The organism is Rheinheimera sp. KL1 (assembly GCF_001275035.1).
Taxonomy (GTDB): Bacteria; Pseudomonadota; Gammaproteobacteria; order Enterobacterales; family Alteromonadaceae; genus Pararheinheimera; species Pararheinheimera tangshanensis.
Genome location: NZ_LAMX01000025.1, coordinates 57,672 through 115,342, shown reverse-complemented (window position 1 = coordinate 115,342; position 57,671 = coordinate 57,672). Strand labels below are relative to the sequence as shown.

Below are 57,671 nucleotides of genomic sequence, written 5' to 3'. Positions count from 1 at the left end.
AATTGGACAACATGGTGGATTTCTACCTGAATACGGGAGGCTTTTATACTACGACTTTTACAATGAATTGTATCACTGCATGAGCAGATCTTTTTACCAAAGTACACCTGACCAGACTGTACCTTAGTGCTATAGCATCAGCGACGTAAAGTGATCAGAATAAGGCACTGGCTTTAGTTTTCTCAAGGACAATTCAGATGAAAATCTTTCCTTTAACCTTATTAGGTTGCCTCGCTTTTGCTTTAAGTAGCACTGCCTCAGCTGATGTGCCTTTACTAACACTGAATTTAAAACAAACCACAGTGTCGGGTTTATCCAGCGGTGGTTATATGGCAGCCCAATTTCAACTTGCTCATGCCGATTGGGTGAAAGGAGCCGCCATAGTAGCGGCCGGACCTGTGTATTGTGCGCAGAATAATTTACTGACAGCCTTGGATCATTGCATTAATAAAATCACCAGTCCCATCCCTTTGGCTGAGCTTACCAGACAGTTAAAAGATTGGTCGGCTCAAGGCTTGTTGGCGTCTGAGGCAGAGATCAAACAAAGCAAAATTTGGTTATTGCATGGCACTGCCGATCAAAAAATTACCAAACCAGTGGCTGATACACTCTATAAGCAGTACCAAGAGTGGTTACCTGCAACACAACTCAGTTATGTGCAGGATAAAAACTTCGCCCATCATATGCCTACGCTCAGCGAGGGTAGCGCGTGCGATAGCTCCGAAGCACCGTTTTTAGGCAACTGTAATTATGATGCAGCAGGTGAAGCGCTGAAGTTTATTCAAGCCGACTTAAAAGCGCCCGCTACTCAGAGCAGCGGCACTGTCTATCCCATTCAACAGCAAAAAATAGCTGGTCAGCTGGCCGCCACTATGGCGGAGCAAGGATATGTCTATGTACCAAAAAGTTGTGAGCAAGGACAGAGCTGTACTTTGCATATCAGCTTTCATGGCTGCAACCAGCATGCAGACGCAGTTGGGATGGCTTATGTCGAAAAAGCGGGCTTTAATCGTTACGCCGACAGCAACAATATAGTGGTGCTTTATCCACAAACCCGTGCTTCCAACCTGATGCCAATGAATCCACAAGCCTGTTGGGACTGGTGGGGATACACTGATGCTAATTATGCCAACCGTAAAGGTCAGCAAATTCAAGCTGTTGTTAAATTAGCTCAATCACTGAGTAGCAAATAACTCTGGACAGAGCCCAGCTACCGCTGGGCTTTTAACCATAAAGCCCTTCTCGCTAGTTGTGCCGTAGTCGCCTCTTTGTTTTCTGTTAAAACCCAGCTTGGATCCGCGCTAAAAGTTACTTGTGTCGTGTAAGTTTTACCGCGACTGCGGAAACTCAACTCTGCACTCTCCCCGACTTGATGACGAGCCAGCGCTTTGTCCCATTGAGCTTTAGAGCTTAATTTGTAACGCCCCAACGTTAAGAGCACATCACCTTTGTCCACCCCTGCCTGATACAAAGGTGTACCAATCAAGGTATTACTACCTACTTTGAGCGCTTTATCCTGCTCCACCAGCGTGGCTGCTGTTAAAAAAGCTTGAGTCGGTTTGGCTGCAGCTAACTCTAATCCCATAGTCGCAAATAAGGCTTCAAAATCAGGTAATTGCTGGCCGTTGACATAATGGTTAAAGAAGTTCTTTGCAAAATCCGGATTGGCCGTCAGCTCAGCCAACGCCTGCTGCAGATCCTGTTCAGTATAAGGACGGCCCACTTTGCCGTACTCCTGCCATAACTTTCGCATCAACAGATCCAGGCTTAAGCCTTCAAATTGGCTCCTTAAGGTTAAATCCAAAGCCAGCCCCAATACTTCGCCAAAGGTGTAGTAGGAGATATAACTGTTCGCATAATTAGTAGGGTCAACAGATACCGCAGCATCAACAAAAGGTGCCATCTCGCTCATGGCTGTAGCCGCAAAAAATTGTCTGCCCGGCGACTGCTGCACTTTATTTAGCGCTGTTACTGTTTTATCCAGATAAGTAGCCAAATCAAAATGCCCAGTGCGACTTAACACCAGTTTGCCGTAATAGTTGGTCACCCCCTCGGCGAACCATAAATTACGGCTCATATTGGCACGATGAAAATCAAAAGGTTCTAAATCGGCCGGGCGCAACCGCTCCACATTCCAGGCATGAAAAAATTCGTGCGATAAAGTTTCTATCTGAGCGTAATTTGCCTCTTTCAGCGAGCGCTCGTCGGTCAGAATGGTCGAGTTGCGATGCTCCATACCATCGCCATCCACATCAGGCAAATAGTCGGCAATAAACAGATACTGGTCATAATCAAATTGAGGGTATTCGCCAAATATCTTTTGCTGCTCAGCCACTACAGCTTTAGCTTTTTCGACAAAGGTATCGAAGTGCTGCTCTGTCCCCTGATGATGCAGAGCCAGATGAATAGTGGCTTGCGACTGCTGATCGGCGACTTTCCAGCTGCGCTGGCTATAGGCGCTTAGTTCAACCGGGCTATCCATCAGATACTGCAAGTCAGGCGCCATATAACTGCCATCAGCCTGCAACTGAAGCTGAGTGGCTACTTTCCAGTTGGGATCTGGTAAATCAAAACGCAGAGAGACGGGTCGCTGTGCATAATCCTCTGCAAACAGTAATGTAGCAGGCATATTTAGATGTGCGTGAGTGCGATCTATCTGGTTATAGGTACCATCGCCCCTATCACCGTAAAGACGATACCTCACTATCACAGTACCATCATGCTGCCCCACAGACCACTGACTAGGGCTGATACGCTGCAAAGGTAAAAGATTGCCTGCACTGTCCGTCGCATTCAAATCATAGATATTTTTCGCAAAAGCATGAGGCGCGTAACGACCCGGCGAGGCACTACTCATACTCAGCAATAAGTTAGCTGAGCTAACCCCTTGAAATCGTGCCTGAATAGCGGCCTCATGGTGTGCTCTGTTGCTAAACGACAACTGATAACTGACTGCAGGTTTCAACGGAGTTTCTGTGGCTATCAAGCTGAAACTCAATAAAGTGAGCGAAGACAAGGCAAAAAGCAGACGCACTGTGTAATCCTTTTTAGCTATCCAGAGAACTACGATAGAGCAAATAGCGACTAAGTCCAATCTGTCGCATACGACTTCGTCGCAAAAACACGGTCATGTACGGAATTTCAGGGATAAAGACCAATAAAGCTATGGTACGGAGCTGGTGGCTGTTGAATAATAAAGCCAGATACAGCACAGAAGGAGTAGTCAGGTGGTTCAGGCAGTTATTTTTGATATGGATGGGGTATTGATTGATTCTGAACCTTATTGGGCTGAAGCCGAGCAGCATGTGTTTCGCCAGTTAGGCGTGAAACTGGATCCGGCTATTAACTCACAAACCAGCGGTATGACCACAAGAGCAGTGACTGAACTCTGGTTTAAACATTCGCCATGGCAGGGGTTGAGCGTTGAACAGGCAGAACAAGCTGTGATTGACTATGTAGCTGAAGCAGTGCTGAAACGCGGTGTGGTGAAAAAGGGTGTACTGGAGCTGTTGCAACAATTGCAAAGCTGGCAAATTCCGGTCGCACTGGCCACTAACTCACCAGGATCACTGATGAATACCGTGCTGGATAAGCTGCAAATTCGCCCTTACTTTCAGGCTTTATGCTCCATTGAGCTGGTTACACAAGGCAAGCCCAAACCAGAGATTTACCATTTGGCCGCCAGCAAGTTAGGTGTAGCTTCAGAACATTGCCTGGTATTTGAAGACTCAGTCACGGGTTTAACCGCAGCCAAAGCGGCAGGCATGAAAGTAGTAGCGCTGCCCGCGCCACATCACTGGCACAGAGCTGAATATGAGCAAGCCGAAAGCCGTTTAGCATGTTTTAGTGACATTCAGCCAGAGCATTTTAAAGTATGGGGATTTGAGCAGATGTCATTGGATTCAGGTTGGAGTGCAGAACGAACTACAGAGATGTAGTTCTTCAGCAGGATAAAGCCTCTGAACGACAGAAAGCAAAAAGCCAGTCAAAGACTGGCTTCTCAACAACACATCCAAAAGATAGTGCCCAGAGGCGGACCAGGTTTGCCAGGAGCAAACCGGAACAGCTTCAGCTGGCCCGCAGGGCGAATTACATGGATGTAGTTCGTACTCGAAGATGGAGCCATTGGGCGTGAAATAAAAAAGCCAGTCTTGTGAGACTGGCTTTTTTATTTTTATGGTGCCCAGAGGCGGAATCGAACCACCGACACGCGGATTTTCAATCCGCTGCTCTACCGACTGAGCTATCTGGGCAACGGGGGGTATTAAACGGATTTCGGCTACCCAAGTCAACTTATTTTTTAGTTGCTTGAATCGTTAGCTTAATACTTGAACAAAGCGGACATTTTTTAAGAGTTTTGCCCGCCTTTTTCCATCAATTCGCCGATGTATCCAAAGGCGCAAAAGATTTGACCAACTGATCCAATTCTTTCATTTGTTGCAGATAAGGTTCCAGTTTTGCTAAGGGTAAAGCACAAGGACCATCGCATTTGGCTTCATTTGGATTCGGATGCGCCTCGATAAACAAACCAGCTAAACCCAAAGCCATACCAGAGCGGGCTAACTGAGCAGCCTGAGCGCGACGACCATCGGCCGAATCAGCACGGCCACCCGGACGTTGTAAAGCATGGGTTGCATCAAAAATCACCGGCGCATATTGCTTCATATCGTCCATGCCCAGCATGTCGACCACCAGGTTGTTATAACCAAAGCTGGAGCCGCGTTCGCAAAGGATAATTTTATCGTTACCCGCTTCCTGAAACTTGGTGATGATATGACGCATTTCGTGCGGTGCTAAAAACTGTGGTTTTTTCACGTTAATCACAGCACCGGTTTGCGCCATCGCTATGACTAAATCGGTTTGACGGGCTAAAAAAGCCGGCAACTGAATCACGTCTACCACTTCCGCCACAATAGCGGCCTGGTAAGGCTCGTGCACGTCGGTGATCAGAGGTACGTTAAAGGTTTTTTTAATTTCTTCAAAAATCTTTAAGCCTTCTTCCATGCCAGGACCACGGTAGGAATGTACTGAAGAGCGGTTGGCTTTGTCAAAAGAGGCTTTAAATACATAAGGAATGCCCAGCTTTTCTGTGACTTTGACGTAGTATTCCGCCACTTGCATGGCTAAATCACGCGACTCTAAAACATTCATGCCACCAAAAAGCACAAAAGGTTTGTTATTGGCGACTTCAATGGCGCCTACCTGAATGGTGTGTTGGTTTGTCACTTAAAATTCCTCAGAAGAAATACCGGATACTTCGGCAATAATACTCTCAATGCAGCCACTGTGGGTAGGACGACAGCTGACGGATTTGCTGTTTCATATGATCATTCGACGGGTCGTCAGGCTTTTGCTCGACAAAATACTGATAATCGCTGATCGCCAAGGACCAATGATCCAAGAGTTCAGACAATAAGCCCCGCTCGCGGTGTAAATAAGGATCTCCAGGCTTTTGCTCCAGCAAATGCTGCACCACAGCCATGGCTTGTTCCCGTTTGCCCAGCGCCAGCAACAGCTGCTTTTGTAGTTGCCAGAGACTGGCACAAAAGGCTGGGAAATCTACATCTTCTGTCGCCAGTTCCTGAGTAAGACTCAGCGCTAAACCATTTTCAGGGCTTAATAAACATTGCCAGGCGCCAGTGTATGGGTCGAACCATACTTTCTCCGCTTTAGATAAATGCACCTGCACTAAATATTCACCTTTGTAGCGCACTACATCGCTTTCAAACCCAGCTTGTTGCAACCAACATAACAGCAGTAATACCAACACCAGAGGGTCGGCTTCACGCTGATTAATAGCGTAACTCAATAAAGTTGGCTGATGCATCTCTTCAATCAGCAAGGGCTTGAGCGGGGGTGTAAAAAAGGCGTCACGGTAAAAATTGTCTACATGACGAGCCAGCATATTCATCGTCAGCGTTTTTTCAGCACAGGCAGGAGCCATAGCCAACCAGCTTTCTTTTGCCTGCTGAATTTGCGCGGCATCCGTCCACTGCTGCTCTATAGCTAACAATAACTCAAGCAGGGCTAAGCCCTGCTGTTTCAACTCAAATTTCATGTACTACCCAATACAACTCAAAAGGACATCACACAAAAAAGTGTCATCACCTGAAAACACAAAACCGATTTAACTCAAAAATAATGGAGTTTTAGTCACAGCTATTTTTGCAACTACAGCAAGCCAGCTTAATGCCCCGACAAAACCAACCCAGCGCATCAGCAAAGTACGACCTTTGAGCGCCATCACGGCCAAACCAATGTAAGCAAATAAACCAAACAGTTTTTCAGTCAGCCATGGGGTTTGAAATGGGTATTGCTGAATGGTCAGCATCAGACCAATAGCTGTCAGCAGCAAAAAGGTATCGACCACGTGAGGCGCAATTTTAAAGAACTTTTTTTGCAACAAAGCTGGCGCTCTTAAACTCAATAAAAACCGCACTGCCAGAAAAGATACACTGAGTGCAATAAACAGCATATGCGAGTGTTTTAATGCCATATACATAAAAAATAGTCCTTAGCTTGATTGAATGTCTGCAGAATAACAAAGCCACCCGCAGGTGGCTTGATTCACCGATGAGCCATACTCATTCTTCGTCTGGGTATTTTTGCAGTATTGCTTCGAGTTTGTCGACCCGGGTTTTAAAAATTTCGACCAGTTTAGGATCAAAATGTTTACCAGACTCGCTTTCAATCTTCTCCAGCACCTGCTCCAAAGTCCAGGCCGACTTATAACAGCGTCTGTGCCTTAATGCATCATAAACATCAGCCAAAGCGGCAATACGGCCATAAATGTGAATTTCTTCGCCTTTTTTACCGCTGGGGTAACCTGAACCGTCCCATTTTTCGTGATGGTCCTGGGCTATCACTGCGCCCGCCTGAATGATAGAACGTTTGGAATTCTTTAAAATTTCATAACCTATACTGGCATGGGTTTTCATCACTTCCCATTCCTGGCCATGTAATTTCATTGGCTTATTCAAAATGCCATCCGGTATGCCGACTTTGCCGACATCATGTAAAGGCGAAGCAAACATCAGCTTTTCAGCCTCTTCTTCAGGTAAACCGTAGGCTTTAGCCAGATCGTAACAAATAAAAGCCACACGCTTAACGTGATTACCGGTTTCGATAGACCTGTGCTCCACAGCTTCACTTAAGCGATAGACAATTTCACGTTGGGTATCTTCAATTTCACCTTGCAGCTGCACGTTTTCATAGGCTATCTGCACGTTTTGTGAAAACAGCTCTATTAAACGTTTCTGCGTGTCTGTCATTTGATTCGGTAAACCTGACACATATAACAAAGAACCGGAAGTGAATTTACTGGTGCAATAAGCCACTAAATAATTGTCGCGATAAACAATACTTCGGCTATGCAGAGCCTGATGGAAGGCATCAAGTAATGGCGCATCCAGCACTTCGCTGATCTGCTTGCCCTCTTGTTTTTCAAACTGGCCTAAACCAGCAAAAACCACTAAACGCTCAGGGTCTGCTTCTTCATTAATATTACCGGCCACCAGTGATGAGGTCACCAGCAGGGCATTGTCATTGCAACCTAAAATAGAGGTCAGTTGCTGTAAAACGCCATCAATAAATTGTTCCATCGAATGGGCTGAAAACAGGTCAGCTGAGGCGGTAATAATTTTCTCAAGGCCCTGACGGCTGTGATCAATAGCCAGAATATCTCGGTAAGAACGTAAGCTCGACATCACTACGGTAAAAAGCTTTTGTGCCGTCAACTCAGTTTTGGATTTGTAGTCGTTGATATCGTAATTGACGATCACCTGACGCTCAGGCGCCTGGCCTGGCTGGCCGGTACGCAAAATAATACGCACATAATGATTGTGCAACTCTTCGCGGATATAGCGGGCAACCAGCAAACCAGCATCGTCGGTTTCCATCACCACATCCAACAGTACTATGGCGGCATCTGTGTGTTTAGCCAGCATTTCTTTGGCTTCACGGCCTGAGTAGGCACTAATAAATTCGAGGTTTTTACCCTGAAAAGAAAAATCACTTAATGCCAGTTTAGTCACCGCATGAACTTCAGGCTCATCGTCCACTATCAGTACTTTCCAGCTGCCACGGGAAACAGACACTATTTCCTCAGGTTCCTCAGCAAATAAAAAATCATTTGCCATGCCACACTCCTTTAGCTTGCCGCGTTTTATCGCTTTGTGTTTATTTATATGCGCTAAACAAGGTTGGGTCAAAGCAAAGTCGTTGAAAATATAAATATTTTGGGGCGGAGCAGGAATAAGCTGTTAACGGACAGACTTTACGTTGCATGTCGGCTCCATCAAATGCACAGATCAGTTAGCCTGTAACTGGCCTCCACTGATACGCCACTGGTCGCCGTAGTCTTTCACTGATTGCACTTGTGTAAAGCCAGCTTCGGTTAAAATCTGCTGCACAGCGTCGGCTTGCTGGTAACCGTGTTCCAGCCATAACCAGCCGGATGGAGCCAGGAACTGTGGGGCTTGAGTGCAAATATGGCGGATATCAGCCAGGCCTTGCTCTGAAGCTACTAAAGCGGAGTCGGGTTCAAAACGTACATCGCCTAAGGCTAAATGCGGGTCTTCTGCGTCGATATAAGGCGGATTGCTGACGATTAAATTAAACTGCTCACCAGCCACAGCTTCAAACCAGCTGCTTTGTTTAATCTGGCAATTAGTTAGCGCCAACAACTGAACATTCTGCTTTGCCAGTTCTACAGCATCAGGTTGTAAATCAACCCCAGTGACAGTCCAGTTTGGCTTTTCTTTAGCTAAAGCTAAAGCTATAGCGCCGGTGCCAGTGCCTAAATCCAGTACTTTGGCTTTCACAGGCAAAGGCAAAGCCAGGGATTGTTCTACTAACAGTTCGGTGTCTGGTCTTGGTATTAAGGTGCAAGGGGCAACAGCGAGTTTAAAATCCCAGAAATACCAGTAGCCCAGAATATGCGCCAAAGGCTCACCGGTTAGCCGACGTGTCAGCACAGGTTCCAGCAGCTGCATCTGAGCTTCAGTCAGCTCACGCTCTGGGCACAACATCAAGGTAGTGGTGTTAATATCCAGCAGTTCCAGCAGAATACGCCTGGCTTCCTGTTTTGCATCTGCAGATACAGGTCCGGTTTCAAGCAAAGGAGTGAGTAACGCAGTAGCGTGTTGCAGCCACTGCGTCAACGTTGGCGCATTACCAATAGCAGTATTAGCGATTTTCATCAGCCAAAGCAGCTAACAAGTCGGCCTGGTGTTCATGGCTTAATGGGCCAATCACCAGGTCTAAATCCCCTTCCATCACATCTAATAAACGGTAGATGGTCAGGTTGATACGGTGATCCGTTAAGCGGCCTTGCGGAAAGTTATAAGTACGGATACGTTCAGAACGATCACCACTACCCACTAAAGAGCGGCGGGTCGATTCTTCCACTAAACGGCGTTTTTCGTCTTCCGCAGCCTGAATACGCGACTGCAACACGCTCATAGCGCGGGCACGGTTTTTATGCTGCGAACGTTCGTCCTGACATTCCACCACTATACCAGTCGGTAAGTGAGTGATACGAATGGCAGAGTCCGTTCTGTTGACGTGCTGACCGCCGGCACCAGAGGCGCGGTAGGTATCTACTTTTAAATCTGCAGGGTTAATTTCGATGGCTTCGCTTTCTGGTACTTCCGGCATAATGGCCACAGTACAAGCTGAGGTATGCACCCGGCCCTGAGATTCAGTGGCTGGTACACGTTGCACGCGGTGACCACCGGATTCAAATTTCAAAATACCGTAAGCGCCTTCGCCCTGAATGCTAGCGATCACTTCTTTGTAACCTCCGTGTTCGCCGTCGTTGCAGCTGACAATCTCAACTTTCCAGCGTTTGCGTTCACAAAAACGGCTGTACATACGGAATACGTCACCAGCAAAAATAGCAGCTTCATCACCACCGGCGCCGGCACGAATTTCCAGGAAGCAGCTGTTGCTGTCGTTTGGATCTTTAGGTAACAACAGAATTTGTAAGTCCTGATCCAGCTGTTCAATCCGCTCTTTGGCCGCTTTGTATTCGTCCTGCGCCATTTCACGCATTTCAGGATCTGAGTCTTTCATCATCTCTTCAGCGCTGGCTAAATCATCCTGCGCCTGACGATACAAACCAAAGGCATGGCTCAGTTCTTCCAGTTGGCTGTACTCTTTAGACAACTCGCGAAAACGACTTTGGTCAGAAATTACGCCAGCGTCACTTAATAACGCCTGAACTTCTTCATAACGTTCGACCAGAGCTTCGAGTTTGCGGTACACCGATTCTTTCATGTTGTTTCTATTTACCTGATTACAGATCTAACAAAGTGTTGATCAAAGATTGTTGTTGAGGTTGCTCGTCCTGCAGTAACTGCCTCAGCGCCTTGGTTGGTGCGTGCATCAACCTGTTGCTAAGTTTAGTCGCAAGTTCAGCTAATACTTTTTCCGGGTCCTGCCCTGCAGCAATTTGTTTGCCCGCTTTGGCCAGCAATTCATCCCGTATGGCTTCGCCTTTGTCACGATAGTCGCGCACTACGTCCAACTGGCCATGCAAACTTAACCACTGACTGAATTCAGTCACGCCCTGTAAAATCATTTGCTCGGCTTCAGCCGCCGCTTCCTGACGGTTTTGCAGGTTTTGCAGCACTATGGACTGCAAGTCATCCACTGTATACAAATAGGCATCTTCGAGCTCTGCCACTTGCTCTTCAATATCGCGTGGCACAGCTAAATCGACAAAAAACATAGGTTTATGGCGGCGTTTTTTCAGTGCCTGTTCTACCATACCTTTACCGACAATAGGCAAGGTACTGGCAGTCGAACTAATCACGACATCGGCATTGGCCAAGGCTTGTGGCACTTGCGCCAGGCTGACGGCTTCACCGTTAAACTGACTGGCGAGTGCCGCAGCTTTGTCATAAGAGCGGTTGGCAACGGTAATTTTTTCCGCCCCCTGCTCCAGTAAATGTTTGGCCACCAGCTCTATGGTCTCTCCGGCGCCAATCAACAGCACTTTGACTTTACCAAGCTGGCCGAAGATTTGCCGGGCTAAACTTACCGCCGCAAAAGCAACAGATACGGCACTGGCGCCAATATCTGTTTCAGTACGAACCTGCTTGGCGACTGAAAAAGTTTTTTGAAACAAACGTTCAAACGCAGGATTAATTGTACCGGCCTGACGGGAATGGCTATAGGCCTGCTTCACTTGCCCGAGAATTTGTGGCTCGCCCAGTACTAAAGAATCCAGGCCACAGGCCACCCGCATTAAATGACTGCTGGCCTGCTGATCCTGATGCAGGTATAAATGATGCTGCAGTTCGGCCAGGTCCAGCTGATGAAATTTGCTCAGCCAGTCAATTACTTGTTTCGATTGCTCGGCGCTGCCGCTAAAATACAGCTCAGTTCTGTTGCAGGTAGACAAAATCACTGCGTCGGACACCTGGGTCGTCGTCGTCAGATCCCGTAAGGCGTCCAAAATTTGTTCAGGCGCAAAAGCGACCTGCTCACGTAAGGAGACAGGTGCAGTTTTATGATTAATACCTAAAGCAAAAATGGTCATTCACCTGTTTGGCCCGTTTCGAAAAAACCGGCATTCGTCAAAAAGAGGGCGAATTGTACGAAAAAGCCCAAACTAAAAAAAGCATAGAGAAGGAATTAGTGTGTTTGCAGCGATAAAAACTGGTTGTTTTGTAGTTTTCAGTCTGATTTTGACAGGTTGTGCCAGCCAAAGCAGCCAGCTAAAACCAGTTATTCCCCTATCAGCCCAACAACGACAACTGCAATTAGAGCAATTGCAGGAGTTTACACTGACCGGAGCCTTAGGTGTAAAAGCCCCGCAAGAGAGCGTCAGCGGCAGTTTAAACTGGCAACAACAAGGGCCTTATTTTCAGGCCAATATGACCAACTTTGTGGGCATCAGTATTTTTGAACTGGAAACCGACGCTTTAGGCGCTACGGTTAAAGCAGATGGTGAAACTCATCAAGCACAATCAGCCAGTGCCCTGCTGGACTATTTATCAGGCTGGAGCTTACCTATTGAAGAAATGCCGCTTTGGCTCAAAGGTGTGGCAAGCCCGGAAAGCTTTAATCATGAATGGGATGCGCAAGGCCGTTTAACCAGTTTTACTCTAAAAGACAGCCAAGAGCGGGACTGGCAGGTCAGTTATGTGACGTTTTTCCCCGATGCCTTAGCCTTACCCAAAGAAATCAGACTAAAAGCCCAAGCCGATGGCAGCAGTATTAAACTGGTGGTGCGTAAATGGCAACTTTAACCTTATCAGCGCCGGCTAAACTGAATTTATTTTTACATATCACAGGCCGCAGGGCCGATGGTTACCACAATCTGCAAACCTTGTTTCAGATGCTCGATTGTGGCGACCAGTTAAGTTTCACACTCAGCAGGGATGCTGAAATCCGCTTTAGTTGTTCAGATAAAAGCATAGAAAACGACAATAATCTGGTGGTGCGCGCCGCGAAGTTACTGCAGCCTTTAGCCTCGGATAACGCCGGTGTAAAAATCCATCTGGATAAACAAGTGCCTATGGGGGGCGGTTTGGGTGGCGGCTCGTCGGATGCAGCCACTACCCTATTGGCACTGAATCAGTTATGGCAATTAAAGTTATCAAACGCACAGCTTTGTGAACTGGGCTTAAAGTTAGGTGCAGACGTTCCTGTCTTTGTATTCGGAAAAACAGCCTTTGCGGAGGGAGTTGGAGAAAAATTACAACCCGTTAGTTTGCCACAAAAATATTACCTGATTGTGACGCCAGAGGTGCATGTCAGCACGGCTGAAGTCTTCGGCAACCCTGATTTAATCCGCAATACACCCGTCATGTCCGTCAAAGATCTACTAGACTGTGACTGGAAAAATGACTGTGAAACTCTGGTAAAACGGCTCTACCCCGAGGTTGCAATGGTACTGAACTGGTTGATAGAATACGCGCCGTCCCGAATGACAGGTACCGGCGCCAGTGTGTTTGCCGAGTTCCAGGATGAATTAAGTGCCCGTCAAACCCTTGCGAAACTACCGCCACCATGGCGCGGTTTTGTTGCTAAAGGGGTCAATCAGTCTGCTGTTTTGACTGAATTGGAACAAGCCGTATGACGCACAGCAGGCGACACAAAAGGCCTGCTGCATTATTAACCGGACTCACAAACTGCCCTGAGGATCCTACCGTGCCCGACATGAAGATTTTCGCTGGTAACGCCATACCAGAACTCGCCAAGAAGATAGCCAGCCGTTTATATATCAAGCTGGGCGATGCCGAAGTCGGCCGTTTTAGTGACGGTGAAGTCTGTGTACAAATCAATGAAAACGTCAGGGGATCTGACGTTTTTATTATCCAGTCTACCTGTGCCCCTACCAATGACAACCTGATGGAACTCATTGTGATGGTAGACGCCTTACGCCGTGCCTCTGCCGGTCGTATTACTGCGGTTATCCCTTACTTTGGTTATGCCCGCCAGGACAGACGCGTGCGTTCTGCCCGTGTGCCTATCACAGCCAAAGTAGTAGCCGACTTTTTATCCAGCGTAGGTGTAGACCGAGTATTAACGGTGGACTTACACGCTGAGCAAATCCAGGGCTTCTTCGACGTTCCGGTGGACAACGTGTTTGGTAGCCCGGTATTACTGGAAGATATGCGCAAACGTGAATTCGTTGCACCAGTGGTTGTATCTCCGGATATCGGCGGTGTAGTACGTGCCCGCGCTATCGCCAAGCTGCTGAATGACGCTGACTTAGCCATTATCGATAAACGTCGTCCTAAGGCCAACGTGTCTCAGGTGATGCATATCATTGGTGATGTTAAAGATCGCGACTGTATTATTGTCGATGACATGATTGATACAGGCGGCACTTTATGTAAAGCCGCTGAAGCTTTAAAAGAACAAGGCGCTAAACGGGTATTTGCTTATGCCACTCACCCGATTTTCTCCGGTTCTGCCGCTGAGAACATCAGAAACTCAGTGATTGACGAGCTGATCATCACCGACACTATTCCGCTGACTGCAGAAATGCGCGCCGTCAGCAAAGTAAAACAGCTGACCTTAAGCGATATGCTGGCCGAATGTATCCGTCGTATCAGTAACGAAGAATCAATCTCTTCGATGTTTGATTAACAACGAGTGGAAAATGAAGGAAGGCACCTCTGCGGTGCCTTTTTTTATGTCCATGGAAGGACGGTATGTCGAAAATGCAGGAGCATATTTTCGACGATGTCCATGGAGGGACGGTACGTCGCAACTGTCGGGGTGATAGCGGTCTTTCGAAATGCCAACAGTTTGGCATTTCGCTGATATCACGCCTCCGCCTCTGGTGGAGGCCGGAAAATTGTTGCGACGCTTATAGCTTTCATTTGCAGCCTTAAGGCTGCAGTGATACCATAGCGCGCTTTTTTGCGTCGGCTGAATTCATTTCGCCCACCGAAAAAGCTTCTTCCTGGGGTCAGGTCGCGGAACTCAGGGTCTATTAATTTTTGGAGAATACCATGTCAAACGCCATTTACACGTTAAATGCAGAAGTCCGCTCTGATTTAGGGAAAGGTGCGAGCCGCCGCCTACGTCACGCAGACAAAGTACCAGCTATCATTTACGGTGGTCACAAAGAAGCTCTGTCTATCACTTTAGATCACTCTAAACTGTTACAAGCTCAGGCTAACGAAGGTTTCTACACTCACATCCTGACTATCGTTGTTGGCGGTGAAGAAGTAAAAGCAATCGTTAAAGCTATGCAACGTCACCCGTTCAAGCCAAAAGTTATGCACGTTGACTTCCAACGCGTAGAAGCTGGCCACGAGTTACACACTGTAGTTCCAGTACACTTCATCAACGAAGCTGCTGCTGTGAAAAAAGGTGGCGTAGTTGCTCACCACATCAACGAACTGGCTATCACTGTGTTACCACAGAACCTGCCAGAATTCATTGAAGTGGATTTAGCCAACGTTGAAGTAGGTGTAACACTGCACCTGTCAGACATTAAAGTTCCTGCTGGCGTAACTATCACTGAGTTAGCCAAAGGCGCTGGTCATGACCAAGCCGTTGTTACTGTGAACAAGCCTGCTGGCAAAGCAGACGAAGACACAGCTGAGTAATGACTGAAGCAATTCAGTTAATCGTGGGCCTGGGTAATCCAGGCCCAGAATACAGCCAGACCCGCCACAACGCAGGTCAATGGTTTGTAGAACAACTAGCCCGCCGCTATAACGTTTCTCTTCGTCCTGACAGCAAATTTTTTGGCCTGACTGGCAAATTTGTCACTCAAGGTCAGGAATATAAATTGCTGGTTCCCACTACGTACATGAATTTAAGTGGCAAAGCCGTTGCAGCTATGGCGCAGTTCTATAAACTTTTACCCGAAAACATTCTGGTGGCTCACGACGAAATGGCGATAGCGCCCGGCGTAGCTAAATTTAAACTGGGTGGCGGTCATGCCGGTCACAATGGTTTAAAAGACATCACCAGTAAACTCGGCAACAATGCCAATTTTTATCGCCTGCGACTGGGTATTGGCCATCCTGGCCACAAAGATTTAGTCACAGGTTATGTGCTGGGCAAAGCACCGCAGTCCGAACAGAAGCTGATCGATGAAGCTTTAGATGAATCGATGCGTTGTTTTGAGCTCTGGTTAAGCGATGGCTTAATTAAAGCGCAGCACAGGTTACATAGTTTTAGCGCGACTTAATCAAAGTTTAAGCGCGTCCGGTTCGCAAACGTACGGCTTTGCCGTCTACAGCACAAAGGAAACACCCATGGGTTTTAAATGTGGCATCGTTGGTTTACCAAACGTAGGTAAATCCACTCTGTTCAACGCACTGACCAAAGCTGGTATTGAAGCGGCTAACTTCCCGTTTTGTACTATCGAACCAAATACGGGTGTAGTACCAGTGCCGGACCCACGTCTGAATCAACTGGCAGCTATTGTAAACCCGCAGCGCATTCTGCCGACCACCATGGAATTCGTTGATATCGCAGGTTTGGTTAAAGGCGCATCCAAAGGTGAAGGTTTAGGTAATAAATTCCTGGCTAACATCCGTGAAACTGACGCCATAGGCCACGTGGTACGCTGCTTTGAAGACGATAACGTGATCCACGTTGCCAACAAAGTAGACCCGGCAGATGACATAGACACCATCAATATGGAACTAGTGTTATCTGATATGGACAGCGCTGAAAAAGCCATATTCCGCGTCAGCAAAAAAGCCAAAGCTGGTGATAAAGACGCTAAAGCTGAAATGGAAGTGCTGGAAAAAGTAAAAGCGCATTTAGAGCAAGGCTTAACCTTACGTCAGTTGGAATTATCACCAGAAGAAAAAGCGCTGGTGTCCTACATGAACTTCCTGACCATCAAACCTACTATGTACATTGCAAACGTGCTGGAAGATGGTTTTGAAAACAACCCACACTTAGACGTGGTTCGTGAAATTGCCGCCAAAGAAGGTGCCATCGTAGTTCCGGTCTGTGCTGCTATTGAATCTGAAATATCAGAGCTGGAAGACGACGAAAAAGCAGAGTTTTTAGAGTCTATGGGCTTAACTGAACCGGGCTTAAACCGCGTGATCCGTGGCGGTTACTCACTGCTGAACCTGCACACTTACTTCACTGCTGGTGTTAAAGAAGTGCGCGCCTGGACTATCCCGGTTGGCGCCACAGCACCACAAGCAGCAGGCGTTATTCACACCGACTTTGAAAAAGGTTTTATCCGCGCTCAAGTGGTGTCATTCGACGACTTTATCGCCTGTAACGGTGAAGCCGGCGCCAAAGAAGCAGGCAAACTGCGCGTGGAAGGTAAAACCTACGTCTGTAAAGACGGCGACGTGATGCATTTCTTGTTTAACGTATAACCTTTTGGTTTTTGCGTTACCTTTGAAAACCGGACTTTTTAGTCCGGTTTTTTGTTGGATATCAAGTTAATACTATTGTAGAAAATTATCGCAGTTTCTCTTCACTCAATGCAAAAGAGACGGGCTTAGTAGGTTTCTTTATGCAGCGATTTTTCAAATTTATCTAAATCGGAAAGGCGATCACAAATAAGCTGAATAATCTGTTGTTCAGTCATGTCTGTTGCTTGGATCTTATATCCACGATATTTTCTCATTCCGCCCTCTACCCAAGGTCGCTCAGTTTTTAAACCCTTAAGATCTATCATGGAGTCAGCGTAATTCTCATCAACGCCATTAGGGAGGTAAGCATAAACATTAACGAAGGGTGTCGCAGAATTAGATAATACTAGGGCAACGTCTGATTCAGTGTTTCGCCAACTAGACAAAGCAAATCGTAAGACTGGAGTTCCACCCCAAGATTCCGAACGAGTAGAAACGTCTTGCGCCAACATATTCTGTAACATGCTCTGCATACGACCAAGATACTCTTTAATGACTCGTTGTTTAAGTTGCTGAATTTCTTCTATCTTAGAAAAATTCTTTAAAACAAACTCGAGTGTTTCTTGGTTAACTGACGGTTGCGACATAAGATTCTCCAGATGCAAGACAAACTCTCTGAGTAGCAAAGACCATTTGTTGATAGGTTGGGAAATAAATTGCTCCGCCAACTGGGTTTTTAACGCAACAATAAGTGCTGAATAGCTGATACCATGCCATCCAATCTTTGGGCTATCTCCTTGAGGGGAGAGGACTACGAAAATAGCTATCTTGCTGCCATAACGAGCTTTTTGTTCAACGGAAATATAGCGTTCGTAGAAGTCGAATGGATTGTTTTGTTCGTGGTAAATCTTATTTTCTAAAACTAGAACCCAATCGCTGCCTTCTAAAAGCAAATCAATTCTCTTGCCAGACGCTGTTGTAACCTCTCGCTCAGGTGTCTGCACTAGCCAACAATCTAGGTCATGATATTTTTTGGGGAGGCAATGCAGGAGCGCCTTTAACGCCGTAGCGCCAAGTTTATGTTGTCCGTTGCTGTCACAGAAGAATGCCAATATGTCCGTAGTTGGGTTTTCGTAATAACCTTTACTACCAATGCTGAAAAAAGAGAGCTCTGCAGTATCTACAGGTTGAAGTTGACTGAATTCAGTCAGCAATTGCTCAAAGGTTGTTAGCTGTGTTTCCATACTGTCCCTTAAATACCGTTTTTATTTGATCATCCTAAGGCAGTTTTGATCTTTTAAACAGTAAAATGAGTAAGGTAGCGCGCTAAGGTCAGGTCTTGCAGCAGACGGGGTCAAGTCTTCCGTCTTGCCCCAAAGCCTTGCGTTGATACCACAATGATTCATCTACTATCTGGCAGCTTAAAAAGCGAGGATGGGTATAGTTCTAAGCAGACCGTGTTTCGCAGGGATAGCGAAACGCGAGCCCCCCATGGATGGGTTTACGGCGTGTCTGCGTGGACTATGCCCTTCCCGCAGCGACCTGACCCTCTACAGCACCTCTGTAACTTTAACTCAGCTCAGATAAAACAAACCCGGCATCAGCAACCACGCTGGGGGTCAAGTCTTGCAGTGTGCCCTGCCGTTTTGAGTTGATAACACGGCGATTTATCTACTATCTGGCAGCCTCAAAAGCGAGGATGGGTATAGTTCTGAGCAGACCGTGTTTCGCAGGGATAGCGAAACGCGAGCCCCCATGGATGGGTTTACGGCGTGTCTGCGTGAACTATGCCCTTCCCGCAGCAACATAATCCACTACAGCATCCCTAAATCTGGATTCAGACCAGTGACTCAGCCGATATAAAAAACTCAACTTCAAAAACAAACCCGGCATTAAAAGCCGGGTTTGTTTTATATTAGAGAAAGTACAGCTTAGGACGCCGCTCTTTTATACGGCTCGATAGTTATCCAACATAGTATAACTACGTGCATACAAGGCAAAAACAGCAGCTGCCAGTAGCGCAAAACCGGCAAAGAAGAACATTAAAAATGCGGTTTGCGATAAGCCCGTAGCTGCCACATGCGACAATACAGTTTCACTGCGAATACTGTTATTCGCCAGCAGCACCCATAAGTTACCCACTGTGACCGACAACTGCCAGAAGCTGGTGATAGTGCCTTTCATCGCCGCAGGAGCCTGACTGTAGGCAAACTCCAAGCCTGTGGCCGATACCAATACTTCACCAAAGGTTAAGAGTGCATAAGGCAGCACCTGCCAGACTATCGACATGACAGTGCCACCATCCATCGCCAGTTGTACTGAACCAATTACAATCCAGCTTAAACCGGCAAAGGCAATACCAGCGCCCATACGGCGTAATGCGGTAATACGCACACCACAACGCTCCAACAGCGGGTACAAGACTATATGGTTAAAAGGGATCAGCAGCATCACCAGCAGCGGGTTTAATGCCTGCATCATGGCGGGTTCAAACCAGTCGGGTTTGCTCATGTCATTGGCTTGTAAAATCCAGGTCGAAGCTTTTTGATCAAACAAAGACCAGAAAGGCGTCACCAGCGCAAACAGAATAAGAATACGCAGCACTGAGCGCACACCATCTACGGCTATATCAGGATGCACACCACGCGCCCTTTCCAACTGAATAGCCGCACCAGCACCACCAAAACTCATCACCAGCACTAAAGCTAAACAAAAAGCAGCGACAAAACCTAAAGTTGGGGTCTGGCTTAAACTAAACAGTGCCAGCGCAAAACCTACCAAAGCCAGATAAAGGCCGCCATTGGCTTTGCCCGACTCTTTTGATAACAAAGCTGTTTTTACTACTTTTAAAAAGCTATGCGGATCTTTAGGTTCTGGCGCCACATGCACATAACGTTTGCGGCCTAACCAGAAAAACAAGGTAGCGAGCGCCATCAGTACGCCTGGTATTCCAAAAGCGACGGCTGCACCAAAGTGCTTAAGTGTCAGCGGCATCAGTAAAGACGCGAAAAACGAACCGAAGTTAATAGTGAAGTAAAAGATATCAAAGGCTTTTTGCGCAAGTGCCTTATTACTCTGGTCAAACTGGTCACCCATAAAAGCAGAAACTAAGGGTTTAATACCGCCGGAGCCCAGCGCTATTAAAAACAAACCGGTATAAAAGCCCTCCTTACTGGTTTCAAACAAAGCCAAAAACAAATGCCCAATCACATAGACAATGCTTAGCCATAAAATAGTGTTGTATTTACCTAAGTAACGATCAGCCAACCAACCGCCTAATAAAGGAAAAAAATACACGCCTATCACAAAGGAGTGAAATACGTCTTTGGCTTCACCTGCTCTTAAATGTTCAGGCACAGCAAGCAACAAAGCTGTCATTAAAAAAGGCGTTAAAATATTACGCATACCGTAGAAGCTAAAGCGCTCACAGGCTTCACTGGCAATAATGTAGGGGATTTGTCGTGGCCAACGAGCCTGTTTTACATCTGTCGACATGGAGTTTCCTTGCTCTGACTCCCAAGCCGGGAGTTAATTTTTTTAGTTTTAATAACAAACCGATACTACCTCATCAGGCGTATATGCCCAAGCAACGGGCAGAAAAATCGAAAAAACTGGCTGTGTTGACATCAACTTGCATAGAAAACCAGCAAACAAACCGAATAGACAAAGATGTGGTAAAAAAACGGTTGACGCAAAAAAGTCTGGTGAGCATAATACGCGCCACTTGCTTAGGACAACTAAGACATAGTGGCTACATAGCTCAGCTGGTTAGAGCACAGCACTCATAATGCTGGGGTCGCAGGTTCGATTCCCGCTGTAGCCACCACTTAATTTGTTCGTCCAGTGTTAGCGGAAATGGCGAAATTGGTAGACGCACTGGATTTAGGTTCCAGCGCCGCGAGGCGTGAGAGTTCGAGTCTCTCTTTCCGCACCAAGCAAGTAAGAATTCTGCAGTTTCTGCAGGGGTATAGCCAAGCGGTAAGGCAGCGGGTTTTGATCCCGCCATTCTGGGGTTCGAATCCCTGTACCCCTGCCATAAATTGGAACCCAGCTTCGGCTGGGTTTTTTCTTTTCTGCTCTTTTCATTCCCTTTAATTTCAGGTAAGTAGAAAAGCAGAGCTTTCGCTGTAAAAGCTCTGCCAATGAACTAAGCCCTTTTTAGCCTTTTGATACCAAACCACCCCATCACACCAACGCCAGCCAGTACTAACGTCAACAGCAGCCACTTAAAAGGTCGCAACATTTTTCGGAGTTGAAGTTCAAGGTTATGGTAGTGGCGCTGTTTAGCCGCGGCAAAATCCGGCTCAGGGCAGTTCTGACCGAACTCAGCCCCCCAGCTGACATAAGGCCCTTGTTGCAGATACTTTTGATAATAACCCTGCGCCAGTTCAGGTTGGCGTACTAACAGCCATTTTGTTGAATGACACAAAGTCGCAGCAAAAGCCTGACTGTTGTGTGGCACAAGCTGAGCTGCTTCTGCGGATAGTTCAGCCGCCAGTTGCCGGTAATGGAATCTGTTGCTGTAGGTTGAAGCTGAACTCTTTACCCGTTGTATTTCAGCAGCAGCTAAAGCCGGTGTTTTTGCCTCAAATTCATAAGGCTCAAACTGGCCATAAAACACCTGATAATCGGGCGCAAGTTCAAAACCCAATAATTCCAGACCATGCGCTCTGGCAAGCTTTGCCTGCTCGAATAAGGCTTGGGCTTTAGCATTGTCCGTCCAGCTGCTTGCGGCTTTTTCTGCATGCTGCTGATACTGCTTTGCCAGCTGCTTTAATTCAGGATCGATAAAATAAGCCTGAGCCTGCTGGTATTGACCCGCCCGCATTAATCGTCGGGCTGTTAAGTGATGCAATAACACTTCGACTTTGGTATCACCAAAATAATGCCACTCTGATTTTTCCGGTACTACGGTTACAGGATGCTGAGCCGCAAAGCTTTTTAGCTCATCCAGCGTTAAAACCCGTTCTGCGATATAAGCCGTGTCCTGCCAGTACTCAGAGCCTGCAGCTGTCAGCAAGGCGATAGCCTGCAAATAATCGCCACGACTTAATTCCAGAATGCCGTGTTCCGCCTGAATGCGACAATAGTGCTGCTCCTGCAATTCCTTCACTGAAGATTTCGCATAAGGATCTTGTTGTGCCGGTAAAGTCCCGGCCTGCAAAGGCTCAGGCGCAAAAGCTTTGCTGGCTTTGGCGTAAAATTCCACAGCTTTGGTCGTATCCCCTGCTTTTAATGCCATTTTGGCTTGCAGCCACCAGGCTTGCGGGCTTTGCTCCAGATGAGGCAATAACTGCTTTACCAAATCAAACTGGCCTTGTTGATAAGCTACTGTGGCAAGTTGAGTGGCATTTTTCAGTTGAATGTCAGGAACCTGATTCAATACCACCAGCAGACGCTGTAACTGTTCTGGTTCCAGATAACTTAAAGCACTAAATTGCGTCATCAGGTAACGGCTTAATAAAGCGGCCACAGCAGACGTTTGTACGAAAGCTATTAATTGCGGATCCGGCATGGCAGCCAGCTCTTTACTCAATAGCAATAAAGAAGCGCGGCCACTTTCGCTCCAGCGACTTTGTGCTGCATATAATCCTATAGCCGTAGCCCAATCGCCTTGCTGTTTAGCCAGTTTCGCCTGCTCGCCTAAACTGGCCACAGCCAGCTGCAAAGGATCAGCTAATCCAGCCGCTACTTCTTGTTGTAGCTGGCTATATAAAGCTGAAACTTCGCTAGTCTGAGTATTTTGTTGTAGTAAGGCACGTCCTAACGAATACAACGCCCAGCTGCGCCTTTGCTGTTGTTGCTCTAACGGCAAAGCCAGCACCTGGCGGAATAATTCAATGGCCTGTTGATAGTCGTGCTGTGCAAAAGCCACAGCTGCTGCTGTATAAAAACGCAATTCAGCGGGCAAAGCTTCACCCACGGACAAGGCCTGCTGCACTGTAGCACTTTGCCTCATCTGCTGGACTAGCTTTGCGTGCTCCTTGCTCAGCAGCTGCTGCTCTGCTTGTTCTGTGGCGCTTACCCAGCGGTCGTTTTGATAATCATAGGAGTCTTCGAATACCACGGCCTGAGGTTTGGCTATCAGGGCAGAAAAGTCAGGTACAGTCGCAGCAAGCGCCTGTACCTCCACTAAAAACACTGGCTCAGGCAGTACAGCAAAAGTCTGGGCCCTGTCCGAACTCAGCATCATTGGAAAGTCAGGGCCACAGGCCACAGCGCTGCCAGCTAACGTCATGCAGCTAAGCAGTAAGGCTTTGTTAAATTTCAGCATACGTCATCCTTTAAATACCCAAAGGGTTAAGTGTTGACAAGTGGCCCAGCCCAGCACTAGTCGTTGGCGGGGTTGCAGCATAGCTTCAGCTTCGGTTAAAACAAACTGCAGCTGATTTTTATCTTTTGAAAAGTTGAGCTGATAACCGGATACCGCATCGGCGGCTTTACAGTGACCACCAGATAAGTTGATCTGTGGCGGTAATGACGCAGCGACAAACCCATGGTTCTCTGCCACAACCTCAAACTGTGGCGCTTCGCCTTGCAAACTTAGTTTTAAATCAGCAGTGAGGGTTTTACCCGAACTGACAGCTTGCAATTGGGAATAAGACCAGCTGCGTTTATCTGATGCCAGAGGCAGACGAAACCAGACCAGCCCCTGTAACAGCGGCCAGTTTTGTTGCTTTAACCACAAGCTAAAGCCCTGCACTGCTAACGCATCGAGCCATAACTCTTGTCGCTCACCCGGGCTTTGTAGGGCCTGTTCACTTTCCACCAGAGTGCTTTGTTCTTGTTTCAGTAAAGCGGAATGATAAGAAGGCACCGCAATATAAAATGGTTTCTGCGCCTCTGCTGCTAATTGCTCAGTCCAGTCTTTGGCAAGCTTTGGCTGAAACAGCCCTTGTTCAGGCGATATCACCGAATGCACCTGTAAGGTCAACTGGTCTACCTGCTGTTGCAGCTCAGACCAACCTGGCTTGCCTAACCAGTCCGGCAAAGCCGTAATGCTTAAAGCCAGAGTCTGAGGCAGTGCCTGACGTAATTCATTGATCCAATTCGCATAAGCGCCAAGCTGACTGCTGGCACAGTCATAATCCAGCTCCAGTTGCGTCACCTGCACCCCTTGCTGTTGCCATAACTGCAGCAGCGTCAGTATTTTTTGTTGCAACACGGCTTTTGGTAACTGTTTGAGCTGACCATCAAGCCGCACCACTAAATGTACAGCCCGTCCATCCGCAGCAAGCAGAGCTAAATCAACCTTAGCTTGTGTCCAGACAGGGCCAACTTTGGCTTGATGTAGCTGCAAGGCTAAAACTCTCAATACACTGAAATCAGCTTTGCTTTGGGCCAAAGCCTGGCGATGATCCGAGTTCCACACCCGCTGCCAAATATAAATATGCTGACTAAAACCAGAGCTGGCCTGAGGTGTACAAGAACACAACAAACAAAGGCTAAATAACAGAATGAGAAGTTTGCACTGAGATTTCAAACGAAGTACTTATCTAAAGAGGATATGAGGGCAGTATAAGGCCCTGCATTAGTGCAGGGCCATCACTTTAAATCAGATACTATCAGCAGTGATATCTACCTGAGTCACTTCACCATAACTTTTAGCGATATCCTCAATAGCTTCAGCTTTACCAATCAACACAAACTGTAGCTTGTCTTTCGGGAAGTAGCTGTTGATCAGGCGTTTACTCTCAGCAACTGTCAGTTGGTCCACTTTACTTTGGAAACTGTTAATAAAATCCTGATTAAAACCATACAGATACATATCGCCTAACAAACCAGCTAAGGCTGTATTGGTTTCAAAACGCGGCGGGAACTGGCCTTTGACATAAGCCTTGGCGGAATCCAGCGTGGCCTGATCGATGCCCTTATCCCATAAGCGCTGATAAGTGTTCAGTGCTAAATCCACAGCGGCTTTGGTACTTTCAGTTTTGGTGAAACTGCTGATAGTAAAAATACCAGTGGCAGAATAACGCTCAAAACCAGAACGGGCGCCATAAGTTAAACCAGAGTTCACCCGCAGCTCGTCATTCAGCCAGGAGGTAAAACGGCCACCCAACACTGTGTTCACTACACTGATACCGACATAATCCGGGTTACTCTGCTTCACACCTACACCACCAATACTGAAAGTGGTTTCTATCGCATCGGCTTTATTGACCAGCAACACTTTGGCTTTTTCTGCTTTTGGCAAAGCCGCAGTTAAATCAGGTTGTTTTATTACTTTGCCATTGTTCCAACTGGCAAAGAGTTTTTGCAGCTGGGCTTTCATCGCATCAGGTTTGAAGTCACCCACTATGCTGATGGCGGTATTAGCCGGCTGATAGAAGCTCTGGTGGAAATCTTTCACTTGTTGCTGACTAATGGTTTTCAGCGACCCCGCAGTACCAGAAATGGCATTACCATAAGGATGTGAGCCAAACACCAGCTTATTAAAGTAGTGCTCCATCACCATTCGTGGGCTTTCTTTAGCCTGAGCCACGGCGGCAATCTGGCGTGCTTTTAATTTATCGAACTCGGCGAGGTCAAAGGCTGGCTGAGTCAGCACTTTATGAAATATCGCGAGCATTTGTTCCGTGTCTTTTGCCAAAAAATCAGCGCGCAGACTAGACCCCTCCAGAGTGCCTTCACTGATTAAACTGGCCCCTAAAAAGTCGACCAATTGTTCAATTTCAGCTTTGCTTTTGCCCCCGGCACCTAACAATAAAGCCTGACTGGTGAGCTGAGACAAACCAGCGACAGGATCATTGACCGCACCTGCACGCACTGTAGCCTGCACCGTAATTAACGGCACCTCGTGCTGAGGTAATAAAAACACAGTCAAACCATTGTCGAGTTTTAGTTGCTCATAAGCCGGTAACTGAAAACTGCTTTGGCTCTTTGCTTGCTCTGCCATGGTTGGCAAGGCAAATACAAAAGAGCTTAGTAAAACCAGCGCCGCTGCTTTTGAAGTCTTAGTGAAATGGCTCATAGATCTTTATCCTCAGCAGAGTCCAGCACAGCAACAGTGCGGTTGGATTTTTTCAGGTAGGTTTGCGCCACTCGCTGAATATCCGCCGGAGTGACTTGTTGATAATTTTTTGGCGCATCAAACAGCTTTTGATAGCTGCCAAAATACAACTCGTAGGTGCCGATAATATCGGCTTTGCCATTGATGGTTTCCATTTCGCGGTAGAACTGCATCAGTTTCTGGTTTTTGGCTTTTTCAAGCTCAGCCTGAGTGACGCCATCTTTGGCTACTTTATTAACAACACTAATTAAGGCTGTCTCGAGATCCGCAGCTTTTACACCGGGATTGGCGATGGCCATCAGATAAAATAAATTCGGGTCAAAGGACATAGGTAAGTAACTAAACACATCCACGGCCAGTTCTTTGTCGACCAGGCCCTGATACAAACGTGAGCTGTTGCCCTGACTCAAAATAGAGTTCAGTAAATCCAGCGCATAATAATCCGGACTGGAGCTGGCTGGAATATGAAAACCTAAGAGCAAATTTGGGCTGGTGACAGAGGCCTTTTGCACATAAACCCGACGTTCACCTTTTTGCTCCGGCTCCACTGTGCGTACAGCTTCAGGCTCTGGTTGAGATGGAATAGGTGCAAAATACTGTTCGGCCAGCTTTTTCACTTCGGCTAACTTTACATCGCCAGCAACCACCATCACGGCATTATTCGGCGCGTAGTAAGTTTTGTGGTAACGCTTTAAGTCGTCCAAAGTCCAGGCTTTAATATCAGACTCATGACCAATCACAGACCAGCTGTATGGATGGGCTAAAAAAGCCACGCCTTTCAGCGCTTCCTGAATAGTACGGAAGTTGGAGTTTTCAAGACCAGTTGAGCGCTCAGAGGTGACGACGCCTCGTTCGCTTTCAACCATTTTGGCATTGATATCCAGATGAGCAATACGGTCGGCTTCTAAATCAAAAATAGTCTCCAGTGCATTGGCCGGAAACCAGTTGGTGTACACAGTTAAATCTTCGGTGGTGTAGGCATTGTTCGCGCCGCCAGCAGCTTCCATGGTTTGGTCAAACATCTTAGGGCCATACTTTTTGGCACCGTTAAACATCATATGCTCAAAGAAATGCGAGATGCCGGTGATGCCAGGGTATTCGTTGCGTGAACCTACTTTCCAGAATAAATAGCTGTTGGCATTTGGAATAGATGCATCTTCCAACACCATAATTTTCATGCCATTTTTAAGCGTAAAGCTTTGAATATCTTTAGCTTCTGTCGCTTGTGCTGAACTGAACACCAGTCCGAGCATCAGCGCCAAAGCCGACTGTTTTAACCTCATACCTTCTCCCTGCCCTTTTTCCGAAAGAGAACTGCAAAAGCTTAAGACTAAACGAAAAACAAAAACGCCCTGCAACAAAATTGTTACAAGGCGTAAATGGCAGGCGTTAAAGGAACAAAGAGTTAGTCGGGCTTGTCCTGAGCAAAGTCTAACTCTCCTTGCTCTGTCCAATACAAGGGCCGCACACGAGTATGGCGATTACCATCCTGTAAGGGATGACCCTGAATGTCTTTGTAATCACGGGCGTGATAGAGCATTAAATCCGTGACACCATCTTCGGCCAGCACAAAGCTGTTATGGCCAGGGCCAAAACGTTTGAGGCTGTCGTTAGTAAAAAATACCGGCCGGGGCGCTTTAGTCCAGCTTTCGGTTTTTAGTAAGTCGGCATCGACAGAAGCTGTCAGTAAGCCCATAGCATAGCGGTGATCGGTGGCACTGGCTGAATAGGCCAGCCAGATTTTACCGTTTTTAATCAGTACAGCGGGTCCTTCATTGACCTTATGGCCCAAAACCTCCCAATCCAGAGTAGGTTCTGTTAACAAAGTGGCGGGTAACTCCAGCTCAGTGGCGCTGCGCATTTTGGCTATCCATAAGGCACTGTTATAGCTTTGCTTTTTATCTTGCTGCGCCCATACCAGATAATGCTGGCCCTTGTGTTCAAAATGAGTGGCATCCAGATTAAAACTATCCCAGCCGGTATTCAGCGGCCCCAGTTCCTGCCACTGCCCTTGCAGCGGATCTGCAGCGCTGTTTTTCAACACATAAGTACGGATATGAAAGGGCTCTTCCGCCTTACCTGCAGCAAAATAGATGTACCAGCTGCCGTCTATCTGATGTATTTCAGGCGCCCAGATATTGGCACTCATAGGCCCTTTGTCTTTTTTGCGCCAGATGACTTTGGCTTTCGCCTTTGCTAAGCCTTTAATACTTGAGCTATGGCGTAACTCAATACGATCAAACTCCGGCACTGAAGCGGTGAAATAGTAAGAATCGGCAGCAGCGCGATAGACCCAGGGATCGGCCCGGTTTTTAATCAAAAGCCCGGCATCCTGCGCCAGCAGGTTAACACTCAGCAGACTTATCAATAAAACACTAACCAGCTTCCACATCACCACCTCCGTTTTTTGCAGAGCAGTCCAATCCAGCACCGCCAGTTCTGATTCAGGCAAGCCCTGATAAGGCGACTGATAAATCAATAAACTACCCGCATCGGGTTCAGCCTCTAACTGCTGCTCTGTTAAGCCCTGACGAGCCGTGGTGACAAATAGCAGGTCTAAATCAGGGCCACCAAAAGCCAGACAAGTGGGTTGACTGACAGGTAAAGGGTGTAAAGCCGTTTGCTGTCCTGAAGGCGAATAACGCGCTATGGCTTTCCCGCCCCATAAAGCGCACAGCAGGTGATCCTCTGCATCTATCACAGCGCCATCGGGTTCAGCCCCTACTGGCACTTTGGCAAACAACTGCGGCTGACTTACAGCACCTTGAACCGCATCAAAGCCATAGGAGTAAATCACACCTGTTGGTGAGTCAGCGTGATAGATCCTGCTGCTGTTTTTATTCCAGCACAGGCTATTGGGGATCTGTAAGCCGGAGATCACCGCATGACAACCTTGCTGATCCAGCCGGTATAAAGTGCCAGTCTGCCCTTGGTTTACTTCACGCATAGTGCCAGCCCAGAACCGGCCCTGACGATCGATTCGGCCATCATTCATTCGATTACCAGATAAATGAGTTTCAGGTTTAGCCAACCAGAAGATGCCCTGAGTTGCAGGTTGATACAAAGCAAAACCTGACTCAAAAGCCACCAGCATCGAATAATCAGAGCGCATGGGGTCATGTGCGTTTAATAAAGCAAAACAGCTGATGCGTTCCGGCAGCGGATAGGTATTGAGCTGCAGTGAAGGCCAAAACAGCTGATACAAAAAGCGGCCATGAATGTCGGTCCACCAGACTGACTGGCTGGCGCCATGCCAGATGATGCCTTCACCTAATTTGTTTTTCAGCGGGATACTATGCAATAACTTCAATTCACTCATGCTTTGCCTCCAGCTTTAGATTGCCAGCTATGACTCAGTAACTTTTGCAAAGCAATAAAGAAAAATAGTAAAACCCCTATCACTATTTTGCTCCACCAACTGCTTAAACTGCCGTCAAAATTGATATAAGTTTGAATCAAGCCCATTAGTAGGACACCCAACACAGTGCCAATAATAAAACCACTGCCACCTGTCAGTAAGGTACCGCCTATCACTACCGCAGCTATCGCATCCAGCTCGACACCTACAGCAGCCAGTGCATAACCTGAGTAGGTATAAAAACTAAAAATAATACCAGCCATAGCGGCCAGCATACTGCTTGAGGCGTAGAGCAAAATAGTAGTGCGAGCGACTGGAACGCCCATCAGTTGAGCCGATTGGCTATTGCCACCTAAGGCATAGACATAAGAGCCAAAGCGGCTGTAGTGAGTAAGTACCAACATCAGCAGCACCAAAGCTATGGTCAGCAGAGAAGTTGCGCCCAACCAACCACCGTCCGGCAGCTCTAATCCAAACTCGGCCACTGCATCATAAAAAGGATGTTCAATAGCGACAGACTCTTCACTCAACAGCGTCGCCACACCCCGGGCTAAAAACATGCCCGCCAAAGTGACAATAAAAGGCTGTAGCTGGTAAAACTGAATTAAGGCGCCCATACCAGCACCAAAAAGCGCAGCACAAGGCAATATCAGAGCAAAAGCCAGCAGTGGATGCCATTGATAAGGCCCAATCAACAAGGCCGCCGCCACGCCGCTTAAGGCAATGACAGAACCGACCGACAAGTCGATACCGCCAGATAAAATCACCAGTGTCATGCCCAAAGCAGTCACCAGCAAAAAGGCATTATCGCTAATTAAGTTAGTAACCACTCGCAGACTGGCAAAACCGTCAAACTGGCTGGCACCAGCGCCAAACATCACAAGCACCAGCGCAAAAGTGATCCACAAAGGTAAATAAGTGCGGGACATCAGGCCTTTCCTCCACGCGCTTTGCCAAAGCTCAACAGGGATTTTAGCTGGTTGCGAAACAATTCCGACTGTAACATCAGCACCAGCAATATAACTAAAGCTTTGATCAATAAGTTAAATTTAGAAGGTAAACCACTGACCACTATGGTGGTGCTTAAGGTCTGAATAATCAATACGCCGATCACAGCACGAGGCAGAGAAAAACGCCCGCCTGTTAGAGCCGCACCGCCTATCACCACAGCTAAAATCGCATCCAGCTCTAACCATAAACCGGCGTTATTCGCATCTGAGCCCTGTATATCTGCTGTCGCGATAATACCGGCCAAAGCAGCGCAGCCACCGGCCAGTAAATACACAGTCAGCTTTATACCTCTGTCATCTATGCCCAAATAACGACTGGCTTTGGCGTTGCAGCCTACAGCTTCAATAAATAAACCCAAGGCGGTGCGTTTGAGCAGCAACTGCATAATCAGCAGCGCCAGCAACACTAACCAGACTGGCACGGGTAAAGCTAAAAAGGAGCCTGAACCTAAAGCGGCAAAGTCAGGGTTTTGAAAGGTGACAATCTGGCCCTGGTTTAATAGCTGCGCCACACCACGGCCTGCCACCATCAGCACTAAAGTCGCCACTATAGGCTGAATACCGAGATAGCTGACCATAAAGCCATTGACCAGACCACAAGCTAAACCTGTCAGTACAGCCAGACCTATCACGGCAGGAATGGACCAGTCTCCCAGCAGCAATAAGTTAGCGCACACTGCGCCGCAAATCGCCATCACAGCGCCGACGGACAAGTCAATACCGCCCGTGGCTATCACCAAACTCATGCCGATGGCCAGCAAAGCCACAGGCGCACTGCGGTTTAGAATATCAATCAAAGGCCCGTACAAGCGGCCATCCTGCCATTGCAGGGAGAAAAACTGCGGATCTAACAGTAAATTCACCAGCAATAACAAGGCTAAAGCTACTAAAGGATAAAGATATAAGCTGAATTTATGCGCTGACTGACCAGGGCTATAACGCGCTTGTCTTGCTGCTTTTAGTTGGTCCGCTTTTAACGGATCAGAATGAGTTGAGTTCAAAACTGTTGCCTCGCTCGTCATACGCTGGCTCCCGCTATAGCAGCCATGATGCGATCCGGATTCAGATCCTCACCACTTAGCTCTGCTACTTTTTTCCGGTCACGCATGACCACTATTTTGCTGGAAAAGGCGGTGAGTTCTTCCAACTCGGAAGACGTCACCAATAAAGACATGCCCTGCTGACAAAGCTGACGAATGAGCTGCAAAATTTCCGCATGAGCACCAATGTCGATACCACGGGTAGGTTCATCCAGTAGCAACAACTGAGGCTCCACCGCCAACCAGCGTGCCAGAATGACTTTTTGTTGATTGCCACCACTTAACTGGCCTATAGGCTTATCCGCATCAGGTGTGGCAATTTGCAGTTTTTCAATATAAAAATCCGCCAGTTGTTGCTGCTTCTTTTTAGAAAGCACTCGCCACCAGCCCTGTTTCGCCTGCAGTGCTAAGCTGATATTTTCACGAATGGATAAAGCTGCAATCATGCCCTGGGTTTTACGATCCTCAGGACAAAGCGCGATACCAAGGGCTATAGCTTGCGCCGGATTACTCAGTTTAATAGGCGAACCTGCAAAACTTAAGGTGCCGCCATCGGCTTGATCCAAACCAAATAGCAGACGACAAATTTCAGTACGACCTGAACCTAATAAACCCGCTAAACCCACAGCCTGACCTAGAGGTAAATCCAGATCCAACTGCTGTACCGACTGCCCAGAGCTTAACTGCCGCGCAGATAAAATAGCTTCGGAGTGCTCCACTGCCAGACAAGGCGTTTGATGGCGCTGCTGGCTCAGCTCTTTACCCAGCATAGCGGCAATGAGTTCAGCTTTATTCAATTGAGCCGTCTGGTATTCACCGACAAAACAGCCGTTACGCATGACCGTAATACGGTCACTGATTTGATACACCTGATCCAAAAAGTGGGTAATAAAAACGATGGCTACACCCTGCTGTTTCAACTGGCGCAGCAGCTGAAATAAAGTTTGTACTTCATCAGCATCTAAACTGGCCGTAGGCTCATCCAGCACCAGCACTTTGGTGCGAGCAGCCCCTCGTTTAGGCGCTATACCACGGGCAATAGCCACCAACTGCTGCACTGCGACTGAGAATTCAGACAAAGGCGCAGTGACATTGATATCAAGACCAAAACTGCTTAATAATTGCCGCGCCTGATATGCCATGGCTTTTTTATCAATCAAACCAAAGCGCTTAGGTTCTGAACCTAAAAACAGGTTATGGGCTACCGATAAATTCGGCAGTAAATTCACTTCCTGATAGACAGTGCTGATGCCTGCTTGCTGCGCATCCTTAGGTGTAGCAAAACTTAACGCTGTGGAATCCAGCAATAGTTCGCCGCCATCTTTTTGCAGCACCCCCGTCATCACTTTAACTAAGGTGGATTTACCAGCGCCGTTTTCACCTAATAAGGCATGCACTTCACCGGCATACAAACTCAGCTGGGCTTGCTGCAGTGCTTTCACACCAGGGAAGTTTTTGTTGATCTGCCGCAGTTGCAGCACTGGCTTGGCGACATTGTTGATCGGTTCTGACATCAGACACTCCTGAATAACCAAACTGAGTAACCTGAAAGTGAATTAGTTCAGGCGTCTTTTTTCGTATTCAGCAGCAGCCGTATCCTGCAGGAATAAATCCCCTGTAGTACGGATCAGCTTTTCTATGTCTTTTTTACCCTTCAGATACCCTTCAATCACGTCAAAGGCCGGGCCACCTAAATGCGGGCTCAGCTCTACAGTGGCATTGGCGTCGCCGTCAGCCATAGCTTTAAAGTAATCAGGTACAGCGTCGACAGACACCACCAGTAAGTCTTTGCCCGGCTTCAGGCCCGCTTCTTTAATGGCCTGAATAGCACCTAACGCCATTTCATCGTTATGAGCCCAAAGTGCACAAATGGCTTTGCCACCCTGCTCTGCTTTGAGCAAGGACTCCATCACTTCTTTGCCTTTGGCGCGGGTAAATTCAGCGGTTTGACTACGGACGATTTTAGCTTGTGGGTGTTTCGCCAGGACTTCATTAAAACCTTTAGCACGGTCTATCGCCGCTGTAGCCCCCACTGTGCCTTGCAATTCGATGATATTGCACTGCTGTTGCGCCTGGGGTTGGCTCATTAACCAGGTCGCCGCTTTGCGGCCTTCTTCGACAAAATCAGAAGCGATACGGGTGACAAATAACGATTCGTCCTGCACTTGCACATTACGGTCGACAATAACCACAGGAATGCGGGCACGCTTGGCTTCTTTTAGCACTGGAGTCCAGCCGGTCTCGACCACTGGAGCAATGATAATGGCGTCCACACCCTGCGCAATAAAGCTGCGAACCGCCTTAATTTGGTTTTCCTGCTTTTGCTGCGCATCAGAAAACTTCAGCTCTATGCCGCGTTTTTTCGCTTCCGCTTTGACAGACTCGGAAAAACTGGTCCGCCAGCCACTTTCCGACCCTACCTGAGCAAAACCTACAGTGGTAGCAAAACTGCTGTGGCAAACTAAACACAGGCCCAAACCTGCAACTATGGATTTGATTTTCATAGGTCGACTCCCCTTGTCAAACAGGTCCTTATGATATTTTTTAAAGACGGACCTGCGGTGATTAAACTCTGTTGTTATAACGCCCTAGCTATACCCCAATACAAAACGGCTGCACTGCCGGTACAACTGGCCGGCTTTTAGCAAAGCCGTTGGAAAATTTGCTTTATTGACTGCATTTGGATAGCCATGAGGCTCCAGGCATAAAGCGGCGTATTTTTCTATGGGCCGGCCCTGATTCCCCAGTATGCTGCCGTCCAAAAAGTTGCCGCTGTAAAACTGAATGCCGCTCTGATCAGTAAACAACTGCAGAGTGCGGCCCGACACAGGATCGCGCACTAACGCAGCAGGTCTGCTCAAATCACGGTCTTTGTTCAAGACAAAATAATGGTCGTAGCCGTTTTCAAGCAAGCTAATATCCTGGCCTATCCGCTTGCCCGCTTTAAAATCAAAAGCGCCAACCGCAGGCACTAACTCGCCTGTCGGGATCAGTTGTTTATCCAACGCCAGAATAAAGTCGGCATCAAGCTGCAATTGCTGCTCAAGCACTGTGCCTTTGCCTACACCGCCAATAGCCCAATAGGCATGATTAGTCAGGCTGACTGGCGTGTCTCTATCTGACACAGCACTGTATTCCAGTACCAGCTCATGATGCGCCAGCAAGGTGTAATGCAGCTGCACATCCAACTGCCCGGGAAACCCCTGATCGCCCTCTGGGCTGGTGATGCGAAAAGTAACGCTGACTCTGTCGTTTTGCTGGTCTATATCAAAACTCCAGAAGCGACTGCCTAAACCATCCGGGCCACCATGTAATTGATTCGGCCCTTCATTGGCAAGTAACGACAGCACCTTGCCTTGCTGCATATAAGCCGCAGCACCAATACGGTTCGCCACCCGGCCTATAGTCACGGCAAAATAATAAGGATTACGGGCAAAATGGCCTGGATCCTGATAGTTTTGCAGCAGTTCGGTTTTTTCAGCGGAGCCTGATTCTGGCACCAAGTCTGGCATCAGCACCGACCATAAACCTGCACCTAAATTACTTAATGTCACTGTTAATCCGGCAGGATTAGTCAGTTGAATCAGCTGCAAGGGCCGCTTTAACGCAGCCACCTGCAAAGTCTCAGTCGCGACAACAAAGCCCATGTTAAGCATCAACCGCTGCGCTGGTTTTTACGCCATTCACCAAACGCGGTAAAGCCCATGGATTGGCGTTTTGCAGCTCTGGTGGCAATAACTCAGCCGGGTAATTCTGGAAACAAATAGGACGGACAAAACGGGCAATAGAAGCTGTGCCTACCGAGGTAAAACGTGCATCAGTAGCGGCAGGGAAAGGCCCGCCATGCATCATGGCATCACACACCTCAACACCAGTCGGGAAGTTATTCACCACCAGACGGCCTACTTTTTGACGCAGCAGGCTGATGAGTTCAGCCTGAGTGGCAAGCTCTGCTGCTGTTGCCTGTAAAGTACCAGTCAACTGGCCTTTTAAAGTTCGCACTACCGCCAGTAATTGCGCCTGGTCAGCACAACTCACCAGTACAGAAACATGGCCAAACACTTCTTCCTGCAAATGTGGATTGGCTAAAAAGGCTTCGGCTGTGACTTTAAAAAGTTTGGCCTGAGTGCAGAAGCCTGCTTTATCGCCCACAGCTTCGCCGCTGCCAACCAGTTCAACACCAGACTGCTCAGCCAAATGCACTGTGCCTTTTTGATAAGCCGCAGCTATGCCTTCGTTCAGCATGACACCAGCTGGTACTTTGGCTAAAGCAGCAGAAGCTGCACTGCAGAATCTGTCCAGTGCTGGGCTTTGAATTGCCACAGCCACACCAGGATTAACACAGAACTGGCCAACGCCCAAAGTTAAAGAGCCGACAAAACCTGCCGCGATAGATTCAGCATTTTGTTCCAGCGCCTCTGGCAATAACACCACAGGGTTCACGCTACCCATTTCGGCAAATACAGGAATAGGTTCAGGTCTGTTATTGGCCAGCTGAAACAATGCCATGCCACCCGCTAAAGAGCCGGTAAAACCTACAGCTTTTACTTCTGGCGCAACCACCAGTTCAGAACCTACTTCACGACCAGCGCCCATAATCAAAGAAAACACACCAGCAGGTAAACCCGCTTTTTGTACCGCTTTATGCAAAGCTTGCGCGACCAGCTCGCACGTACCAGGGTGTGAGTTATGACCTTTGACGATGACAGGACAACCTGCAGCTAAAGCCGCTGCTGTATCACCACCTGCCACAGAAAAAGCCAGCGGAAAGTTACTGGCACCAAACACCACTACAGGTCCTATCGGCTGATTGGTATAACGTAAATCAGGACGAGGCAAAGGCTGGCGATCAGGCAAGGCGGTATCAATTCGGATATTCAGGTATTCGCCAGAACGGATAGAAGAGGCAAATAAACGCAGCTGATTAACAGTTCGGGCACGCTCGCCTTCACCGCGGGCTTTTGGATACCCTGTTTCCAGCGCGACACGCTCTGGCAACACATCACCTAAAGCCATAATTTCATCAGCGCATAACTCTAAAAACTCAGCTCGCTGCTTAAGTGTTGTAGCCGCAAAAACCGGCGCAGCTTTCGCAGCAGCAGCCACCGCCTGATGCACTTGATTTTTGCTGGCATAACTCATTACAGGCTCAATAAAAGCGGCAGTCGCAGGATTAACCGCCTGATATTGACCTGCTTCGCCCTGCACCCAGTGCCCATTAATCAGTTGTTGACCTGTAATCATCTTTACTCAACCCTTGTTCGTGGTAACAGATTCAAAAAAGTGGCCGAATCACCGCAAAAGCAGTTAAATCCAGCCACCGTCCACAATAAAGTTTTGTGCTGTGCACAATTTGCTGTCGTCGGAAGCTAAAAACAGCGCCATAGCTGCCACATCTTCCGGCATCAGGCTGTCTTTGACGCATTGATTTTTTTCAATATCCCGTGCCGTTTCTTCGTTGACCCAATACTTCAACTGACGTTCAGTCATCACCCAGCCGGGCGTTAGGGTATTGACGCGGATTTTATCCGGCCCTAAATCACGAGCCAGACCACGGGTTAATCCTAAAACTGCAGCTTTAGAGCTGGTGTAGCCAGGCATACCGCCCTGACTTTCGTACCAGCTCATCGAACCTAAATTGATAATGGAACCTCCGCCCAGCTTTTTCATCTGCGGATACACCGCCTGAATGGCAAAAAACTGATGGCGTAAATTGATATTGACCCGCTGATCCCAATACTCAGGCGTCACGTCAAGGAAGTTGTGCCTGGTATCACTGGCAGCATTGTTGATTAATACGCTGATAGCACCCAGCTGTTGTTTGACTTGTTCTATCACCTGCTTTAAATCGTCAATATTCAACAAATCACAGTGATAAAACTTCAGCTCTGCATCTGGATATTGTGCAGTTAAATCAGCGACTAAGGCCTCAGATTCCGCTGCTAAAATATCAACAAAAGCGACTTTAGCGCCCTGAGCGATAAAAGCTTCCACCAGACAAGCACCAATGCCTGAACCACCACCACTGATAAATACAGTTTTGTGGCGCAGACTCGGATACTGATTGGTTAAATTCATTGTTTTGCCTCGTATAAAATAGCCTGAAAGGCTGGCACCACCCACCTGACAGGCTTGGCCTAATGCCTAAACTAGTGCGAATGAGCTGGCACCGCAGCACCACGACAACCCACTAAAAAGTCGAAGTCGCAGCCTTCATCAGCCTGTAATACCCGTTCGCGATACATTTCCAGATAACCACCAGTGCGCATAATCACCTGCGTGGCTTTTAATTTCTCTAACCGTGCGGCGATTTCTTCGTCCGAAACTTCCAGATGCAACACACCATTGGGGGCATCCAGCTGAATATAATCACCTTCCTGCACTGCAGCTAAAGGCCCTAACTCCATGGCTTCAGGCGTGACATGTAGCACCACAGTACCAAAAGCTGTACCGCTCATTCGGGCGTCGGATATACGCACCATATCTTTAATGCCTTTTTTCAGCACCTTAGGCGGTAACCCCATATTGCCGACTTCGGCCATGCCTGGGTAGCCTTTTGGCCCACAGTTTTTCAGCACCATCACACTGTTCTCATCGATGTCCAACTCTGGGTCATTAATGCGGGCTTTGTACATATCGAAGTTTTCAAACACCACGGCTTTACCACGATGCTTTAATAAATGCGGGCTAGCGGCTGAAGGTTTGAGTACAGCGCCACGAGGCGCTAAGTTGCCACGTAAAATACAAATGCCACCACTGGCAACTAGTGGATTATCCATAGTGCGGATCACATCGTCGTTATAGCATTCAGAGTCTTTGACATTGTCCCAAATGGTTTTGCCATTCACCGTCAGGGCATGGTTATTTAACATGCCATTTTCGCCCAGGCGGCGCAGCACAGCTGGCAAACCACCAGAGTAATAAAACTCTTCCATCAGGTATTTACCGGACGGTTGTAGGTTCACCAGAGTAGGAACTCCTTTGCCATGTGACCAGTCATCCAGAGATAAATCCACACCAATACGACCCGCTATGGCTTTTAAGTGGATCACTGCATTGGTGGAACCGCCAATAGCAGCGTTGGTGCGAATCGCATTAATAAAAGCATCTTTGGTCAGTATTTTCGACAGTTTTAAATCTTCATGCACCATATCCACAATTCGCATACCGGATAAATGCGCCAGCACATAACGGCGTGAATCCACAGCAGGAATAGCCGCATTATGAGGCAAGCTTGTGCCTAAGGACTCCGCCATACAGGCCATAGTAGATGCAGTGCCCATGGTGTTACAGGTACCGGCAGAACGCGACATGCTGGCCTCCATATCCATAAACTGCTCCAGGCTGATACGGCCCGCTTTGTATTCTTCATGTGCCTGCCACACCAGCGTACCGGAACCTACATCTTTGCCATGGTGTTTACCGTTTAACATAGGGCCACCTGTGACTACTATGGTCGGTAAGTCACAACTGGCAGCGCCCATTAATAAGGCGGGAGTGGTTTTATCACAGCCAACCAACAGCACCACACCATCAATAGGGTTGCCACGAATCGCTTCTTCAGTATCCATCGCCGCTAAGTTGCGTGTCAGCATAGCGGTTGGACGTAAATTTGATTCACCATTGGAGAACACCGGAAATTCCACCGGAATACCACCGGCTTCACGGATGCCATTTTTCACCCGTTCAGCGATTTGACGAAAATGCGCATTACAAGGCGTTAGCTCAGACCAGGTATTACAAACCCCAATCACTGGCTTGCCTTGAAAGTGATGATCAGGAATACCCTGATTCTTCATCCAGCTGCGATACATAAAACCGTTTTTATCGTGTGTACCAAACCAGCTGGCAGAACGAAGCTGCACTTTTTTCTTTTCGTCTTGGGCCATAGTTGAATCCTGAGGCAGTTTAATTTAATAATATTGTATTACTAATACATCAAGCTTGAGTCAAAGTTCAAGCAGTTCGTAAAAAATTTTCACCAAAGCAGTGCAGCTGATTTAGCTATCCATTGATTTGATTAGAGATTTTTTCTGCTCTTGATGTGTGCGACTTTTGCACAGCCGGCTCGAATTAGTCATATTGGTAATACTATAAGATAATTATTAATAAATCACGACAGGGGTATTATGAAAAACGTTCAGATTTTTATCTTTTTACTGCTGACCGGATCCGTGAGCCTGACCAGCTTTGGTCTGTGGGCAGCCAATCCGCTATTTACAGATGTACGCACTGCTGATCCGGCCGCTTTAGTAGTTGGCGACACTGTTTATTTGTACACAGGCCATGATGAAGCCAAAGACAATAACAGCTTTTTTGTGATGCATGACTGGCTGGTGTTCTCCTCCAAAGACATGAAAAACTGGCAGGCCCACGGCGCTAAACTCAAAGCCAAAGATTTCAGCTGGGCCAAAGGCGATGCCTGGGCATCACAAGTGATAGAAAAAGACGGCAAGTTTTATTGGTATGTCACAGTGCGACACGCCACTATCAATGGTTTTGCCATCGGTGTGGCTGTAGGTGATACACCGCTTGGGCCGTTCAAAGATGCCCGCGGCACAGCGCTTATTACCAACGATATGACCACAGACACCGACATCGACTGGGATGATATAGACCCTTCGGTTTTTATCGATGACGATGGTCAGGCCTATTTGTTTTGGGGCAATACCAAACCCCGTTACGCCAAACTCAAAGCCAATATGATTGAGTTGGATGGCCCTATTCAGAGTCTGGATCTACCGAATTTCACCGAAGCCATTTGGCTGCATAAAAAGGGCGACTTGTATTACCTGTCGTATGCCTCGGGTTTCCGGAAAAAATTGTCTATGCCACTAGCAAAAAAATCACCGGGCCCTGGGTGTATCAGGGCATTCTGAATGAAGTCGCAGGTAACTCCCCGACTAACCATCAGGCGATTATCGAGTTTAAAGGCAAAGATTATTTTATCTACCACACAGGGGCAGCCCAACCTGATGGCGGCGAATTCCGCCGCTCCGTGGCGATAGACCGGTTGTATTACAACAAAGATGGCACTTTAAAACGCGTCATTATGACCAGTGAAGGTTTGGATAAAGACTGATCTCCTTCGTACTTGAAGCCGCAGCGTTGTTGCCTGCGCTCCTCGCCCCAGTCACATAGGACAACTATGCTCCTGGGGTCTCGCTCGCTTGCCGCCTAGCTGCAACATCAATTACTTTGGAGATAATTTGGGCATAAACCAGCAAAACGATTTTAGGGTTCTGCTTGACAACAGAAAACAGAAACCAGATATTAATGGTATTGTAATACAAATAAATTAACGAGGATGTGCGATGCGTTTAATTCAATTTGTGACTCCAGATCAGCAACGCGCTGTGGCACTGGTGTTATCCGGCACTGAGGTGCAGCCATTAGAAGGCGTGCAGACTGTCTATCAGCTGGCAAATCAAGCCTTAACTGCGAAAAAACCATTACAGCAGCTCGTCACAGAACTGGTTGCTGATCAGAAACTGGATTATCAGGCTATAGTCACAGAAGGCCGTTTACTGGCGCCTTTTGATCATCCGGACCAAGCGCATTTGCTGGTCACAGGCACTGGCCTGACTCACTTAGGCAGCGCCGATACCCGTGCCAACATGCATGCGCAAACCAGTGGCAAAGCAGTGGCTGAACTGACTGATACCATGAAAATGTTTAAGTTAGGTCTGGATGGCGGTAAACCTGCTGCAGGTGAAACCGGTGTGCAACCTGAATGGTTTTATAAAGGAGATGGCAGCATAGTGGTGTCCCCCGGTGCACAGTTGTTTTCTCCTTCTTTTGCTTTAGATGGCGGCGAAGAACCTGAAATTGTTGGGGTCTATATCAATGATGCTGAAGGTCAGCCCTGGCGACTTGGCTTTGCTTTAGGTAATGAATTCTCCGATCACAAAACCGAACGGCTGAATTATTTATACCTGGCGCATTCAAAATTGCGGCCTTGTGCTGTAGGCCCGGAATTGCTGCTTGGCGATTTACCCGCTCATATCGAAGGCACCTCACGTATTTACCGCGACGGCAAATTACTGTGGCAAAAAGCTTTTGTCAGCGGTGAAGACAATATGTCGCACAGCATCAGCAACTTGGAACATCACCACTTTAAATACGATTTATTCTGCCGCCCTGGCGATGCGCATCTGCATTACTTTGGTACAGCTACTTTAAGTTTTGGAGATGGTATTGAAACTCAGGCCGGTGATGTATTTGAAATTGAAGCCCCAGCCTTTGGGTTAGCGCTGCGTAATACTCTTGCTATGAGTACCAAACAGCCTTTGAAAGTGAAAATGCTATAGGGTCAGTAATCTTGAATCTAAAATAGGGTCAGCTCACATTGGTTACGCATAACTCATGTGATCTGACTCCATTTTTATTAATCCGGCTGTTGTGCCAGATTTTTTAAGGCGTATTCTAAGTTTTCTTTCGATTTAGCCAGCAGTTGGAACATCTCTATTTTTGCTTTGGCTGCATCACCTGATGCTATCGCCTGATACACAGCTTTATGACCGGGCAACGAATCGACATACTCTTCCGCTATAGCACTGCTTAAACGGAACAAGCCCATTAAAGCGGTTTGTATCGTCATGCCTAAGGAAATCATAAATTCATTATTGGTGGCATCCAACACCGCCATATGAAACTCCAGATCGCTGGAGAACACAGCATCAGTGCCAATTTCGGCTTTTTCCATCGCCTCATAGGCTGCACCTAATACCACAGCCTGTTCTTCACTACGGTTTTTTGCGGCCAACTCTGCTGCTGCAGGTTCAAAAATCTCGCGAATTTCAAACAAGGAGATAAAAAACTGTGGTGAGGGTTTCGATTCAAAACACCAGCTTAAAATTTCACTATCGAACATATTCCAGTGCTTACGTGGCCGAATGCGGGTACCCAGTTTAGGCCTCGACTCCAGTAACCCTTTAGAAGTCAGAATTTTAAAAGCTTCACGTAGCGCTGTGCGGGACACCCCCAGTTCTTCACCTATAGTGGTTTCATTCGGAATATATTCACCTGGCGAATAAATGCCACTGACGATACGGGTGCCTAATTCTTCCGCCACCCAGCCATGAATACTTTGAGGTCGGCTTTTTAACTGATTTGCCATGCAGATCCCCTAAACATCGACCTGCAATTCAGGCCAGAATCAAATTCTTACTATAATAGGATTTATGTTAACCGATTTACTGCTAAAAAACCTAACAGCAGCCTGATTTCATTAGTTTTTCATAATAAGCCCACAAAAAATCATAGGCATTAAGGTACTAAATAGCAATATTCAAGCCATAGTAAAGCAGGGCCTTGCCTCTGTTGATTACTTTTTCACTGGCCGATGAGTGAAGGGTTTAATTGATAAAATCTGTAATTCGATATTGCATTTATACTGGTTATTATTTATAAGATCGTCCGTTTTGCCAGTAGGTAAAACTCTACAGAGGTGGTCCTTTAATTGCCCGTCAAAATAGCACCAAAAGACATTAAGCTCGGTTACGCCATCAAATTGCCTGTCGGTTGGATGAAACATCCTTTTCTGACCAATAAACTGGTAGTAGAGTCTTTGCAGCAGCTGCGTATTATTCAGTCTCTGGAGCTGGATTTTGTCTATTTCTACCCGGAACGCAGCTCTGTCGTTCCGGAAAGTCCTACGGATACAACAGACTGTTCTGTAACACAAGAATTAGCAGACGTGCAGCTACGCACCGAAATGCAGCTGGATAAAGAACAACGTATAGAGCAAGCCAAAGCCCACAGACGAGAGTTACAAAAAACTGAAAAAGCTTTTGCTCAGTCTATGGCACAAGTGCGTAATCTGATGACTAAAGTTCAGGGCGCCCACTGAATGCGATAGAAGACGCCACTCAGTTGATCAGTAATTTAGCAGACACCATCCTGAGTGAAGACGCACTAGTGTTGCATCTGATTTCGCAGGCAGGTAAAGAACAAGAATCAATGTACTTTCATGTTCTGAACGTCTCGATTCTGGCGATGATGCTGGCGAAAAACTTAAAATACAGCGCGGACGAAGTGAAATGGGTCGGTTTAGGGGCCATGTTTCATGACGTAGGCAAGCTAAAAATCCCTAGCCAGATTTTGCGTAAAACTACAGCCTTAACCACTCCGGAACAAAACTTTATCAAACTTCATCCAAAGCTAGGTCTGGAACTGCTGGGTTTAACCCAACAATTTCCGACTGAAGCTAAAGCTGTAGTGGAGCAGCATCATGAATATCTGGATGGTAGCGGTTATCCGGCAGGGTTAAAAACGGATCAAATCAATAAGCTCGCTCGCATAGTTGCAGTAGTCAATGAATTCGATAACCTTTGTCATCCAGCCGATCTATCACAAGCCCGCTCGCCTCATCATGCCTTATCAGTGATGTATAAAACCATGAAAGGTAAGCTGGGCGATCTGGAAATGAAGGTGATGATTAAGATGATGGGCATTTATCCACCCGGCACTGTGGTGATGCTGTCGGATAAAAGAGTAGGTATTGTCATGGCAGTCAATTCCGACTCGATGCTCTACCCCGATGTATTGATTTATGACGCAGACGTACCGCGACTTGAAGCCGCTATTGTCACTTTAGAAGCCAACAAGCTTTCAATTGAAAAAGTAATCAAACCCAAAGCCTTACCACCGGAAGTTTTTGCCTATTTAAACCCAAGAGCTCAGGTCAGTTATTTTGTACAACAAAAAAACTGAGTCGGGTCAATGGCTTCAAAGCAATGGCTGAAATATGAGCATTTTCTGCTAACTGAATACTTTATTTCGCTTTATAATGTCGGACCAGTTGTAAAGCTCTCTTTAACTTCTGTATATAAATCAATGCTCAGCTGTCAGGATGTAGTACGCTGAATTTTTTAACTGCTGGTTTGCAGACGACTCAAAGCGTTTAATAAACTGGTTTTATTGCTCGCCGGATAGAACTAAAAATTTATGAACAATCATCCTGAATCAGAATTACTGATCTCTTTTATCTGGTTACTCACTGTTGTTGCAGGTATAGCCTGGGGTTTAATGACCCAACCTTTGCGCATAGCACCCAAGGCTAGTATCAGGTTCTTTTTTGCAAACCTGACGTTAGGCTCAGGGATCTATTTGCTTACTTTGTATACAGCTGAGTCTGAGTTACTCACCTGGTTTGTTGCTGATCTGGCTATTTTATGCAGTTTCATGCTGATTGGCTGGGGTATACAACAGCTGTTCAAACTGCACTCTACTGCAGCACGCGACAGTCTGATCTTTTTGGTTACAGCCCTGTTGATGCTGTTTGCTCATCTGCAGCACCCTCATCCCATCTTTTTAGGTATCCTCTTTTCAGTCACAGCCACAGTATTTTTATACTCTGCCAGTAGAAACAACTTTCAGGCAATCCAAAAAGATTTTGGTTCTTTAGCGGCCTGTCTAATGTCTGCTCCTTTGTATGCGGTCACCCTGATTTTTTTCGTCAGGGCTTTGATATTATCGTGGCCAGAAACTGAAACAGACACCTTTGTAGCCACTTACACAGCACAAGCCGTGCCTTTGTTGTGGTGTTATGTGATCCTTACACTGACCATTAATATTGTGATGATAGGAGGAGCATTAGCTCGCCTGGTCGCCAAAATCCGTCAGTTTGCTGAACGGGATCAACTGACAGGTTTGTGGAATCGCAGAGCTGTGCTAAAAAAGCTGCAGGAAATGCACCTCCTATGGCAAAAACAACAGCAAAGCTACAGTCTGATTTTATTGGATTTAGACCACTTTAAGCAGATTAATGATAGCTTAGGGCATGACGCCGGAGATGCCGCCTTGCGCCGCTGTGCTACGACTTTGTCTGCTGTGGTCAGAACTCAGGATCTGGTCAGTCGTTATGGTGGTGAGGAGTTTCTGCTGCTTTTCCCCGGCGTTACAGCAGTTGAACTACCGCTGATCGCAGAAAAGATCAGAACGACTCTTGCTGGCTGTCAGTTAATTTGGCAAAACAATCCAATAGAGCTAAATGCCAGTTTGGGTTACATCACTGTCTATCCCGGCGCTAAAGCCGAACATTTACTGACATTGGCTGATAAAGCCATGTATCAGGCCAAAGCCGAAGGCCGCAACAAAGCCTGTCCTGCCATGATCAGCTAACAAAACCACTTCACTCTCTTTGTTCGTCCGTCAGTTTCTGCTATAGATGAAAGCTCTTTCAACTAGATGAGATGGCTTGATGGACTACAAAAAATGCTCAGTGTGCGCTGCAGTGGCAGCAACACAGCTCTTGAGCGGCTGTGGCACTACAGATCAGCCATCAATCTCTGTAGATGACTCTTCCCCTGATTGGCAATTGATTTGGCAGGATGAATTCTCAGGCCAGCAATTGGATTTAACCAAATGGAGTTTTGAGGTCAACTGCGCCGGAGGTGGCAACAACGAACGCCAGTGTTACACCAACAGGGCAGAAAACGCTGCTGTAGCGAATGGAGTTCTGACCATCACGGCCATCAAAGAGAACTTTGCAGGCCCGGCGGCTCAGGACGACTCACCTGATTACCACCCAGAACTGACTGTCAGCCGTGAATTTACCTCAGCCCGCCTTCGCACTAAGGGCAAAGGTGACTGGACCTATGGCCGATTTGAAATTAGAGCTAAGCTGCCATCAGGCCAGGGGAGTTGGCCTGCTATTTGGATGTTACCTACAGAGTGGCGTTATGGTGGCTGGGCGTCTTCCGGTGAAATTGACATCATGGAAGCGGTAAATCTGGGTACCATCACAGACGATGTAACCGCAGTGGGTCAAACAGAGCAAAGAGTCCATGGTACTTTGCATTATGGCAGGCAAGCGCCGGGAAATGTTTATTCGGGGACCAGCTACAAAGCCAATGACTTTAAGCCGACAGAGCAGTTCCATCTGTATGCTCTGGAATGGGAAAAAGGTGAAATTCGCTGGTATGTTGATGATGTGCACTATGCCACTCAAACTGAACAGGGCTGGTACAGTCAGTTCCAAACCGCGGATGGTGTCTGGCAACAAGCCAAGGGGGCGGCACCTTTTGATCAGTCTTTTCATTTACTGCTGAATCTGGCAGTGGGTGGTCACTGGCCTGAAAACGTCAATGAAAAAGGAGTAGATGTTGAGCACTGGCCCCGGCAGATGGTGGTGGATTATGTCCGGGTTTACCAATGCTCAGCGCAGACTGCCGATGGCACTGGCTGTGGCACCAAAAGCAGCATGGCAACACAGGTTTCGGGGATTCAACCGCCCGCTTTGCCGGCATTCTGATGCCGGGCGCTCAGCAGCACCTGGCGGATAATACGATCCGCCTGAGCTTTATACAGTGGCCATTGCAAATAGTTACCCTGGGTCAGTACCAGCACCATCTCCAAACTTGGGAATACGGCAATATACTGACCGCCGTCACCCTCTGCTGTGTAATAAGAAATGCCGTCTTGCTGTCGTAACCAGAAGTAATAGCCGTAATCACCAGCAGGACTTGTTGCCTGACGGCTGGTCATTTGCTGCACCCAACCCGGCGGTAATAACTGCTCCCCCTGCCATTGCCCCAACTGCAGATACAAAACTCCCAATTTAAGCATATCGCGGGGTCTGAGCCATAAACGAGCCGAGCCTTCGGGCACACCATCGGGTTGCGTCTCCCAGCGATAAGAACCAAAACCTAACTTATCAAATAACTGCTGTTTAGCCCAAGGCTGCAACGGCTGTTTTAGCTCACGTTGTATCAGCTGTAATACCAGATTGGGTAAAGCACTGTTATAAGCCCAGCTTTGACCTGGTCCGGTATTCGGCTGTTGCAGCAGGTAATCGACAAAATTTTGCTGTTGCCACAGCTTTACTAAATCATCTCCCGCCCATTCATCCCAGACAAAACCTGCCTGCATCGACAATAACTGATGCAGGCTAATACTGGCTTTGATCGGATCAGCTTTGATCACGGCATGCTGAGGTAACAGCTGCGCTAAAGTACTGTCGACACTTAACCCCGCCTGATGCAAAGCTATACCTGTTAAAGTTGCAGTAACAGCTTTAGTGACAGAAGCCACATAATGAGGCTCCTCTGCTTGCCAGATAAAATCCTGCTGTCCCTGCTCTAACCGTATCCCTTGCTCAAAGTTAATCAGGTTGTTATTGCCCTTTTGATAATGCTCAAGGACCAAAGCGCCTGATTTATACAACAGCAGGCTATGCACCTGCTGATAACCCGGCTTGGTTTTGTTTTGAATTTGTAGCAGCAGTTGCTGCAGTATCTGTTCGTTCAATCCTTGTGCTGCAGGCTTTTTCTGAGGTAGGAAAAAATCGGACTCCAGACTTTGCGCTATGACACCCCGGGTCGTCGCCCGCAACAGCTCTTGAGCCTGAGCAGAACTAAAAGCACCGCAGCACAGCAGGCTGCAAAGTAAAACTATAATGATACGGCCAGGCATGCGGTTAAAAATCCAAAGTCCGGCCAAGGCGTTGACTGTGCAGCGCCAGCTCTATCAAACGGATGCCTTGCAAAGCTTCGGTGGCAGAAACCAAGTGGGGTTTACCTTGTTGCAAAGCAGCGACCAGTCGCTGATAAAACTTCTGATAATCACCCGCTAAAGTTGGATAAGGTTTTTGCCCTTGCGCATCAGCCACTACACCGTACAAAGCTGCAGGCTCCTGCCCCCAACCTGCACCATCAGGCTTTTGCCCTGCTCTTAGCGCATCTTCCTGCGGATCCAGACCTGTTTTATGATAAGACCCTAAATCACCCTGCAGAATAAAACGTGTGGTTGGATGCGCAGAAAAAGGACTTGAATGCAGCACTACTTCTTTGTCGGCGTAATGCAATAAAAGATGAAAATAATCCACAGTGTCGCTACCCAGACGTAACGCACGACAACGGGCTGTCAGTGCCTTTGGTGCACCAAATAACGCGATGGTCTGATCAATTAAATGCGGCCCCAAATCATACAAAATCCCGCTTCCCTCCCCCTGCAATTCGCGCCAGCGTGGTCTGGGAACAGGACGGAAACGATCAAAATGTGATTCAAAATAACGGATAGTTCCGAGCTCTCCTGTTTGCAGCAATTGCTGTAAAGTCAGAAAGTCGCCGTCAAACCGTCTGTTATGGTAAACAAACAGCTGGCGTTGTTGCTCGTCCGCCAGTTCAAACAGTTCCTGTCCTTGTACCTCTGTCAGCACAAAGGGCTTTTCCACCAGTGCATGTTTCCCTGCCAGCAAAGCTTGTTTTGCCAAAGGATAATGGCTGTCATTAGGTGAGGTAATTACCACCAGCTCAGCATCGGATAAACGAATAAGCTCATCGCCATTTGAGTAATGCTTTATATCCGGATAATCCAGCCGTAACTGAGACTGACTACTGCTGATTGCGACCAATTCAAGCTCGGGCTGTAAGCTAATAAAAGGCAAATGAAAGGTTTTGGCAGACAAACCATAGCCAATAACGGCTGTTTTGATCATGGCTACTCCTAAATAGCATCACTCATTGAGCTGTCATTGTAATACCACTAAAACAGGTCAATGGGGAAAATATCTGAGAGCTTTGCTCACTGGCACTATTGCTTCCCACCAACCCCCTCGATACAAGACAGCATTCCTGTTCTTAAGAACAAATTTTGGGACTTGATCTATCCAAACCTGAATAGTACTATTTATCGTATAAATAGTACTATTCAGGTTAATGAATGAAAGTTTTGGTTACAGGCGGTATGGGCTATATAGGCAGTCATAGCTGTATCGCTTTATATGAAGCTGGCATTACACCAGTGATTTTTGACAACTTGGTCAACTCCAGTGTCAAAGTTCTGGAGCAACTAAAAAAAATCACCGGGACCAGCATTGAATTTATCGAAGGGGATGTATCGGATGCCGTCGCTCTTGAGCAGGCTTTACGTCAAACCAATGCCAGCGCAGTACTGCATTTTGCTGCACTAAAAGCCGTAGGTGAGTCAACAGAACAGCCACTGCGTTACTATCAGAATAATGTCGCTGCAACTCTCACGCTGTTAGAGGCAATGCAAAAAGTGGGAGTGAATAAAATTATTTTTAGTTCATCTGCTACTGTTTATGGCGATCCGCAGTACCTGCCTTTTGATGAGCAGCATCCTCTTCGTGCCACCAGCCCTTATGGCTGGAGCAAAATTATGGCAGAACAAGTAGTAAACGATCTCTGCTGTGCTGCCAGTGACTTTCTTGCTGTGTCATTACGCTACTTTAATCCGGTCGGTGCTCACCCGTCCGGTCTTCTGGGTGAGAGTCCCCAAGGAACACCCAACAATCTATTACCTTTTATCGCTCAAACCGCGGTGGGTCGCCGGCCTTTTGTTAAGGTGTACGGCTCAGATTACCCCACTCCAGACGGCTCAGGGGTGCGGGATTATCTTCACGTCATGGATTTAGCAAAAGGCCATGTCGCCGCTTTACTTCACCATCAGGCAGATAAGGGCTTTCATACGTATAACCTTGGTACAGGTCAAGGTCATTCAGTGCTTGAGGTCATACGGGCATTCTCTGTTTCTGCCGGAAAGGAAATCCCCTTTACGTTGGCACCGCGCAGAGCTGGTGACGTTGCTTGTTATTACGCTGATGCGACAAAAGCGAATCAATTACTTGGTTGGACTGCTGAGCATAGCTTGCAACAGATGACGGATGACACCTGGCGCTGGCAGTCGAATTATCCTCAAGGGCTGGAGTATAGCGATGAATAAATTTGAGTTTACTCATAGAAGAAAAAATCCACTATCAGGAGAATGGGTACTGGTTTCTCCGCATAGAAATAACAGACCATGGCTTGGGGCTACGGAAGCCGTAGCCACTGAAGAATTACCAAAACACGATCCGTCCTGTCCTTTGTGCCCTGGGAACCAACGAGCAAACTCGGATACAAATCCGCACTATTCTTATACCCATGTGTTTGTAAATGATTTTGGCGCATTAAACTCTATATCACCTCAGGCCGAATCAAGTACGGATCCACTATTTACATACGATGCAGCAGAGGGCGAATGCCGTGTTATTTGTTTCTCGCCCGATCATAATAAAACGCTGCCAGAGATGTCGTTAACAGAATTATCCGAAGTGATAACCGCCTGGCAGCAGCATTACCGGGAATTAAGTCTTCGCTACAACTGTGTGCAGGTCTTTGAAAATAAAGGGGCTATTATGGGCTGTTCGCAGCCGCACCCACATGGACAGATCTGGGCACACCCGCATTTATCTACAGAAATTGAGCGCGAAGACGCCCAACAATCCAGTTATTTTCAGCTTCATGGCCGAGCCTTGCTTGCGGACTATGCAGAAAAAGAAATCGCTGATGGCAGCAGGGTGGTTTTTGAAAACAAGCATTGGCTTGTCGTAGTACCTTTTTGGGCGGCCTGGCCATTTGAAACTTTAGTATTGCCTAAGGACGAGTTGCAAAGACTGGATGCGTTGAATGACGCACAAAATAGTGCGCTTGCAGAAACCTTAAAAGTGCTTACCACCAAGTACGACAACCTATTTCGCTGTAGCTTCCCTTATTCTATGGGTTGGCATAATGCGCCAGCAAATCTGGACTCTTCTGCATCATACTGGCGCTTACACGCCCATTTTTATCCGCCTTTATTGCGCTCAGCTACAGTAAAAAAGCATATGGTTGGTTATGAAATGTTAGCCGAAAGCCAGCGCGATCTTACTCCAGAAACTGCAGCGTCTATTTTGCGTTCAGCCTCCACTATTCATTACAAGCAAGGAAATTCTGATGACGTATGAAACTTTGCAGCAACAGTTTCAGATGCTGTATCAACACAAAGCACGAGGAGTAGCCAGTGCACCTGGCAGAGTCAACCTGATAGGAGAGTTTACGGATTACAATCAGGGATTTGTCTTTCCTTGCTCATTAGGCTTTCGCACCTTAGTGCTATTTCGACGACGGACTGATCAACAACTTGTGGTGCACTCGGTGAATTACCCTGGAGAGCATGATTCTTTCGCTCTGGATCAAGCAATTTCAGCCGGTCCCTCGCAATGGGGTAACTACATTCGGGCCATGGCTTATGTACTTAAGAAAGCCGGACACAGCCTGGCTGGAGCCGATATCCTGATAAGCAGTGATGTGCCACAAGGGGCCGGACTCTCCTCTTCTGCAGCACTGGAAGTTGCTGTAGCTGGCGCCTTTAACCATATCAGCGCACTGGGCCTTAGCTTGCAGCAAATCGCTTTATTTGGTCAGCAAGCCGAGAATGAATTTATGGACTGCCAGTGTGGCATTATGGACCAGTTGATTTCGGCGAAGGGACAGCAAGGCCATGCCCTGCTGATTGACTGTAGCGATCTGCAAACTACTGCGGTCCCGCTGCCGGAAGACATAAAGCTGGTGATTATCAACTCAAATTATCCGCGCAAACTGGTGGATAGTGAATATAATCAGCGACGCCTGGATTGCGAGCAAGCCGCACAAAAAATGGGCGTACGCACTCTTCGCCATGCCACTCTTGAGCTGCTCAACGATACAGCACCTAAGCTAAGCGATACCGAGTTTCGACGGGCACGTCATGTGATTACTGAAAATAGCAGAGTACTGGCGACACAAAAGGCCTTGATTGCTAATGACATGCTCACTCTGAGCGAGCTGATGCGAGCCTCTCACTTGTCTCTGCAAAATGATTTTGAAGTCACAGTACCTCCGGTGGATGGCCTGGTAGAGATTTGCCATCAACTGTTTAAAGATCAAATTGCAGTGCGAATGACAGGGGGTGGGTTTGGTGGCGCCATCTTATGCCTGTGCCGTGAAGAGCATATTGAGCCTTTACGGCAGGCCGTCCTGGCGCAATACACTAAAAAATTTGGTCTGACTGCAGATTTTTATCTTTGTCATGCTGGCAGTGGCTTACAGATTGAGTTGTTCAATCAACAGAATAACTGCTGACGATCGGCATCAGTTCTTTCCTTACAAAACAATAACAAGCACTACAATGGGGGATTTAGCTATGGCAACACACACTAGTACAACAGATAAACGAATAAGAAATCGACCTTACTTGTCCGCTCTAAAACAACAGAAGCTTGCTCTGGGCTGGCTACTGTTTGCATTGCCTCTTAGTATTTATGCGAACACTGAAGTGGCTGCAACCAGAGCAGTTGATGCACCTGAGCAACTTTATCCGCCACTCACAACAGACGTATTGCCAGAACTTGCAAGCACAGGTTCTTATGCGGTTGGGGTCAAAACTGTAACCATAGTTGACCCTGCCCGCTTTGACCCTGCCTCTCAAACTATGAAAGCACGACCTTTAACACTGGAAATCTGGTACCCAGCTGCCGAAGATACAACACAGCAGAAAACGTCTTACCTAAATCAAAGCCGCAGTGGCGCACGCTTTGAATTACAAGCTTCAGCTATGCGTGACGTTCCGGTCCGCAAAGGAGATAAAAAATACCCATTGGTGGTGCTCTCACATGGCTATACCGGCTATCGTACCATCATGTTTTATCTTGGCGAGCATCTGGCATCTCACGGTTATATAGTGGCGGCTATTGATCACACTGACTCCACTAACGCGGAAATTGACATGAAAACGGCTCCCTTTGCAGGTTTTCTCAGTACCTTGTTAAATCGCTCACGTGATCAACAGTTTGTATTAGAGCAGCTCAGGCACACTCCTGAGCTGACAGAATCTCAACTCGATGGCGCTAAAGCTGCTGTGATTGGCTATTCAATGGGCGGATTTGGTGCGTTAAACACCATTGGGGCCTGTTACGATTTTAATGCTCAAACCACAGCCGCTTTTACCGGATTAAAAGAACCATCACAAATTAGCGCCTTGCAAAAATTATTAAATAGCTGTGCTGGTGGCCACTATGAAAAAACACAGCCTGACTCGTCATGGCAAGCCGCTATTGCATTAGCGCCATGGGGCGGACAACATCAATTATTCTCGAGCACCTCACTCGCAGCGCTAAAAGTACCAGTCCTTTATGTGGCCGGAGATTTAGATGATATTTCAGGCTACGACGGCATAACGTCTCTTTACCAGAAAACAGGCAGTTCAAATAAGTACCTACTGACCTATCACAATGCCAGACACAATATAGCCCCACATCCGGCTCCCGCTAAAGCATCAGCCAACGAACTTGATATTGGCCACTATTACGAACCGGCCTGGTCAACAAGGACGCTGAACGAAATCAATAAACATTTTGCTTTGGCAATGTTTGATTGCCATCTTAAAAAGATCCAGGCACGTTGCGCCTACCTGGATTTACCAGCAAGCCCCGATCAGAGACCTGTTGATGGTAAAACTCCAGACACATGGCGAGGTTTTGATCCGCGTTATGCAACTGGAATGTCGTGGCAGCAAAAGACAGCAAAACCCTAATAACGACAGGGACTAGCCAAACGCCTTAGGTTCAAAGCAGCACCCACTACAGCTTTTACCTGTAGTGGGTTGGCAGTATGCTTTACTTACCCTGAGCTTCGCTCCTGAGGCCATCAGCTGTAATTACTACTTCGACCATTTTTATAAAATTCAGTTGCCAAAGCGGTACTTTCCCGTCAATCTAGCCATATTATAAGATATATATGAATTAACAAATGAAGAAGTCTTATCTGCTTGCCATTGATCAAGGCACAACAAGCTCCAGAGCGATCGCATTTACAACTGAAGGTAAAACCGCAGCTTGTGCTTCAGAAGAATTTACCCAGCACTACCCGGAAAATGGTTGGGTTGAACATAACCCAGACGATTTATGGAATTCTGTCCTCCGGACTTGCCGCAAAGTGATGGCAGATCTGAATATAACGGCTGATGATATCATCGCCATAGGCATTACTAATCAGCGCGAAACTACACTGGTCTGGGATAAAAAAACTGGTAAACCAGTCTACAACGCCATAGTCTGGCAAGATCGCCGCACTACAGCCTATTGTGAATCGATCTACAGTAGCGAAACAGAGGCATTAATCAACGCAAAAACAGGCCTGCTACTTGATCCCTATTTTTCAGCCAGCAAAATTCGCTGGATCCTGGACCACGTGCCTGATGCAAAACAGCGCGCAGCCGCAGGTGAACTGGCTTTTGGTACTGTGGATAGTTTTTTACTTTGGCAACTCACCAATGGCAAAGTACACCGCACAGATGCCACTAACGCATCACGTACTATGTTATTTGATATTCATCACCAGCAATGGGATGACGAATTACTGACACTGTTTGATATCCCAAAGTCTATGCTGCCGGAAGTCTTAGATTCTTCAGCTGATTTCGGTGTCACAGCCGCAGAATGGCTTGGTGGTGAAATTCCTGTTTATGGCATGGCTGGGGATCAACAAGCGGCCTTATTTGGTCACGCCTGTTTTGACCAGGGCATGGCCAAGAGTACTTATGGCACAGGCTGCTTTTTGATGCTAAATACCGGCGATACCGCGCTGAAATCCACGAATCGCCTGCTAACAACGGTTGCTTATCGCTTAAATGGCAAAGTCACTTATGCTATTGAAGGCAGTATTTTTATGGCTGGAGCGACCATGCAATGGATTGTTGAGGGTTTAAAACTACTTCGCCACGCAGGTGAAAGTGAAGCAATAGTAAAAGACGTTCCCCTGGACCATGGAGTCTTTTTAGTTCCATCTTTCACAGGTCTTGGTGCTCCCTATTGGGACCCGAATGCCAGAGGCGCAATTCTGGGATTAACCCGTGATTCAGGCATTAGCACCATAGTGGCAGCCGCACTGCAATCAGTAGGCTATCAAACTAAAGATTTGCAAAAAGCGATGGAACGGGATGGCTTAAGACCTAAAGTACTGCGTGTTGATGGCGGGATGGTGAAAAACAACTGGGTCCTCAGCTTTTTAGCAGATATTTTAGGCGCTATAGTCGAAAGACCACAAGTGATTGAAACAACAGCTCTTGGCGCCGTGTATTTAGCCGGTCTCCATGCCGGAGTCTTTCATTCAACCGCACAGCTCGCGACTCTGTGGCATTGCGAACGCCGCTTTGAACCCAGTCTTTGTGCTGAGCAACGCAACCACTTATATGCGAAGTGGCAGCATGCTGTCGCTCAGGTCCGACTTTAGCAAATCGCCTTGGTTAGCTCACTCAGTCCGCATAAAACCGAATGAGTCAGAGCTAACCTTTTCTAAGGTTTCGATGCATCTGCACCAGTTCTGTTTATCCATTGATCTTCTTCACCCACTTCAACTTCCAACCTAACAGCGTTTTTTTTATCTATTTGACTAAAAGGCGCTTGTCAGTCTATTGCTACCGCCATATCATGATATATATATTATTTGTATGATTTATTTTCACGGAATAAAAAATGGATGAACTAGCGAATTGTCATGATGTCCTGATTATTGGTGGAGGCGTTAACGGTACAGGTATTGCCGCGGATTGTGCAGGTCGTGGATTGAAGGTACTGTTGTGTGAGCAAAACGACTTAGCATCAGCGACCTCCTCTAACAGTAGCAAATTGATCCATGGCGGATTACGTTATTTAGAGCACTATGAATTCCGCTTAGTCAAAGAAGCATTAGCTGAACGAGAAGTGCTGCTAAAAAATGCGCCACATATCATGTGGCCTATGATATTTCGCCTCCCGCACCAGCCTCATCTGCGTCCGGCCTGGCTCATTCGTCTAGGTTTATTTCTCTATGATCATCTCGCTAAAAGAGTGACTTTGCCTGCGTCCAGGAGCATCCACTTTGGCACAGACAGCCCACTGCAAAAGCACATCAGCAAAGGTTTTGAATACTCTGATGGCTGGGTGGATGATTCGAGGCTTGTAGTGACGAATGCTCTGGCAGCCCGACAGCACGGAGCAACAATTTGCACCCGAACCAGGTGTATTGCTGCTCAAAGAAAAAGCGATCATTGGTTAGTGACTCTACAGCAACGGCAGCAAGCGCCTTATCAGGTCAAAACAAAAGCTATTGTCAACGCTGGAGGCCCTTGGGTCGCCAGACTATTTGATCAGGCGTTGGAAGAGAAATCGCCGCAGAATGTGCGTCTTGTAAAAGGAAGCCATATTGTTGTCCCTAAGCTGCATGACCAACCACAGGCATACATGCTACAAAATAAAGATCAACGTATTATCTTTGTGATCCCATTTGAAGATAATTTCACATTGATTGGTACCACGGATGTGGAGTATCAGGGCGAGCCTTCAAAAGTCAGCATAAGTCAGGAAGAAGTGCATTACTTGCTGCAGATCTGCAATAGTTACTTTAACAAACAACTGACTACAGCAGATATAGTAGGATCATTTTCCGGTGTAAGGCCTTTATTGGATGACGAATCCGATAGCGCTCAAACAGTTACCCGCGATTACAAACTAGAATTAAGTACTGATGAAGGTAAACTTCCCTTACTTTCTGTTTTTGGCGGAAAAATAACGACATACCGTAAACTTGCCGAAGCCGCGACTGATCAGTTAGTACAGTTTTTTACTGGAGCAAGACCAGCCTGGACCGCAAAAAAAGCTTTACCTGGCGGTGATTTTGACTCTAAAGAATCACTCATTAACACTCTGTTACAACAGTATCCCTATCTGCAAACTAGCATTATACGGCGCTATGTCCGCAGTTATGGCAGCCGCAGCTTTTTGTTGTTAAAAGAAGTGATGTCAGCAAAAGATCTGGGACAACATTTTGGTCATGGACTGTTTGAAGCCGAAGTCATTTATTTACTCAAAGAAGAATGGGCTGAAAATGCTGAAGATATCTTATGGCGCCGCAGCAAGCTGGGCTTGTACTTTACCGCAGAACAAACCGCCGAATTAGAATGCTTTATTCAGGAACGTCATCAGCCCATGCAGTCATTTCAGAACTGCAGTGCGATGTAGAAGCCAGGTTTTGCAAACCAGCCAAACGCCAGCGAATAGCATGACAAAAACGGCACCTGTGATGCCGGATCTGGATTGATGACGAGTTTCGTATTAAGTTCGGCCACCGTCCACACTGATGGTTTGGCCTGTAATTAAGGCACTTTGATCAGACGCCAGAAACAAGGCTAAATTGGCAATGTCTCGTGGCGTAATTAAACGTTTGATGGCAGAAGACTCCAACCATTTTTGCTGTTCTTCAGAGGTAAACCAGGTCGCAAGCTGACGCTCAGTAGCGACCCAGCCAGGTAAAATTGCATTCACACGAATACCGGCGTTGCCATAATCTTTCGCCAGCGCTTTGGTCATGCCAATAATGCCTGCCTTTGCAGTCACATAACCTGCCATCTGTTGCTGACCTACGAGTGCATTGATGGAACTGAAATTAATAATACAGCCATGCTGCTGTACTTTCATTAACTCAAAAGCGCTTTGTGAAGCAAAAAACGCCGGATCCAAATTCACTTGCATACATTGTTGCCAGTCCATCGATGTTACTTCTGCAGTAGGTTGGCGTTTATCGTTGGCAACATTATTTACCAGCACATCAAAAGCACCCAGATCTTTTGCGGCATCCTGAATGGCCTTTTGAAGCAAAGACGGTTGAC

At 47.2% G+C, this 57,671-nt stretch carries 47 protein-coding genes, 4 tRNA genes and 1 pseudogene (2 of these 52 cut by a window edge); 23 read left to right on the top strand and 29 right to left on the bottom strand.

The features are described from left to right. Positions 1-13, bottom strand: the 5' end (the start) of a protein-coding gene (locus WH43_RS14125) for an MBL fold metallo-hydrolase (protein ID WP_053425241.1). The gene continues 761 nt to the left of window position 1, outside the view; only the first 13 of its 774 coding nucleotides appear in the window; it begins with the start codon at positions 11-13; its stop codon lies off the left edge, out of view. A 184-nt stretch (positions 14-197) separates the two neighbouring features. Between WH43_RS14125 and WH43_RS14120 the strand changes: the two genes are divergently transcribed. After that, positions 198-1,193: an extracellular catalytic domain type 2 short-chain-length polyhydroxyalkanoate depolymerase gene (locus WH43_RS14120; protein ID WP_053425240.1), complete on the top strand. Its 996-nt coding sequence runs from the start codon at positions 198-200 to the stop codon at positions 1,191-1,193. A gap of 17 nt (positions 1,194-1,210) precedes the next feature. On the opposite strand, the gene WH43_RS14115 is transcribed toward WH43_RS14120, so the two are convergent. Beyond that, positions 1,211-3,034, bottom strand: a complete 1,824-nt coding sequence (locus WH43_RS14115; protein WP_053425239.1) for a M61 family metallopeptidase — start codon at positions 3,032-3,034, stop codon at positions 1,211-1,213. Between the two features lie 193 nt (positions 3,035-3,227). On the opposite strand from WH43_RS14115, the gene hxpB reads away from it, so the two are divergent. Then, the gene (hxpB, locus tag WH43_RS14110; protein WP_053425238.1) at positions 3,228-3,938 is read left to right on the top strand and encodes a hexitol phosphatase HxpB; all 711 of its coding nucleotides are present in this window, start codon (positions 3,228-3,230) and stop codon (positions 3,936-3,938) included. Between the two features lie 239 nt (positions 3,939-4,177). On the opposite strand, the gene WH43_RS14105 is transcribed toward hxpB, so the two are convergent. From WH43_RS14105 to hemA, 8 genes are all read right to left on the bottom strand, one after another. After that, a tRNA-Phe gene (locus WH43_RS14105) sits at positions 4,178-4,253 on the bottom strand. Between the two features lie 121 nt (positions 4,254-4,374). Next, positions 4,375-5,226 (bottom strand): 3-deoxy-8-phosphooctulonate synthase, encoded by an 852-nt coding sequence (kdsA, locus tag WH43_RS14100; protein WP_053425237.1) that lies wholly within the window; start codon positions 5,224-5,226, stop codon positions 4,375-4,377. A gap of 46 nt (positions 5,227-5,272) precedes the next feature. Next, complete coding sequence (locus WH43_RS14095; protein ID WP_053425236.1) at positions 5,273-6,058, bottom strand: tetratricopeptide repeat protein; 786 nt, start codon at positions 6,056-6,058, stop codon at positions 5,273-5,275. 69 nt (positions 6,059-6,127) lie between these two features. Further along, complete coding sequence (locus WH43_RS14090) at positions 6,128-6,502, bottom strand: SirB2 family protein (RefSeq protein WP_053425235.1); 375 nt, start codon at positions 6,500-6,502, stop codon at positions 6,128-6,130. An 82-nt stretch (positions 6,503-6,584) separates the two neighbouring features. Continuing rightward, complete coding sequence (locus tag WH43_RS14085) at positions 6,585-8,138, bottom strand: response regulator (RefSeq protein ID WP_053425234.1); 1,554 nt, start codon at positions 8,136-8,138, stop codon at positions 6,585-6,587. A 171-nt stretch (positions 8,139-8,309) separates the two neighbouring features. Beyond that, positions 8,310-9,200, bottom strand: coding sequence for a peptide chain release factor N(5)-glutamine methyltransferase (prmC, locus tag WH43_RS14080; protein WP_053425233.1), 891 nt, complete (start codon positions 9,198-9,200; stop codon positions 8,310-8,312). Beyond that, positions 9,187-10,278 carry a peptide chain release factor 1 gene (gene prfA, locus WH43_RS14075; protein ID WP_053425232.1) on the bottom strand — a complete coding sequence of 364 codons (1,092 nt, stop codon included), beginning with the start codon at positions 10,276-10,278 and terminating at the stop codon, positions 9,187-9,189. Before prfA ends, prmC begins: the two co-directional genes overlap by 14 nt. A 19-nt stretch (positions 10,279-10,297) precedes the next feature. Further along, on the bottom strand, positions 10,298-11,545 hold the full coding sequence (gene hemA / locus WH43_RS14070) for a glutamyl-tRNA reductase (protein WP_053425231.1): 1,248 nt from the start codon (positions 11,543-11,545) through the stop codon (positions 10,298-10,300). Between the two features lie 100 nt (positions 11,546-11,645). Between hemA and lolB the strand changes: the two genes are divergently transcribed. The 6 genes from lolB to ychF all read left to right on the top strand — a co-directional run bounded on the left by lolB (position 11,646) and on the right by ychF (position 16,826). Continuing rightward, a complete protein-coding gene (gene lolB, locus WH43_RS14065; RefSeq protein ID WP_053425230.1) occupies positions 11,646-12,257 on the top strand; it encodes a lipoprotein insertase outer membrane protein LolB in 612 nt (203 codons plus the stop codon). Beyond that, complete coding sequence (gene ispE / locus WH43_RS14060) at positions 12,245-13,090, top strand: 4-(cytidine 5'-diphospho)-2-C-methyl-D-erythritol kinase (protein WP_053425229.1); 846 nt, start codon at positions 12,245-12,247, stop codon at positions 13,088-13,090. Before lolB ends, ispE begins: the two co-directional genes overlap by 13 nt. 80 nt (positions 13,091-13,170) lie before the next feature. Beyond that, a complete protein-coding gene (locus WH43_RS14055; protein WP_286049765.1) occupies positions 13,171-14,106 on the top strand; it encodes a ribose-phosphate pyrophosphokinase in 936 nt (311 codons plus the stop codon). A gap of 368 nt (positions 14,107-14,474) precedes the next feature. Then, positions 14,475-15,077 carry a 50S ribosomal protein L25/general stress protein Ctc gene (locus WH43_RS14050; RefSeq protein WP_053425227.1) on the top strand — a complete coding sequence of 201 codons (603 nt, stop codon included), beginning with the start codon at positions 14,475-14,477 and terminating at the stop codon, positions 15,075-15,077. Continuing rightward, on the top strand, positions 15,077-15,667 hold the full coding sequence (gene pth, locus WH43_RS14045) for an aminoacyl-tRNA hydrolase (RefSeq protein ID WP_053425226.1): 591 nt from the start codon (positions 15,077-15,079) through the stop codon (positions 15,665-15,667). The genes WH43_RS14050 and pth overlap by 1 nt, the downstream gene beginning before the upstream one ends. A gap of 67 nt (positions 15,668-15,734) precedes the next feature. Next, entirely contained in the window at positions 15,735-16,826 is a 1,092-nt protein-coding gene (gene ychF / locus WH43_RS14040; RefSeq protein ID WP_053425225.1) for a redox-regulated ATPase YchF, read from the top strand. Between the two features lie 125 nt (positions 16,827-16,951). On the opposite strand, the gene WH43_RS14035 is transcribed toward ychF, so the two are convergent. Further along, entirely contained in the window at positions 16,952-18,049 is a 1,098-nt protein-coding gene (locus tag WH43_RS14035) for a PDDEXK-like family protein (protein ID WP_053425224.1), read from the bottom strand. A 703-nt stretch (positions 18,050-18,752) separates the two neighbouring features. Then, the gene (locus WH43_RS14030) at positions 18,753-20,300 is read right to left on the bottom strand and encodes a POT-type proton-dependent oligopeptide transporter (protein WP_053425223.1); all 1,548 of its coding nucleotides are present in this window, start codon (positions 20,298-20,300) and stop codon (positions 18,753-18,755) included. Between the two features lie 254 nt (positions 20,301-20,554). On the opposite strand from WH43_RS14030, the gene WH43_RS14025 reads away from it, so the two are divergent. The 3 genes from WH43_RS14025 to WH43_RS14015 all read left to right on the top strand — a co-directional run bounded on the left by WH43_RS14025 (position 20,555) and on the right by WH43_RS14015 (position 20,841). Then, positions 20,555-20,631, top strand: a tRNA-Met gene (locus WH43_RS14025). Positions 20,632-20,654: 23 nt separating this feature from the next. Beyond that, a tRNA-Leu gene (locus tag WH43_RS14020) sits at positions 20,655-20,739 on the top strand. 27 nt (positions 20,740-20,766) lie between these two features. Next, positions 20,767-20,841, top strand: a tRNA-Gln gene (locus WH43_RS14015). Positions 20,842-20,952: 111 nt separating this feature from the next. Here the strand turns inward: WH43_RS14015 and WH43_RS14010 are convergent. The 13 genes from WH43_RS14010 to WH43_RS13950 all read right to left on the bottom strand — a co-directional run bounded on the left by WH43_RS14010 (position 20,953) and on the right by WH43_RS13950 (position 39,115). Then, positions 20,953-23,079 carry a hypothetical protein gene (locus WH43_RS14010; RefSeq protein ID WP_053425222.1) on the bottom strand — a complete coding sequence of 709 codons (2,127 nt, stop codon included), beginning with the start codon at positions 23,077-23,079 and terminating at the stop codon, positions 20,953-20,955. A 3-nt stretch (positions 23,080-23,082) separates the two neighbouring features. Beyond that, positions 23,083-24,240: a DUF3142 domain-containing protein gene (locus WH43_RS14005; RefSeq protein ID WP_053425221.1), complete on the bottom strand. Its 1,158-nt coding sequence runs from the start codon at positions 24,238-24,240 to the stop codon at positions 23,083-23,085. A 120-nt stretch (positions 24,241-24,360) separates the two neighbouring features. Further along, complete coding sequence (locus WH43_RS14000; protein ID WP_053425220.1) at positions 24,361-25,779, bottom strand: M16 family metallopeptidase; 1,419 nt, start codon at positions 25,777-25,779, stop codon at positions 24,361-24,363. Continuing rightward, the gene (locus tag WH43_RS13995; RefSeq protein ID WP_053425219.1) at positions 25,776-27,101 is read right to left on the bottom strand and encodes a M16 family metallopeptidase; all 1,326 of its coding nucleotides are present in this window, start codon (positions 27,099-27,101) and stop codon (positions 25,776-25,778) included. Before WH43_RS13995 ends, WH43_RS14000 begins: the two co-directional genes overlap by 4 nt. Before the next feature lie 122 nt (positions 27,102-27,223). After that, positions 27,224-29,137 carry an SMP-30/gluconolactonase/LRE family protein gene (locus tag WH43_RS19850; RefSeq protein ID WP_082335795.1) on the bottom strand — a complete coding sequence of 638 codons (1,914 nt, stop codon included), beginning with the start codon at positions 29,135-29,137 and terminating at the stop codon, positions 27,224-27,226. Further along, the gene (yjfF, locus tag WH43_RS13985; RefSeq protein ID WP_286049759.1) at positions 29,134-30,105 is read right to left on the bottom strand and encodes a galactofuranose ABC transporter, permease protein YjfF; all 972 of its coding nucleotides are present in this window, start codon (positions 30,103-30,105) and stop codon (positions 29,134-29,136) included. The genes WH43_RS19850 and yjfF overlap by 4 nt, the downstream gene beginning before the upstream one ends. Beyond that, positions 30,105-31,187 carry an ABC transporter permease gene (locus tag WH43_RS13980; protein WP_286049758.1) on the bottom strand — a complete coding sequence of 361 codons (1,083 nt, stop codon included), beginning with the start codon at positions 31,185-31,187 and terminating at the stop codon, positions 30,105-30,107. Before WH43_RS13980 ends, yjfF begins: the two co-directional genes overlap by 1 nt. 17 nt (positions 31,188-31,204) lie before the next feature. Beyond that, complete coding sequence (locus tag WH43_RS13975; RefSeq protein WP_053425216.1) at positions 31,205-32,740, bottom strand: sugar ABC transporter ATP-binding protein; 1,536 nt, start codon at positions 32,738-32,740, stop codon at positions 31,205-31,207. Between the two features lie 42 nt (positions 32,741-32,782). Continuing rightward, positions 32,783-33,730 carry an ABC transporter substrate-binding protein gene (locus tag WH43_RS13970; RefSeq protein ID WP_053425215.1) on the bottom strand — a complete coding sequence of 316 codons (948 nt, stop codon included), beginning with the start codon at positions 33,728-33,730 and terminating at the stop codon, positions 32,783-32,785. A gap of 84 nt (positions 33,731-33,814) precedes the next feature. After that, on the bottom strand, positions 33,815-34,882 hold the full coding sequence (locus WH43_RS13965; RefSeq protein ID WP_082335794.1) for an aldose epimerase family protein: 1,068 nt from the start codon (positions 34,880-34,882) through the stop codon (positions 33,815-33,817). Then, a complete protein-coding gene (locus tag WH43_RS13960; RefSeq protein ID WP_053425213.1) occupies positions 34,875-36,470 on the bottom strand; it encodes an aldehyde dehydrogenase (NADP(+)) in 1,596 nt (531 codons plus the stop codon). Before WH43_RS13960 ends, WH43_RS13965 begins: the two co-directional genes overlap by 8 nt. Positions 36,471-36,533: 63 nt before the next feature. Next, positions 36,534-37,304 (bottom strand): SDR family NAD(P)-dependent oxidoreductase, encoded by a 771-nt coding sequence (locus WH43_RS13955; RefSeq protein ID WP_053425258.1) that lies wholly within the window; start codon positions 37,302-37,304, stop codon positions 36,534-36,536. A 71-nt stretch (positions 37,305-37,375) separates the two neighbouring features. Next, positions 37,376-39,115 carry an IlvD/Edd family dehydratase gene (locus WH43_RS13950; RefSeq protein WP_053425212.1) on the bottom strand — a complete coding sequence of 580 codons (1,740 nt, stop codon included), beginning with the start codon at positions 39,113-39,115 and terminating at the stop codon, positions 37,376-37,378. 240 nt (positions 39,116-39,355) lie between these two features. On the opposite strand from WH43_RS13950, the pseudogene WH43_RS13945 reads away from it, so the two are divergent. Together WH43_RS13945 and araD1 are read left to right on the top strand one after the other, a co-directional pair. Then, positions 39,356-40,308: pseudogene (locus tag WH43_RS13945) on the top strand (glycoside hydrolase family 43 protein). 232 nt (positions 40,309-40,540) lie between these two features. Further along, on the top strand, positions 40,541-41,536 hold the full coding sequence (araD1, locus tag WH43_RS13940) for an AraD1 family protein (protein ID WP_053425211.1): 996 nt from the start codon (positions 40,541-40,543) through the stop codon (positions 41,534-41,536). A gap of 77 nt (positions 41,537-41,613) precedes the next feature. Here the strand turns inward: araD1 and WH43_RS13935 are convergent, their stop codons facing one another. After that, positions 41,614-42,345: a FadR/GntR family transcriptional regulator gene (locus WH43_RS13935; RefSeq protein WP_053425210.1), complete on the bottom strand. Its 732-nt coding sequence runs from the start codon at positions 42,343-42,345 to the stop codon at positions 41,614-41,616. 342 nt (positions 42,346-42,687) lie between these two features. Here WH43_RS13935 and WH43_RS20725 point away from each other — a divergent pair, with 342 nt between their 5' ends. The 4 genes from WH43_RS20725 (at position 42,688) to WH43_RS13920 (ending at position 46,482) form a co-directional block, all read left to right on the top strand. After that, complete coding sequence (locus tag WH43_RS20725; protein WP_286049755.1) at positions 42,688-43,077, top strand: DUF3391 domain-containing protein; 390 nt, start codon at positions 42,688-42,690, stop codon at positions 43,075-43,077. A gap of 23 nt (positions 43,078-43,100) precedes the next feature. After that, entirely contained in the window at positions 43,101-43,940 is an 840-nt protein-coding gene (locus tag WH43_RS13930) for an HD-GYP domain-containing protein (protein ID WP_286049754.1), read from the top strand. 234 nt (positions 43,941-44,174) lie between these two features. Next, positions 44,175-45,350, top strand: coding sequence for a GGDEF domain-containing protein (locus tag WH43_RS13925; RefSeq protein WP_053425209.1), 1,176 nt, complete (start codon positions 44,175-44,177; stop codon positions 45,348-45,350). A gap of 79 nt (positions 45,351-45,429) precedes the next feature. Next, positions 45,430-46,482: a glycoside hydrolase family 16 protein gene (locus tag WH43_RS13920; RefSeq protein WP_053425208.1), complete on the top strand. Its 1,053-nt coding sequence runs from the start codon at positions 45,430-45,432 to the stop codon at positions 46,480-46,482. Here the strand turns inward: WH43_RS13920 and WH43_RS13915 are convergent. Both WH43_RS13915 and WH43_RS13910 read right to left on the bottom strand, forming a co-directional pair. Beyond that, on the bottom strand, positions 46,455-47,642 hold the full coding sequence (locus WH43_RS13915) for a serine hydrolase domain-containing protein (protein WP_082335793.1): 1,188 nt from the start codon (positions 47,640-47,642) through the stop codon (positions 46,455-46,457). The genes WH43_RS13920 and WH43_RS13915 overlap by 28 nt on opposite strands. A gap of 4 nt (positions 47,643-47,646) precedes the next feature. Further along, complete coding sequence (locus WH43_RS13910; RefSeq protein ID WP_053425207.1) at positions 47,647-48,666, bottom strand: oxidoreductase; 1,020 nt, start codon at positions 48,664-48,666, stop codon at positions 47,647-47,649. Between the two features lie 224 nt (positions 48,667-48,890). Between WH43_RS13910 and galE the strand changes: the two genes are divergently transcribed. The 6 genes from galE to glpD all read left to right on the top strand — a co-directional run bounded on the left by galE (position 48,891) and on the right by glpD (position 57,024). Next, positions 48,891-49,913, top strand: coding sequence for a UDP-glucose 4-epimerase GalE (gene galE / locus WH43_RS13905; RefSeq protein WP_053425206.1), 1,023 nt, complete (start codon positions 48,891-48,893; stop codon positions 49,911-49,913). After that, positions 49,906-50,955, top strand: a complete 1,050-nt coding sequence (locus WH43_RS13900) for a UDP-glucose--hexose-1-phosphate uridylyltransferase (RefSeq protein ID WP_053425205.1) — start codon at positions 49,906-49,908, stop codon at positions 50,953-50,955. Before galE ends, WH43_RS13900 begins: the two co-directional genes overlap by 8 nt. After that, complete coding sequence (gene galK / locus WH43_RS13895) at positions 50,945-52,111, top strand: galactokinase (protein ID WP_053425204.1); 1,167 nt, start codon at positions 50,945-50,947, stop codon at positions 52,109-52,111. Before WH43_RS13900 ends, galK begins: the two co-directional genes overlap by 11 nt. Positions 52,112-52,172: 61 nt before the next feature. Then, entirely contained in the window at positions 52,173-53,561 is a 1,389-nt protein-coding gene (locus tag WH43_RS13890; protein ID WP_082335799.1) for an alpha/beta hydrolase family protein, read from the top strand. 215 nt (positions 53,562-53,776) lie between these two features. After that, complete coding sequence (gene glpK / locus WH43_RS13885) at positions 53,777-55,258, top strand: glycerol kinase GlpK (protein WP_053425203.1); 1,482 nt, start codon at positions 53,777-53,779, stop codon at positions 55,256-55,258. A 242-nt stretch (positions 55,259-55,500) separates the two neighbouring features. Then, positions 55,501-57,024 (top strand): glycerol-3-phosphate dehydrogenase, encoded by a 1,524-nt coding sequence (gene glpD / locus WH43_RS13880; RefSeq protein WP_053425202.1) that lies wholly within the window; start codon positions 55,501-55,503, stop codon positions 57,022-57,024. A gap of 93 nt (positions 57,025-57,117) precedes the next feature. Here glpD and WH43_RS13875 read toward each other — a convergent pair whose 3' ends face one another. Continuing rightward, positions 57,118-57,671, bottom strand: the 3' portion of a protein-coding gene (locus WH43_RS13875; RefSeq protein WP_221411403.1) for an SDR family NAD(P)-dependent oxidoreductase. The gene runs 190 nt beyond the window's last position; the window shows 554 of its 744 coding nt (coding positions 191-744); its start codon lies off the right edge, out of view; it ends in the stop codon at positions 57,118-57,120.

What these genes read in the sequence shown, in the direction of transcription:
- WH43_RS14120 (WP_053425240.1), top strand. Translation starts at nt 198, where the DNA reads ATGAAAATCTTTCCTTTAACCTTATTAGGTTGCCTCGCTTTTGCTTTA.
- WH43_RS14095 (WP_053425236.1), bottom strand. Translation starts at nt 6,058, where the DNA reads ATGAAATTTGAGTTGAAACAGCAGGGCTTAGCCCTGCTTGAGTTATTG.
- WH43_RS14090 (WP_053425235.1), bottom strand. Translation starts at nt 6,502, where the DNA reads ATGTATATGGCATTAAAACACTCGCATATGCTGTTTATTGCACTCAGT.
- WH43_RS14085 (WP_053425234.1), bottom strand. Translation starts at nt 8,138, where the DNA reads ATGGCAAATGATTTTTTATTTGCTGAGGAACCTGAGGAAATAGTGTCT.
- prmC (WP_053425233.1), bottom strand. Translation starts at nt 9,200, where the DNA reads ATGAAAATCGCTAATACTGCTATTGGTAATGCGCCAACGTTGACGCAG.
- prfA (WP_053425232.1), bottom strand. Translation starts at nt 10,278, where the DNA reads ATGAAAGAATCGGTGTACCGCAAACTCGAAGCTCTGGTCGAACGTTAT.
- hemA (WP_053425231.1), bottom strand. Translation starts at nt 11,545, where the DNA reads ATGACCATTTTTGCTTTAGGTATTAATCATAAAACTGCACCTGTCTCC.
- ispE (WP_053425229.1), top strand. Translation starts at nt 12,245, where the DNA reads ATGGCAACTTTAACCTTATCAGCGCCGGCTAAACTGAATTTATTTTTA.
- WH43_RS14055 (WP_286049765.1), top strand. Translation starts at nt 13,171, where the DNA reads ATGAAGATTTTCGCTGGTAACGCCATACCAGAACTCGCCAAGAAGATA.
- WH43_RS14050 (WP_053425227.1), top strand. Translation starts at nt 14,475, where the DNA reads ATGTCAAACGCCATTTACACGTTAAATGCAGAAGTCCGCTCTGATTTA.
- pth (WP_053425226.1), top strand. Translation starts at nt 15,077, where the DNA reads ATGACTGAAGCAATTCAGTTAATCGTGGGCCTGGGTAATCCAGGCCCA.
- ychF (WP_053425225.1), top strand. Translation starts at nt 15,735, where the DNA reads ATGGGTTTTAAATGTGGCATCGTTGGTTTACCAAACGTAGGTAAATCC.
- WH43_RS14035 (WP_053425224.1), bottom strand. Translation starts at nt 18,049, where the DNA reads ATGGAAACACAGCTAACAACCTTTGAGCAATTGCTGACTGAATTCAGT.
- WH43_RS14030 (WP_053425223.1), bottom strand. Translation starts at nt 20,300, where the DNA reads ATGTCGACAGATGTAAAACAGGCTCGTTGGCCACGACAAATCCCCTAC.
- WH43_RS14010 (WP_053425222.1), bottom strand. Translation starts at nt 23,079, where the DNA reads ATGCTGAAATTTAACAAAGCCTTACTGCTTAGCTGCATGACGTTAGCT.
- WH43_RS14000 (WP_053425220.1), bottom strand. Translation starts at nt 25,779, where the DNA reads ATGAGCCATTTCACTAAGACTTCAAAAGCAGCGGCGCTGGTTTTACTA.
- WH43_RS13995 (WP_053425219.1), bottom strand. Translation starts at nt 27,101, where the DNA reads ATGAGGTTAAAACAGTCGGCTTTGGCGCTGATGCTCGGACTGGTGTTC.
- WH43_RS19850 (WP_082335795.1), bottom strand. Translation starts at nt 29,137, where the DNA reads ATGAGTGAATTGAAGTTATTGCATAGTATCCCGCTGAAAAACAAATTA.
- yjfF (WP_286049759.1), bottom strand. Translation starts at nt 30,105, where the DNA reads ATGTCCCGCACTTATTTACCTTTGTGGATCACTTTTGCGCTGGTGCTT.
- WH43_RS13975 (WP_053425216.1), bottom strand. Translation starts at nt 32,740, where the DNA reads ATGTCAGAACCGATCAACAATGTCGCCAAGCCAGTGCTGCAACTGCGG.
- WH43_RS13970 (WP_053425215.1), bottom strand. Translation starts at nt 33,730, where the DNA reads ATGAAAATCAAATCCATAGTTGCAGGTTTGGGCCTGTGTTTAGTTTGC.
- WH43_RS13965 (WP_082335794.1), bottom strand. Translation starts at nt 34,882, where the DNA reads ATGCTTAACATGGGCTTTGTTGTCGCGACTGAGACTTTGCAGGTGGCT.
- WH43_RS13960 (WP_053425213.1), bottom strand. Translation starts at nt 36,470, where the DNA reads ATGATTACAGGTCAACAACTGATTAATGGGCACTGGGTGCAGGGCGAA.
- WH43_RS13955 (WP_053425258.1), bottom strand. Translation starts at nt 37,304, where the DNA reads ATGAATTTAACCAATCAGTATCCGAGTCTGCGCCACAAAACTGTATTT.
- WH43_RS13950 (WP_053425212.1), bottom strand. Translation starts at nt 39,115, where the DNA reads ATGGCCCAAGACGAAAAGAAAAAAGTGCAGCTTCGTTCTGCCAGCTGG.
- araD1 (WP_053425211.1), top strand. Translation starts at nt 40,541, where the DNA reads ATGCGTTTAATTCAATTTGTGACTCCAGATCAGCAACGCGCTGTGGCA.
- WH43_RS13935 (WP_053425210.1), bottom strand. Translation starts at nt 42,345, where the DNA reads ATGGCAAATCAGTTAAAAAGCCGACCTCAAAGTATTCATGGCTGGGTG.
- WH43_RS13925 (WP_053425209.1), top strand. Translation starts at nt 44,175, where the DNA reads ATGAACAATCATCCTGAATCAGAATTACTGATCTCTTTTATCTGGTTA.
- WH43_RS13920 (WP_053425208.1), top strand. Translation starts at nt 45,430, where the DNA reads ATGGACTACAAAAAATGCTCAGTGTGCGCTGCAGTGGCAGCAACACAG.
- WH43_RS13915 (WP_082335793.1), bottom strand. Translation starts at nt 47,642, where the DNA reads ATGCCTGGCCGTATCATTATAGTTTTACTTTGCAGCCTGCTGTGCTGC.
- WH43_RS13910 (WP_053425207.1), bottom strand. Translation starts at nt 48,666, where the DNA reads ATGATCAAAACAGCCGTTATTGGCTATGGTTTGTCTGCCAAAACCTTT.
- galE (WP_053425206.1), top strand. Translation starts at nt 48,891, where the DNA reads ATGAAAGTTTTGGTTACAGGCGGTATGGGCTATATAGGCAGTCATAGC.
- WH43_RS13900 (WP_053425205.1), top strand. Translation starts at nt 49,906, where the DNA reads ATGAATAAATTTGAGTTTACTCATAGAAGAAAAAATCCACTATCAGGA.
- galK (WP_053425204.1), top strand. Translation starts at nt 50,945, where the DNA reads ATGACGTATGAAACTTTGCAGCAACAGTTTCAGATGCTGTATCAACAC.
- WH43_RS13890 (WP_082335799.1), top strand. Translation starts at nt 52,173, where the DNA reads ATGGCAACACACACTAGTACAACAGATAAACGAATAAGAAATCGACCT.
- glpK (WP_053425203.1), top strand. Translation starts at nt 53,777, where the DNA reads ATGAAGAAGTCTTATCTGCTTGCCATTGATCAAGGCACAACAAGCTCC.
- glpD (WP_053425202.1), top strand. Translation starts at nt 55,501, where the DNA reads ATGGATGAACTAGCGAATTGTCATGATGTCCTGATTATTGGTGGAGGC.